Annotated in this window: 54 protein-coding genes (2 of these 54 only partly in view); 21 read left to right on the forward strand and 33 right to left on the reverse strand. The window is 66.1% G+C overall.

The genetic code is table 11. The annotated features are described in order from the left end of the window. From lpdA to lipA, 14 genes are all read right to left on the reverse strand, one after another. Nucleotides 1-1,091, reverse strand: the 5' portion of a protein-coding gene (lpdA, locus tag ACIQTU_RS09360; RefSeq protein WP_400545695.1) for a dihydrolipoyl dehydrogenase. It extends 316 nt beyond the left edge of the window; only the first 1,091 of its 1,407 coding nucleotides appear in the window; its start codon is at nucleotides 1,089-1,091; its stop codon lies beyond the left edge, outside the window. Nucleotides 1,092-1,093: 2 nt separating this feature from the next. Beyond that, nucleotides 1,094-1,573, reverse strand: coding sequence for a glutathione peroxidase (locus ACIQTU_RS09365; RefSeq protein ID WP_400545698.1), 480 nt, complete (start codon nucleotides 1,571-1,573; stop codon nucleotides 1,094-1,096). 15 nt (nucleotides 1,574-1,588) lie between these two features. Further along, the gene (locus ACIQTU_RS09370; RefSeq protein ID WP_400545701.1) at nucleotides 1,589-2,866 is read right to left on the reverse strand and encodes a pyruvate dehydrogenase complex dihydrolipoamide acetyltransferase; all 1,278 of its coding nucleotides are present in this window, start codon (nucleotides 2,864-2,866) and stop codon (nucleotides 1,589-1,591) included. Beyond that, nucleotides 2,863-3,171: a DUF5076 domain-containing protein gene (locus tag ACIQTU_RS09375; protein WP_400545704.1), complete on the reverse strand. Its 309-nt coding sequence runs from the start codon at nucleotides 3,169-3,171 to the stop codon at nucleotides 2,863-2,865. The genes ACIQTU_RS09370 and ACIQTU_RS09375 overlap by 4 nt, the downstream gene beginning before the upstream one ends. After that, nucleotides 3,171-3,488, reverse strand: coding sequence for a DUF5076 domain-containing protein (locus ACIQTU_RS09380; RefSeq protein WP_400545707.1), 318 nt, complete (start codon nucleotides 3,486-3,488; stop codon nucleotides 3,171-3,173). Before ACIQTU_RS09380 ends, ACIQTU_RS09375 begins: the two co-directional genes overlap by 1 nt. Beyond that, nucleotides 3,485-4,825 (reverse strand): pyruvate dehydrogenase complex E1 component subunit beta, encoded by a 1,341-nt coding sequence (locus ACIQTU_RS09385; protein ID WP_400545710.1) that lies wholly within the window; start codon nucleotides 4,823-4,825, stop codon nucleotides 3,485-3,487. The genes ACIQTU_RS09380 and ACIQTU_RS09385 overlap by 4 nt, the downstream gene beginning before the upstream one ends. Before the next feature lie 3 nt (nucleotides 4,826-4,828). Continuing rightward, nucleotides 4,829-5,860: a pyruvate dehydrogenase (acetyl-transferring) E1 component subunit alpha gene (gene pdhA, locus ACIQTU_RS09390; RefSeq protein WP_400545713.1), complete on the reverse strand. Its 1,032-nt coding sequence runs from the start codon at nucleotides 5,858-5,860 to the stop codon at nucleotides 4,829-4,831. 113 nt (nucleotides 5,861-5,973) lie between these two features. Further along, entirely contained in the window at nucleotides 5,974-6,294 is a 321-nt protein-coding gene (locus ACIQTU_RS09395; RefSeq protein ID WP_400547097.1) for a septum formation initiator family protein, read from the reverse strand. Between the two features lie 149 nt (nucleotides 6,295-6,443). Next, entirely contained in the window at nucleotides 6,444-7,721 is a 1,278-nt protein-coding gene (eno, locus tag ACIQTU_RS09400; protein WP_292082758.1) for a phosphopyruvate hydratase, read from the reverse strand. A 99-nt stretch (nucleotides 7,722-7,820) separates the two neighbouring features. Further along, on the reverse strand, nucleotides 7,821-8,435 hold the full coding sequence (locus ACIQTU_RS09405; protein ID WP_400545717.1) for a hypothetical protein: 615 nt from the start codon (nucleotides 8,433-8,435) through the stop codon (nucleotides 7,821-7,823). A 116-nt stretch (nucleotides 8,436-8,551) separates the two neighbouring features. Then, nucleotides 8,552-8,734, reverse strand: a complete 183-nt coding sequence (gene rpmF, locus ACIQTU_RS09410) for a 50S ribosomal protein L32 (protein WP_292082756.1) — start codon at nucleotides 8,732-8,734, stop codon at nucleotides 8,552-8,554. A gap of 270 nt (nucleotides 8,735-9,004) precedes the next feature. Beyond that, nucleotides 9,005-10,123 carry an NAD(P)/FAD-dependent oxidoreductase gene (locus ACIQTU_RS09415; RefSeq protein WP_400545721.1) on the reverse strand — a complete coding sequence of 373 codons (1,119 nt, stop codon included), beginning with the start codon at nucleotides 10,121-10,123 and terminating at the stop codon, nucleotides 9,005-9,007. Between the two features lie 5 nt (nucleotides 10,124-10,128). After that, complete coding sequence (locus tag ACIQTU_RS09420) at nucleotides 10,129-10,581, reverse strand: type II toxin-antitoxin system RatA family toxin (protein WP_400545724.1); 453 nt, start codon at nucleotides 10,579-10,581, stop codon at nucleotides 10,129-10,131. Nucleotides 10,582-10,588: 7 nt separating this feature from the next. Continuing rightward, nucleotides 10,589-11,560 (reverse strand): lipoyl synthase, encoded by a 972-nt coding sequence (lipA, locus tag ACIQTU_RS09425; RefSeq protein WP_400545727.1) that lies wholly within the window; start codon nucleotides 11,558-11,560, stop codon nucleotides 10,589-10,591. Between the two features lie 197 nt (nucleotides 11,561-11,757). On the opposite strand from lipA, the gene ACIQTU_RS09430 reads away from it, so the two are divergent. Further along, nucleotides 11,758-13,314, forward strand: coding sequence for an AMP-binding protein (locus tag ACIQTU_RS09430; protein ID WP_400545730.1), 1,557 nt, complete (start codon nucleotides 11,758-11,760; stop codon nucleotides 13,312-13,314). Nucleotides 13,315-13,422: 108 nt separating this feature from the next. Then, nucleotides 13,423-13,839: a DoxX family protein gene (locus ACIQTU_RS09435; RefSeq protein WP_400545733.1), complete on the forward strand. Its 417-nt coding sequence runs from the start codon at nucleotides 13,423-13,425 to the stop codon at nucleotides 13,837-13,839. A 21-nt stretch (nucleotides 13,840-13,860) separates the two neighbouring features. Here ACIQTU_RS09435 and ygiD read toward each other — a convergent pair whose 3' ends face one another. The 4 genes from ygiD to ACIQTU_RS09455 all read right to left on the reverse strand — a co-directional run bounded on the left by ygiD (nucleotide 13,861) and on the right by ACIQTU_RS09455 (nucleotide 16,578). Continuing rightward, on the reverse strand, nucleotides 13,861-14,616 hold the full coding sequence (gene ygiD / locus ACIQTU_RS09440; protein ID WP_400545736.1) for a 4,5-DOPA dioxygenase extradiol: 756 nt from the start codon (nucleotides 14,614-14,616) through the stop codon (nucleotides 13,861-13,863). 4 nt (nucleotides 14,617-14,620) lie between these two features. Then, nucleotides 14,621-15,223: an NAD(P)H:quinone oxidoreductase gene (gene wrbA / locus ACIQTU_RS09445; RefSeq protein WP_400545739.1), complete on the reverse strand. Its 603-nt coding sequence runs from the start codon at nucleotides 15,221-15,223 to the stop codon at nucleotides 14,621-14,623. An 88-nt stretch (nucleotides 15,224-15,311) separates the two neighbouring features. Next, nucleotides 15,312-15,779 (reverse strand): hypothetical protein, encoded by a 468-nt coding sequence (locus ACIQTU_RS09450; protein ID WP_400545742.1) that lies wholly within the window; start codon nucleotides 15,777-15,779, stop codon nucleotides 15,312-15,314. After that, the gene (locus ACIQTU_RS09455) at nucleotides 15,754-16,578 is read right to left on the reverse strand and encodes a D-alanyl-D-alanine carboxypeptidase family protein (protein ID WP_400545745.1); all 825 of its coding nucleotides are present in this window, start codon (nucleotides 16,576-16,578) and stop codon (nucleotides 15,754-15,756) included. Before ACIQTU_RS09455 ends, ACIQTU_RS09450 begins: the two co-directional genes overlap by 26 nt. A 151-nt stretch (nucleotides 16,579-16,729) precedes the next feature. Between ACIQTU_RS09455 and ACIQTU_RS09460 the strand changes: the two genes are divergently transcribed. From ACIQTU_RS09460 to ACIQTU_RS09470, 3 genes are read left to right on the forward strand one after another with little or no spacing between them, the layout of a single operon-like run. After that, a complete protein-coding gene (locus ACIQTU_RS09460) occupies nucleotides 16,730-18,094 on the forward strand; it encodes an MFS transporter (RefSeq protein WP_400545748.1) in 1,365 nt (454 codons plus the stop codon). Beyond that, a complete protein-coding gene (mazG, locus tag ACIQTU_RS09465; RefSeq protein ID WP_400545751.1) occupies nucleotides 18,095-18,883 on the forward strand; it encodes a nucleoside triphosphate pyrophosphohydrolase in 789 nt (262 codons plus the stop codon). Nucleotides 18,884-18,906: 23 nt separating this feature from the next. Then, complete coding sequence (locus ACIQTU_RS09470; protein WP_400547099.1) at nucleotides 18,907-19,545, forward strand: HAD family hydrolase; 639 nt, start codon at nucleotides 18,907-18,909, stop codon at nucleotides 19,543-19,545. Between the two features lie 9 nt (nucleotides 19,546-19,554). On the opposite strand, the gene ACIQTU_RS09475 is transcribed toward ACIQTU_RS09470, so the two are convergent. The 8 genes from ACIQTU_RS09475 to dusB all read right to left on the reverse strand — a co-directional run bounded on the left by ACIQTU_RS09475 (nucleotide 19,555) and on the right by dusB (nucleotide 29,309). Then, nucleotides 19,555-21,183: a Na+/H+ antiporter gene (locus ACIQTU_RS09475; protein WP_400545754.1), complete on the reverse strand. Its 1,629-nt coding sequence runs from the start codon at nucleotides 21,181-21,183 to the stop codon at nucleotides 19,555-19,557. A gap of 4 nt (nucleotides 21,184-21,187) precedes the next feature. After that, complete coding sequence (gene hflX, locus ACIQTU_RS09480; protein ID WP_400545757.1) at nucleotides 21,188-22,501, reverse strand: GTPase HflX; 1,314 nt, start codon at nucleotides 22,499-22,501, stop codon at nucleotides 21,188-21,190. Beyond that, nucleotides 22,502-22,747 (reverse strand): RNA chaperone Hfq, encoded by a 246-nt coding sequence (gene hfq, locus ACIQTU_RS09485; protein WP_105563529.1) that lies wholly within the window; start codon nucleotides 22,745-22,747, stop codon nucleotides 22,502-22,504. A gap of 208 nt (nucleotides 22,748-22,955) precedes the next feature. After that, entirely contained in the window at nucleotides 22,956-23,717 is a 762-nt protein-coding gene (locus ACIQTU_RS09490) for a class I SAM-dependent methyltransferase (protein WP_400545761.1), read from the reverse strand. An 8-nt stretch (nucleotides 23,718-23,725) separates the two neighbouring features. After that, complete coding sequence (locus ACIQTU_RS09495; RefSeq protein WP_400545764.1) at nucleotides 23,726-24,586, reverse strand: D-amino-acid transaminase; 861 nt, start codon at nucleotides 24,584-24,586, stop codon at nucleotides 23,726-23,728. After that, a complete protein-coding gene (locus ACIQTU_RS09500; protein WP_400545767.1) occupies nucleotides 24,586-25,995 on the reverse strand; it encodes a sigma-54-dependent transcriptional regulator in 1,410 nt (469 codons plus the stop codon). Before ACIQTU_RS09500 ends, ACIQTU_RS09495 begins: the two co-directional genes overlap by 1 nt. 9 nt (nucleotides 25,996-26,004) lie before the next feature. Continuing rightward, nucleotides 26,005-28,257 (reverse strand): ATP-binding protein, encoded by a 2,253-nt coding sequence (locus ACIQTU_RS09505; RefSeq protein WP_400545770.1) that lies wholly within the window; start codon nucleotides 28,255-28,257, stop codon nucleotides 26,005-26,007. After that, entirely contained in the window at nucleotides 28,257-29,309 is a 1,053-nt protein-coding gene (gene dusB, locus ACIQTU_RS09510) for a tRNA dihydrouridine synthase DusB (protein WP_400545773.1), read from the reverse strand. The genes ACIQTU_RS09505 and dusB overlap by 1 nt, the downstream gene beginning before the upstream one ends. A 64-nt stretch (nucleotides 29,310-29,373) precedes the next feature. On the opposite strand from dusB, the gene ACIQTU_RS09515 reads away from it, so the two are divergent. The 5 genes from ACIQTU_RS09515 (at nucleotide 29,374) to aat (ending at nucleotide 33,675) form a co-directional block, all read left to right on the forward strand. Beyond that, nucleotides 29,374-30,525, forward strand: a complete 1,152-nt coding sequence (locus ACIQTU_RS09515; protein WP_400545776.1) for a bifunctional 2-C-methyl-D-erythritol 4-phosphate cytidylyltransferase/2-C-methyl-D-erythritol 2,4-cyclodiphosphate synthase — start codon at nucleotides 29,374-29,376, stop codon at nucleotides 30,523-30,525. A 102-nt stretch (nucleotides 30,526-30,627) separates the two neighbouring features. Then, complete coding sequence (gene aroQ, locus ACIQTU_RS09520) at nucleotides 30,628-31,101, forward strand: type II 3-dehydroquinate dehydratase (RefSeq protein WP_400545779.1); 474 nt, start codon at nucleotides 30,628-30,630, stop codon at nucleotides 31,099-31,101. A 13-nt stretch (nucleotides 31,102-31,114) separates the two neighbouring features. Continuing rightward, the gene (gene accB, locus ACIQTU_RS09525; RefSeq protein ID WP_400545782.1) at nucleotides 31,115-31,612 is read left to right on the forward strand and encodes an acetyl-CoA carboxylase biotin carboxyl carrier protein; all 498 of its coding nucleotides are present in this window, start codon (nucleotides 31,115-31,117) and stop codon (nucleotides 31,610-31,612) included. 8 nt (nucleotides 31,613-31,620) lie between these two features. Further along, nucleotides 31,621-32,973: an acetyl-CoA carboxylase biotin carboxylase subunit gene (gene accC, locus ACIQTU_RS09530; protein WP_400545785.1), complete on the forward strand. Its 1,353-nt coding sequence runs from the start codon at nucleotides 31,621-31,623 to the stop codon at nucleotides 32,971-32,973. A 6-nt stretch (nucleotides 32,974-32,979) separates the two neighbouring features. After that, nucleotides 32,980-33,675 carry a leucyl/phenylalanyl-tRNA--protein transferase gene (aat, locus tag ACIQTU_RS09535; protein WP_400545788.1) on the forward strand — a complete coding sequence of 232 codons (696 nt, stop codon included), beginning with the start codon at nucleotides 32,980-32,982 and terminating at the stop codon, nucleotides 33,673-33,675. On the opposite strand, the gene ACIQTU_RS09540 is transcribed toward aat, so the two are convergent. Continuing rightward, nucleotides 33,642-34,334 (reverse strand): DUF2155 domain-containing protein, encoded by a 693-nt coding sequence (locus tag ACIQTU_RS09540; RefSeq protein ID WP_400545791.1) that lies wholly within the window; start codon nucleotides 34,332-34,334, stop codon nucleotides 33,642-33,644. The two genes, aat and ACIQTU_RS09540, sit on opposite strands and share 34 nt — an antisense overlap. Then, nucleotides 34,331-34,723, reverse strand: coding sequence for an NADH:ubiquinone oxidoreductase subunit NDUFA12 (locus ACIQTU_RS09545; protein ID WP_400545794.1), 393 nt, complete (start codon nucleotides 34,721-34,723; stop codon nucleotides 34,331-34,333). The genes ACIQTU_RS09540 and ACIQTU_RS09545 overlap by 4 nt, the downstream gene beginning before the upstream one ends. Nucleotides 34,724-34,942: 219 nt before the next feature. Between ACIQTU_RS09545 and ACIQTU_RS09550 the strand changes: the two genes are divergently transcribed. The 3 genes from ACIQTU_RS09550 to ACIQTU_RS09560 all read left to right on the forward strand — a co-directional run bounded on the left by ACIQTU_RS09550 (nucleotide 34,943) and on the right by ACIQTU_RS09560 (nucleotide 39,110). Next, entirely contained in the window at nucleotides 34,943-37,591 is a 2,649-nt protein-coding gene (locus ACIQTU_RS09550) for a TSCPD domain-containing protein (protein WP_400545797.1), read from the forward strand. Between the two features lie 59 nt (nucleotides 37,592-37,650). Continuing rightward, nucleotides 37,651-38,142: a pentapeptide repeat-containing protein gene (locus tag ACIQTU_RS09555; RefSeq protein ID WP_400545800.1), complete on the forward strand. Its 492-nt coding sequence runs from the start codon at nucleotides 37,651-37,653 to the stop codon at nucleotides 38,140-38,142. 65 nt (nucleotides 38,143-38,207) lie between these two features. Further along, the gene (locus ACIQTU_RS09560; protein ID WP_400545803.1) at nucleotides 38,208-39,110 is read left to right on the forward strand and encodes a pentapeptide repeat-containing protein; all 903 of its coding nucleotides are present in this window, start codon (nucleotides 38,208-38,210) and stop codon (nucleotides 39,108-39,110) included. Between the two features lie 69 nt (nucleotides 39,111-39,179). Here ACIQTU_RS09560 and aspS read toward each other — a convergent pair whose 3' ends face one another. Then, nucleotides 39,180-41,009, reverse strand: coding sequence for an aspartate--tRNA ligase (gene aspS / locus ACIQTU_RS09565; protein ID WP_400545806.1), 1,830 nt, complete (start codon nucleotides 41,007-41,009; stop codon nucleotides 39,180-39,182). Nucleotides 41,010-41,184: 175 nt separating this feature from the next. On the opposite strand from aspS, the gene ACIQTU_RS09570 reads away from it, so the two are divergent. From ACIQTU_RS09570 to ACIQTU_RS09585, 4 genes are read left to right on the forward strand one after another with little or no spacing between them, the layout of a single operon-like run. After that, nucleotides 41,185-41,862 (forward strand): chromosomal replication initiator DnaA, encoded by a 678-nt coding sequence (locus tag ACIQTU_RS09570; protein WP_400545809.1) that lies wholly within the window; start codon nucleotides 41,185-41,187, stop codon nucleotides 41,860-41,862. A 48-nt stretch (nucleotides 41,863-41,910) separates the two neighbouring features. Next, nucleotides 41,911-44,142, forward strand: a complete 2,232-nt coding sequence (locus tag ACIQTU_RS09575; RefSeq protein ID WP_400545812.1) for an RNA degradosome polyphosphate kinase — start codon at nucleotides 41,911-41,913, stop codon at nucleotides 44,140-44,142. Further along, nucleotides 44,142-45,644: a Ppx/GppA family phosphatase gene (locus ACIQTU_RS09580; protein WP_400545814.1), complete on the forward strand. Its 1,503-nt coding sequence runs from the start codon at nucleotides 44,142-44,144 to the stop codon at nucleotides 45,642-45,644. Before ACIQTU_RS09575 ends, ACIQTU_RS09580 begins: the two co-directional genes overlap by 1 nt. Nucleotides 45,645-45,653: 9 nt before the next feature. Further along, a complete protein-coding gene (locus ACIQTU_RS09585; RefSeq protein WP_400545817.1) occupies nucleotides 45,654-46,031 on the forward strand; it encodes a VOC family protein in 378 nt (125 codons plus the stop codon). Here ACIQTU_RS09585 and rnd read toward each other — a convergent pair. Next, nucleotides 46,028-47,179: a ribonuclease D gene (gene rnd, locus ACIQTU_RS09590; RefSeq protein ID WP_400545820.1), complete on the reverse strand. Its 1,152-nt coding sequence runs from the start codon at nucleotides 47,177-47,179 to the stop codon at nucleotides 46,028-46,030. The two genes, ACIQTU_RS09585 and rnd, sit on opposite strands and share 4 nt — an antisense overlap. An 81-nt stretch (nucleotides 47,180-47,260) precedes the next feature. On the opposite strand from rnd, the gene purM reads away from it, so the two are divergent. Further along, complete coding sequence (purM, locus tag ACIQTU_RS09595; RefSeq protein ID WP_400545823.1) at nucleotides 47,261-48,298, forward strand: phosphoribosylformylglycinamidine cyclo-ligase; 1,038 nt, start codon at nucleotides 47,261-47,263, stop codon at nucleotides 48,296-48,298. Nucleotides 48,299-48,376: 78 nt separating this feature from the next. Here purM and ACIQTU_RS09600 read toward each other — a convergent pair whose 3' ends face one another. Continuing rightward, nucleotides 48,377-49,969 carry a S10 family peptidase gene (locus ACIQTU_RS09600; RefSeq protein WP_400545826.1) on the reverse strand — a complete coding sequence of 531 codons (1,593 nt, stop codon included), beginning with the start codon at nucleotides 49,967-49,969 and terminating at the stop codon, nucleotides 48,377-48,379. A 169-nt stretch (nucleotides 49,970-50,138) separates the two neighbouring features. Here ACIQTU_RS09600 and purN point away from each other — a divergent pair, with 169 nt between their 5' ends. Together purN and ACIQTU_RS09610 are read left to right on the forward strand one after the other, a co-directional pair. Further along, nucleotides 50,139-50,732, forward strand: coding sequence for a phosphoribosylglycinamide formyltransferase (gene purN, locus ACIQTU_RS09605; protein ID WP_400545829.1), 594 nt, complete (start codon nucleotides 50,139-50,141; stop codon nucleotides 50,730-50,732). Between the two features lie 126 nt (nucleotides 50,733-50,858). Further along, the gene (locus tag ACIQTU_RS09610; RefSeq protein ID WP_400545832.1) at nucleotides 50,859-52,931 is read left to right on the forward strand and encodes a M13 family metallopeptidase; all 2,073 of its coding nucleotides are present in this window, start codon (nucleotides 50,859-50,861) and stop codon (nucleotides 52,929-52,931) included. A gap of 83 nt (nucleotides 52,932-53,014) precedes the next feature. On the opposite strand, the gene ACIQTU_RS09615 is transcribed toward ACIQTU_RS09610, so the two are convergent. Beyond that, the gene (locus ACIQTU_RS09615; protein ID WP_312783948.1) at nucleotides 53,015-53,224 is read right to left on the reverse strand and encodes a glycine zipper 2TM domain-containing protein; all 210 of its coding nucleotides are present in this window, start codon (nucleotides 53,222-53,224) and stop codon (nucleotides 53,015-53,017) included. A gap of 123 nt (nucleotides 53,225-53,347) precedes the next feature. Continuing rightward, a complete protein-coding gene (gene ndk / locus ACIQTU_RS09620) occupies nucleotides 53,348-53,767 on the reverse strand; it encodes a nucleoside-diphosphate kinase (protein ID WP_400545835.1) in 420 nt (139 codons plus the stop codon). A gap of 96 nt (nucleotides 53,768-53,863) precedes the next feature. On the opposite strand from ndk, the gene ACIQTU_RS09625 reads away from it, so the two are divergent. Beyond that, on the forward strand, nucleotides 53,864-55,716 hold the 5' portion of the coding sequence (locus tag ACIQTU_RS09625; protein ID WP_400545838.1) for an ABC-F family ATP-binding cassette domain-containing protein. 34 nt of this gene lie beyond the right edge of the window; the window shows 1,853 of its 1,887 coding nt (coding positions 1-1,853); it begins with the start codon at nucleotides 53,864-53,866; its stop codon lies off the right edge, out of view.

Raw genomic sequence — 55,716 nt, forward strand, 5'->3', positions numbered from 1 at the left:
ACGCCGACCGAGGCGACCTGCGGCTGGGCGTAGGTGCAGCCGGCGATGGGCGAATGGACGTTCGGCGTCTTGTAGGCGGCGATGTGCTCGGCGGCGTGGATGCCTTCGTGCGACGCCTTGTGCGCCAGCCAGGGGGCGCCGGCGCAGTCGCCGATGGCGTACAGACCCTTCACGTTGGTCTGGCAGTGGCTGTCGGTCTTGATGTGGCCACGGTCCAGTTCGACGCCCAGCGCCTCCAGCCCGATGCCGTCGGTATTGGCGGTGATGCCGACGGCCGAGATGCAGACCTCGGCCTCCAGCGTCTCGGCCTTGCCGTTCACTTCAACAGCGACCTTCACGCCGTTGGCATCCTTGGACACCTTCGTGACCTTGGCGCCGACCTTGAACTTGATGCCGCGCTTCTCGAACGACTTCTGCGCGGCCTTGGACACCTCTTCGTCCTCGACCGGCATGATCCGCTCGACGGCTTCCACCACGGTCACTTCAGCGCCCAGGGCGCGATAGAAGCTGGCGAACTCGATGCCGATGGCGCCCGAGCCGATGACGACGAAGGTTTTGGGCAGTTTCTTCGGCGCCAGGGCGTCGCGATAGGCCCAAATCTTGTCGCCGTCGGCTTCCAGACCGATCTGCGGCAGGGCGCGGGCGCGGGCGCCGACGGCCAGCATGACGGTCTTGGCTTCGATGGCGCGCGTGCCGCCGGCCTTCAGGGCGACGACGACCTTGGGTGCCGCCGCGCCCTTTTCGAGCGTGGCCGAACCTTCGATCACCTCGATCTTGTTCTTCTTCATCAGGAAGCCGATGCCCTTGTTCATCGTCGCCGCGACCCCGCGCGAGCGCTGGATGATGGCGTCGAAGTCAAAGGAGGCGCCCGTCGCCGACAGGCCGTATTCCTTGAGGTGGCTCAGGCTCTCGAACTTCTCGCCCGACTTCAACAGGGCCTTGGTCGGGATACAGCCCCAGTTCAGGCAAATGCCGCCCAGATTCTCGCGCTCTACGATGGCGACCTTCAGGCCCAGTTGGCTGGCGCGGATCGCCGCGACGTAGCCGCCGGGGCCCGAACCGATGACGACGAGATCGAATTCAGCAGCCATGGTCAGATCAACTTCTCGATGTCGGCCTTGATGGCCGCGGGTTCAGTCTGGGGCGAATAGCGCGCGACGACGCGGCCTTCGCGGTCGGTCAGGAACTTGGTGAAGTTCCACTTGATGTTCTGGGAGCCAAAGAATCCGCGCTTCTGCCGGGTCAGCCAGGCGTAGAGCGGGTGCCGGTTCGGTCCGTTGACCTCCACCTTGTCGAACAGGGGGAAGCTGACGTCGAAGCTTGTGGCGCAGAAGGCGGCGATTTCCGCCGCCCTGCCCGGCTCCTGAGCGCCGAACTGGTTGCAGGGAAAGCCCAGCACCTGGAACGGCGCATCGGCGAAGTCGCGGTGCAGCTTCTCCAGCCCGTCATACTGACCGGTGAAGCCGCACTTGGACGCCGTATTGACGATCAGCAGCGCCTGACCGCGATAGCGATCCAGCGCCACGTCCGTGCCGTTGATGGCGCGGGCGGAGAAGTCATAAACCGAGGTCATGACTTCACCCTCCCCTTAGGCCAGCATCGCCACGGGATCTTCGATCAGCGGCTTGAACGCTTGCAGGAAGCGAGCGCCCGTTGCGCCGTCGACCACCCGGTGATCGCAGGTCAAGGTCACAGTCATGACCGTGGCCACGGCCAGTTGCCCGTCCTTGACGACCGGACGTTGCTCGCCAGCGCCCACGCTCATGATGCAGCCCTGCGGCTCATTGATGATCGAGGTGAACTGCTTGATGCCGAACATGCCCAGGTTGGACACCGAGAAGGTGCCGCCCTGGAACTCTTCGGGCTTCAGCTTGCGTTCGCGGGCGCGCTTGGCCAGGTCCTTGGACTCGGTCGCGATCTGCGCCAGCCCCTTGGTCTCGGCCTTCTTGATGATCGGCGTGATCAGGCCGCCGTCGATCGCCACCGCCATCGAGACGTCGGCGTTGTGGTGCATGGCGATGCCTTCGGGCGTGTAGGAGGCGTTCGCCTCCGGCACCATCTTCAGGGCCAGGGCCGCGGCCTTGATGACGAAGTCGTTGACCGAGACCTTGATGCCCTGCGGCTCCAGCATCTTGTTCACCTTCGCGCGGACGGCCATCAGCTGGTCGATCTCGACGTCGATGAAGAGCGGGAAGTGCGGGACGTTCTGGATGCTGTCGACCATGCGACGCGCCACAGCCTTCTTCATCCCGTCCAGCGGGATCAGGTCATAGCTGCCGTCCGGGATACCCATCTGGGCCAGCGACGGAGCCTGACGCGGGGCGATGCCCGAGGTCGCGGCGGCGGCCGCCGTCGCAGCCGGTTGAGCGGCGCTCTTCGGCGCTCCCTCGACGTCGCGCTTGACGATACGACCGTGCGGGCCAGTGCCCTTGATCGACTTCAGATCGACGCCGTTCTGGGCGGCGATGCGACGGGCCAAGGGCGAGGCGAAAATGCGCTCGCCGCTGACCGACTTCGGCGCGGCCGGCGCCGGAGCGACCGGCGCACCAGCCTTGGGCACTTCAGCAGGAGCGGCCTCGGCCTTCGGAGCTTCAACCTTGGTGGCGGGCGCAGGTGCAGCCGCGCCGCCCTCGTCCTTCAGGCGGGCGATCGGGGTGTTGACCTTTACGCCTTCGGTGCCTTCAGCCACCAGGATGTCGGTGACTTCGCCTTCATCGACAGCCTCGACTTCCATCGTGGCCTTGTCGGTCTCGATCTCGGCGATCACGTCGCCGGCGGAGACGACGTCCCCGACCTTGACGTGCCACTTGGCCAGAACGCCCTCTTCCATGGTCGGCGACAGGGCCGGCATCAGGATGTCAGTCATTGTGCGGGCTCCGTCTTGGCGGTCGCTGAGGCTTGGGCGTGCGCCTTGTCCCAGCTATCGCAGATGGATTTAAACGCCGCAGCCTGATCGAAGCCGTGGTGTTCAGCATATGCATGGGAATAGTGCCAGGCCAGCTCAGCCAGCACGACGCCGATATTGCCCGGCTCCGCGAGAGCAGGCCGGATGTTCATGATCGGGCCCGTGCCGTTCCACCAGACGCGAGCCAGTTCGATAACCTGATCCTCGGGAGCGTTCAGGCCCTCGGGGATCGGCAGGGAGCGTTGTTCCAGAGCGGCGGCGTCCATCAGGCGTTCCCCTTCGCTTGAACCGAGGGCTCAGCCACGGTCTGCACATTGTCTGCTTTCACGACGTCAGACAGGCCCTGAAGAATGCGGTTGTAGGCTTCGCGTTCGTTGTGGCCATGGCGCACAGCATAGCCATGCGCCATATGGCGCGCAGCATAGGCCAGCATCTGACCAAACTGCATCGGGTCATTGAAGGCCGGCTTCACCGACATGACCGGCTCGTTCTTCGACCACCACATCCGCAGCACTTCGATGGCCTGCGGGTCGCCAGCAACGCTGTCCGGCGTCGTCAGTTGAAACTCGGACGAACCACTCACGCCATCACCTGCTTCACAGCCGCGACGATCTTGTCCACGCCCGGCAGCGACAGCACTTCCAGGTTGGCGGCGTAGGGCAGCGGCACGTCTTCCTGGTGCACGCGCAGCGGCGGAGCATCCAGGTAGTCGAAGGCGTGTTCGATCACGCGGGCCACCACCTCGGCGCCGACGCCCATCGGACCCCAGCCTTCTTCGGCCGAGACCAGGCGGCTGGTCTTCTTAACGCTTTCGACGATGGTTTCATGGTCCAGCGGACGCAGGGTGCGCAGGTCGATGACCTCGGCCTCGATGCCTTCCTCCGCCAGCTTCTCGGCGGCCTGGAGGGCGAAACCGACCATGCGGGCGTGGGCCGTGATGGTGACGTCCTTGCCTTCGCGACGGACCTTGGCCTTGCCTATCGGCAGGACATAGTCGTCGCCTTCCGGCACGTCGAACTCGGTGCCGTACAGCATTTCGTGTTCGAGGAAGACGACCGGGTTCGGGTCGCGGATCGCTGCTTTCAGCAGGCCCTTGGCGTCAGCCGCGTCATAAGGCGCGATGACCTTCAGCCCCGGAATTTGGGCGTACCAGGCCGAGTAGTCCTGGCTGTGCTGGGCGCCGACGCGGCTGGCCGCGCCGTTGGGACCACGGAAGACGATGTCCGCGCGGATCTGACCGCCCGACATGTAGAGGGTCTTGGCGGCCGAGTTGATGATGTGGTCGATCGCCTGCATGGCGAAGTTGAACGTCATGAACTCGACGATCGGCTTCAGGCCCGCCATGGCGGCGCCGACGCCGAGGCCGGCGAAGCCGTGCTCGGTGATCGGGGTGTCGATGACGCGCTGGTCGCCGAATTCCTGCAGCAGGTCGCGGCTGACCTTGTAGGCGCCCTGATACTGGGCGACTTCCTCGCCCATCAGGAAGACACGGTCGTCACGACGCATTTCCTCGGCCATGGCGTCGCGCAGGGCGTCGCGCACGGTCGTCTTGACCAGCTTGGCGTCGGCCGGGATTTCCGGGTCGCGCAGTTCGACCTTGGGCGCAGCCGGAGCCGCAGCGACCGGAGCCGCAGCGGCGGCAGGCGCGGCCTCGGCCTTGGGTGCGGGCGCAGGGGCGCTGTCTTCGCCGGCCAGACGCGCGATAGGCGTATTGACCTTCACGTTCTCGGAACCCTCGGCGACGAGAATCTCCAGCACTTCGCCTTCATCGACGGCTTCGACTTCCATCGTCGCCTTGTCGGTTTCGATCTCGGCGATCACCTGGCCGGCCGACACGGTGTCGCCTGCCTTGATGTGCCACTTGGTCAGCGTGCCCTCTTCCATCGTGGGGGACAGCGCCGGCATCAGAATGTCGGTCACGGATCAGGCCTCCACGTAGACGTCAGTATAGAGCTCGGACGGATCCGGCTCAGGGCTTTCCTGTGCGAACTGCACGGCTTCGGCGACGATGGCTTTCACCTCGTTGTCGATGGCCTTCAGCTCTTCCTCGGTCGCCTTGGCGGCGGCGAGCAGCATCTTCAGGTGATCAATCGGGTCGCGGGTCTTCTTGACCTCATCGACCTCTTCCTTGGTGCGGTACTTGGCCGGGTCCGACATGGAGTGGCCGCGGTAGCGGTAGGTCTTCACCTCGAGGATGTACGGACCTTCACCGGCGCGAGCGCGGGCCACGGCACGGGCTGCAGCGTCGCGAACGGCCAGAACGTCCATGCCGTCGACCTGCTCACCCGGGATGCCAAAGCTGGCGCCCCGCATGTAGAGCTCGGTCGTGGACGACGAGCGTTCGATGCTCGTGCCCATGGCGTACTGATTGTTCTCGATGATGTAGATGGCCGGCAGCTTCCACAGCTGGGCCATGTTGAAGCTCTCGTAGACCTGCCCCTGGTTCGAGGCGCCGTCGCCGAAATAGACGAACGAGACGCTGTCATCGCCGCGGTACTTGCCCGCGAAGGCCAGGCCGGTGCCCAGCGCCACCTGGGCGCCGACGATGCCGTGACCGCCATAGAAGCCGGTCGGCACGTCGAACATGTGCATCGAACCGCCCTTGCCCTTGGACGAGCCGCCGATGCGACCGGTCAGCTCGGCCATGACGGCGTTCGGGTCCATGCCCGCGGCCAGCATGTGGCCGTGGTCGCGGTAGCCGGTGATGATCTTGTCGTAGCCTTGCTTGACGCTCTCCTGAACGCCCACCGCCACGGCTTCCTGGCCGATGTAGAGGTGGCAGAAGCCGCCGATCAGGCCCATGCCGTACAGCTGGCCCGCGCGCTCCTCGAAGCGGCGGATGAGGACCATCTCGCGGTAGAAGCGCAGCAGGTCTTCTTTCGAGGCCTGAGGCGTGTTCGGAATCTTGGTGTCGCCCGCGCTGGGCGAGGTTTTCTGAGCGGCGGCTTTCGCCATCCGGCATCTCCCGGCTGCGCCCCCATTTTCAGGGACTCTTATCGTTACGGAAAGGGGCTTTAGCAGCCTTCGTTCCCGAAACGCAAAGAAGCCAGCCAGGCTGTAACAATAGTTCAGGAGGTTTGGATCGCCTCAGAGTTGTGCGCAGCAGGGGCGCTTAGGCGAACTACGTAGTCGCGCGGATCGGCAAAGCCGAGCACCGCCCTCGCCCGCTCTTCCAGCAAGTCCTTTGACAGACTCTCGGTCCGCAAATAGCGCACGCGAACCTCCAGGTCCCGACGCTGCTCGGTCAGGTGCGCCAGTTGGGCTTCGCGCTTGGCGAGAAGCGCGTCGCGCTCGCCGCCGCTCAGCAGGCCGCGCTGCCCGGTCAGGGCCTGAACGCCCAGATAGACGATCAGGAACAGCAGGAACGCGGACGGAAGATAGGGCTTCATCTGCTCGGGCACGACTGACGCTCCTTCTGAGCGCAAACACGGTTTCCTGATCCTGACCGAAAATGCCTAACGAACCGTAGCTTGGCCGCAATTGCGAACGCCGCCCCCGAGCTTCGGAGGCGGCGTCGCGAGCGTCCTTGCGAGAAGACTTATTTCAGCAGCATGCCATCGCCGAAATAGGCCGCCTGATCGCCCAGCATCTCTTCGATGCGCAGCAGCTGGTTGTACTTGGCCGTACGGTCAGAGCGGGCCAGCGAACCGGTCTTGATCTGACCGCAGTTGGTGGCGACAGCCAGGTCGGCGATGGTCGAGTCCTCGGTCTCGCCCGAACGGTGGCTCATCACCGAGGTGTAGCCGGCGCGGTGAGCCATATCGACGGCGTCCAGGGTCTCGGACAGGGTGCCGATCTGGTTGACCTTGATCAGGATGGAGTTGGCCAGGCCTTCGCCGATGCCCGCAGCCAGACGGCGCGGGTTGGTCACGAACAAGTCATCGCCGACCAGCTGAACGCGGTCGCCCAGACGGTCCGTCAGCAGCTTCCAACCGTCGAAGTCATCCTCGGCGCAGCCGTCCTCGATCGAAACGATGGGGAAGCGCTCGACCAGATCAGCCAGGTAGCCGACCATGCCGTCTGCGTCGAAGGACTTGCCCTCGCCCGTCAGGTTGTACTTGCCGTTCTTGAAGAACTCGGTCGAGGCGACGTCGAGGCCCAGGTGGAAGTCCTCGCCCGCCAGATAGCCGGCGGCCTGACCCGCCTTGGTGATGAAGGCTAGGGCTTCTTCAGCCGAGGCCAGATTCGGGGCGAAGCCGCCCTCGTCGCCGACGTTGGTGTTGTGACCCGCGTCCTTCAACGCCTTCTTCAGGGCGTGGAAGATTTCAGCGCCCATGCGCAGGGCGTCCGAGAAGCTGTCGGCGCCGGTCGGCAGGATCATGAACTCCTGGATGTCGATCGGATTGTCGGCGTGGGCGCCGCCGTTGATGATGTTCATCATCGGGGTCGGCAGGATGCGGGCCGAGACGCCGCCGATGTAGCGGTGCAGCGGCAGGTTCGAGCTGATGGCGCTGGCCTTGGCCGCAGCCAGAGACACGCCGAGGATGGCGTTGGCGCCCAGGCGGCCTTTGTTCTCGGTGCCGTCCAGCTCGATCAGGGCTTCATCCAGACGGCGCTGATCTTCAGCATCCATGCCGCTGAGGGCGTCGAAGATCTCCCCGTTGACCGCGTCGACCGCCTTCTGGACGCCCTTGCCGCCCCACATGTCCATGTCGCCGTCACGCAGTTCGACAGCTTCGTGTGCGCCGGTCGAGGCGCCCGACGGGACAGCGGCGCGGCCAAAGCTGCCGTCCTCCAGGGTCACGTCGACTTCGACCGTCGGATTGCCCCGGCTGTCGATGATCTGGCGGGCGACGATGTCGGCGATGTCGGTCATGAGGTAGGCGCTCTGTCAGGAGAGGAAGGGTGCAACGGCCGGTTTAGACCAGCCGTCGCCGAATCGCCACCGGGCGACGCGCCTTCCCTGACTTCAGCCTTAGCTGCAGCCTTCAACGTTCTGGATGCTGGGGCCGCCCGCATGGATAAAGGCCACCTTGCCGTCCTGTCCGATCTCGTACACCAGCCCCCGCGCTGTCGGGTCCGTGACATAGGCGCCCTGCAACTGAGGCTTGCCTGGCCAGATGGTGACATAGGCCGAGGGCGCGCCCTCATACTTGTGCGGCGTCACGGTGGCGGCGGCGCCATAGCGGGCCTTCAACTGCTCCCCGTCATAGCCGACGACGACGCCGTCCTCGGTCTTGACGGTCGAGCCCTTTATGGCGGTCAGCCGCGTCAGAACCCCATCTTCCACCATGACCAGCAGGCCCTCGGGCACTCGCGGCGGATGATAATAGCGGCATTCCGACGGTGCGGCCTCGGCTGCATTGGCGGGAGGCGGTCCGACCGCCGCGTCCACCTCGGCCTGGGTCATGCCGATCTTCAGCGGACCATAGCCCAGCGGCGTCAGCACGGCAGCCGAGGCGGCGTCGGCTGCCGTCGCCGGAGCGGCGGCATCGGGGGCTTTCGCGTCCGGCGTTTTGGCGTTTTCTGGCGCGTTACAGGCGGCCAGGGCCAGCATGGCGACGGAACTGAAGACGGCGTTGCGGATCATGCAGAGTGCTCCATGGGTTCAGCTTCACCGCACACAACGCACAAAAACGGCGCGCGATGTCATCGCGCGCCGCTAAAATCTATCGTCCGGCCGAAGCCGAAGCCGAAATGAAGACCTTAGTCTTCCTTCGGCGTCATGACCTGACGGCCTTTGTACATGCCGGTCTTCAGGTCGATGTGGTGCGGACGGCGCAGTTCGCCGGTGTCCTTGTCTTCCACATAGGAGTTGGCGCCCAGGGCGTCGTGAGCACGACGCATGTTGCGACGCGAGGGGGATACTTTGCGCTTCGGAACGGCCATGTCCGTCTCAATCTCTAAGTCGGTGCGCCGTGAAGACGCGAAAACATACAGTAGCGGCCCCCCGATAAGAGCCGCCACGCGAGGGCGGGCTTATGCATGAAGACGCCGTCGATTTCAAGGGCGTCCGTCGGATGAGCCTCGCTTGACGATGCACACCCAATTTTCTCAGCCAATACGGCTGTTTCGGGGCCGAAAAGCGCACAGATGAACGAGGAAGCCTCGCCGCGACCGCGACGCCGACTACAGCGATCAGACCAAAGTGATTCGCACTCAGGCCTTCATCAGGACCTCAGCCACCGCCTCGCCGATGGCCAGTGAACTGGTCAGGCCGGGGCTCTCGATGCCGAACAGGGCCATCAGGCCGTCGATGCCGTGATGTTCGCACCCGTGCAGCTGGAAATCCGGCTGCTGCTCGTCCGGTCCGTGGATCTTGGGACGGATGCCAGCGTAGTCGGGCGTCAGCCGCTCGACCGTTACGCCCGGCCAGAAGCGGCGGATATAGAGGGCGAACCCCTCTGCCTTGGCCGGGTCCACCGAATAGTCCTCGGTTTCCACATAGGTCAGGTCCGGGCCGAACACCCCCTGCCCGCCCAGGTCCTTGCGGTAGTGGGTGCCCAGCGCCCCGGCGATGGGCGGCGGATAGATCAGACGATTGAACGGCGCAGGCCCCGTCAGACGGAAATAGATCCCTTTGCCCAGATGGCGCGCCGGGATGTCAGCGTCCGGATAGCCGTCGATGGCGGCGGCCACGCTCTGGGCCGACAGGCCCGGCGCCGTAACCAGCAGACGGGTGGTCAACACAGCCCCACCCTCTCCGCCCGCAGTGACGCGAAAGCCACCGCCAGGCAGAGGGTCGGCGCGTTCAAACGGCGTGGAGACGACGACCGAGCCGCCCGCGTCCTCGATCTCGCCCTGCAGGGCCAGCATGTAGTCGTGACTGGCGAAGACGCCGCTCTCAGGCGACAGGATGGCGGCATGGGCGTTCAATTCGGGCTCCAGCGCCCGCGCCTGGGCGCCGGTCAGATGCTCCAGACCCTCAACGCCGTTGGTCGTCGCCTGTTCAAAGATAGCCTCGATCCGCTCGACCTCGGCTTCCTCGGTCGCCACGACCAGCTTGCCGCATTTCCAGTGGTCGATCTTGTGGCTGCTCAAAAAGTCATAGAGGGCGCGCCGCCCCTCGACGCAGAACTTCGCCTTCAGCGAGCCGGTCGGATAGTAGAGCCCGCCGTGGATGACCTCGGAGTTGCGCGAGGAGACGCCCTGACCGATGTGGGGCTCACTCTCCAGCACCAAGACCGACAAGCCACGCTTCGCCAGCGCCCGCCCGCAGGCCAGCCCCACAGCCCCCGCCCCCACGACCGTCGCATCGAAGTCGAAAGGCGCAGTCATGAGTCCTACCTCTTGCCGTACAGAGCCTTGGCGCGGCCCTCGAAACACTGGATCAGCTTGTCGACCGCGCGGTCGAAATTCGCCTGAAGCATCATGTCCAGCATGCGCGACTTAAAGGCGAAGTCGATGAAGAACTCCAGCCGCGTCCCCTCGGGGTGCGGATGAAACTCCCAGCGGTTCTTCAGATGCTTGAACGGGCCGCGGATCAGGCCGACCTCGACCTTGGGCGCGTGGATGTCATGCCGGACCCATGTCGAGAACCGCTCGGTCAGAAAGGCGAACCCCACGCCCGCCTCGGCGTCCAGCAGGCGGACGCCGGGCGCTTCATCCCGTTTGTTCCACACGCGCATGGAGGTGATCCAGGGCACGAACTCTGGATAGGCCTCGACGCCCGCGACCAGGTTGGCCAGATCTTCGGGCGCATAGGGAAGAATGCGCGTAACGCGATGGACCGCCATTCAGGGCTTAACGCGCCGAGCGGCCTGCCTGCGCCTGACGCGCGGCCTTCAGACGGGCGAAATCGTCCCCGGCGTGGTGCGACGACCGCGTCAGCGGCGACGACGACACCATCAGGAAGCCCTTGGCGCGGGCGATCGCCTCATAGGCCTTGAACTCTTCCGGCGTGACGAAGCGGTCGATGGCGGCGTGCTTGCGCGTCGGCTGCAGGTACTGGCCGATGGTGATGAAATCGACCCCCGCGGAACGCATATCATCCATCACCTGCATGACCTCTTCCTTGGTCTCGCCCAGACCGACCATGATGCCGGACTTGGTGAACTGGTTCGGGTCGCGCTCCTTGACCATCTGCAGCAGGCGCAGGGAATGGAAGTAGCGGGCGCCGGGGCGGATCTTCAGATAGAGGCGCGGGACCGTCTCGAGGTTGTGATTGAAGACATCGGGCGTGGCGTCGATCATGACCTCGGCCGCACCGTCCTTGCGCAGGAAGTCGGGCGTCAGGATTTCGATGGTGGTGTCGGGCGCCTGCAGGCGGATCTGGCGCACCACTTCGGCGAAGTGGGCGGCTCCGCCGTCCGCCACGTCGTCGCGGTCCACCGAGGTGATGACCACGTGGTTCAGGCCCATCTGCTGGACGGCCAGGCCGACCTTGACGGGTTCTTCGGGGTCCAGGGCCTGCGGCAGGCCGGTCTTGACGTTGCAGAAGGCGCAAGCCCGCGTGCAGGTGTCACCCATGATCATCAGCGTGGCGTGCTTCTGGCTCCAGCACTCGCCGATGTTCGGGCAGGCCGCTTCCTCGCAGACCGTCACCAGGCCCTTGGAGCGAACGATGTCCTTGGTCGCATTATACTGGCCCGAACCGGGCGCCTTTACGCGCAGCCAGTCAGGCTTCTTCAGCACCGCCGATTCCGGACGGTTCTGTTTCTCCGGGTGACGCAGCTCGGAAGGCTTCTTCGTCAGGGTATCGATCAGCGTGACCATAGCCGGCGGTCTGGCTCCTGTGCAGAAGGGCGGTATGTCGGCTTTCCGACCGCCGATGGCAAGCCACAGACGGTTTCAGTCGGTATTCGGATAAGCTCACGCGACGTTACGCATCTTTTCAAGGCGACCTTACGTCACTAGGTTCCGGCCTCTTGTAACCGAGAGAGCCGCTGAGAGCTCTCCGAAGGAGGACGTGCTTGCGGGCTGCCCTGGACCCCAAGGTCTATGATGAATCCCTGTTCGACGCGCTGATCGATGCGCGCGCCCGCTATGGCGACAAGGAGATTCTGGAAGACCAGGATCGTCACCCCCTCACCTATACTGGCCTGATCCGCGCCGCCTTCGTGCTAGGCCGCAAGATCGCGGCCATGACCAAGCCGGGCGAGCGCGTCGGCGTCCTGCTGCCGTCCAGTGCGGGCGTGGTCGTGACCTTCTTCGGCCTGCACGCCTTTGGCCGCGTGCCGGTCATGCTGAACTTCACCTCGGGCGAGGCCAATCTGAAGGCGGCGCTGAAGACGGCGGGGGTCACCAAGATTCTGTCGGCCAAGCGCTTCGTCACCCAGGCCAAGCTCGACGATCTGATGACGGCCCTCAGCGAGGTCGCCGGGATCATCTGGCTGGACGACGTGCGCAAGACCATCGGTCTGGCTGACAAGCTGTACGGCCTCAGCGCCGGCATGGCCCCGCGCCGCTTCCGCGTGAAGACCGACCCGGATTCGCCGGGCGTGGTCCTGTTCACCTCGGGCAGCTTCGGCGCGCCCAAGGGCGTGGTGCTGAGCCAGCGCAATCTGGTCGCCAACGCCCGTCAGGTCGCCGCCCACATCGACCTGAAGCCCGAATGGGTCATGTTCAACCCCCTGCCGACCTTCCACTGCTTCGGCCTGACCGGCGGGGTCATCCTGCCGCTTCTGCAAGGGATGAAGGCGTTCGAATACCCCTCGCCGCTGCACGCCAAGCAAATCACTGACCTGTTGCCGCAGGTGAAGGCTTCGATCCTGTTCGCGACTGACACCTTCCTGAACCAGTACGCCCGCGTGGCCGAGCCGGGCGATTTCGCCACCCTGCAATTCGCCGTCGCCGGGGCCGAAAAGGTCCGCGACGAGACGCGCCAGATGTTCAACACCAAATTCGGCGGCGTCGAACTGCTGGAAGGCTATGGCGCCACCGAAGCCGCGCCCGTCGTTGCGGTGAACCATCCCGACCGCAACCGCCCCGGCACCGTCGGCCAGATCATGCCGGGCATGGAGTATCGCCTGGACAAGGTCGAAGGCATCGAAGGCGGCGGCCGCCTGTATCTGCGCGGCCCCAACGTCATGGCCGGCTATATCTCGCCCAACAATCCTGAGGGCATCGAGCCGCTCGAAGGCGGCTGGCATGACACCGGCGACATCGTCGACGTCGACGACGAGGGCTACATTACGATCCTCGGCCGGGTGAAGCGCTTCGCCAAGGTTGGCGGAGAGATGGTGTCTCTACTGGCGGTTGAGGACATGGCCGGCGCCGTCTGGCCCGAACATCGCCACGCGGCGGTTTCCGTGCCGGACAGCAAGAAGGGCGAACGCCTGATCCTGGTCACCGAACATGCCGACGCCGCCTCGGCGCAGTTGTCGGAATGGGCGCGCGAGAACGGCGCACCGGAACTGGCGGTCCCGAAGAAGATCATCAAAATCGACGCCATTCCCGTTCTGGGCACCGGCAAGACCGACTACGTCGCCATTCAGAAGCTGGTCGAGGACGCGCTGAAAGTCGTCTGATCGGGACGGCTTGCAGAGCCTGCGGCTTCGCTTAACCTCGACCTTTGCGCCTTGCGTCAATCCGGTTCCCGGACCTGGCGGTCGTGCGTCATCGGGAGGAAATAACGAATGGCGAGTTCAGCATCTCTTTCGAGTTGGGCCCCGCGCTTCCAGAGCGTTCTGCGGATCGTGGCCGGTCTGCTGATCCTGCAGCACGGCGCACAGAAAATTCTGGGTTTCCCGCCGGGTGGCCACGGCGGATTCAGCATGTCCAGCCTGTCCACCCTCGCGGGCTGGTCCGGCCCGATCGAACTGGTTGGCGGCGTTCTGATTGTGCTGGGTCTGTTCAGCCGTCCGGCGGCCTTCATCCTGTCCGGCTTCACCGCCGTGGCCTACTGGATGGTGCATGCGCCGCAGAGCCCCTATCCGATCAACAACGGGGGTGAGTTGGCGGCGCTCTACTGCTTCGTCTTCCTCTACCTGTTCTTCGCCGGTCCGGGCCCGATCGCCCTGGACAGCATGATGCGCGGCGGTCGCCGCCGCTAAGCGATCAGAACGGCGTCTGGATCAGCCGATCCGGGCGCCGGTCATCGAGATCGAGCCGCCCTCGATGGCATCGGTGAAGAAGCGCACCGCCTCGCCGGGCGCCTGTTGGGCCGCGACGTAGAGCAGCGGCAGATAGTGTTCATCCGTCGGCACGCTGAGCTGCGCCTGTTCGGCCAGATTCACCCAGTCGATCAGTGCGTCGTGGTCGCCGGCGACGAAGGCACGCTTCACCGCCTCGTTGAAGTCAACGGCCCAGTCATAGGGCTTGCCGCCCGCACGCTTCCATGTCCGCAGATTGTGCACGAAGTCGCCGGAACCGGCGATCAGGACGCCTTCATCCCGCAAGGGCCGCAGCGCCTTCGCCAGTTCATAGTGGGCGCGTGCGTCGATGGTGCGATCCAGCGACAGCTGGACGATCGGCACGTCAGCGTCCGGCCAGACATGGGCCAACACCGACCAGGTCCCATGATCCAGACCCCATTGCGTCGTCTGCTGCGCCCCGGTCAGTTCCGCCACCCGGGCCGCCAGCGAAGGCGAACCGGGCGCGGGATACTGCATGGCGTGAAGTTCGGGCGGGAAACCTCCGAAATCATGGATGGTTTCCGGCTGTTCCTGCGCTGTCACGCCTAGCCCGCGCGTCTCCCAGTGGGCCGAGATCATGACCACGCCCTTAGGCTTGCCGATCTCCTCTCCCAGCGCGCGCCAAGCGTCCGCAAAGGGACCACCCAGGGCGTTCATCGGAGAGCCGTGACCAAAGAAGATAGCGGGCTGGCGCATGATCTTAACCGTGCAGCTTCTTGGCGATTTCCGCGACATGCTGACCCTGGAAGCGAGCGCCGTCCAGTTCGTTGTCGCTGGGCATACGCGAACCGTCACCCTTGGTCAGGGTTGTGGCGCCATAGGGCGTGCCGCCGGTGATCTCGTCCATGTTCATCTGACCGGCGAAGGAATAGGGCAGACCGACGACGACCATGCCGTGGTGCATGAAATAGTTGTGCAGGCCGGCGAAAGTGGTTTCCTGGCCGCCGTGCTGGGTGGCCGAGGCGCTGAAGGCGCTGCCGACCTTGCCGATCAGCTTGCCTTGGCCCCACAGACCGCCCGTTTGATCGAGGAAGGCGCGCATCTGCGACGCGGCGGTGCCGAAGCGGGTGCCGGCGCCCAGGATGATGGCGTCATAGTCGGCCAGTTCGTTCACGTCAGCAATCGGCGCCGCCTGATCCATCTTGTAGCCCGACGCCCTGGCCAGTTCGGCGGGCACGGTTTCCGGCACGCGCTTGATGTCCACAACGGCGCCTTCGACGCGGCGGGCCCCTTCAGCGACGGCTTCGGCCATCTGTTCGATATGGCCATAGGTCGAGTGATAGAGGACGAGAATCTTGGGCATCAAACGCTCCGCTAAATCTGACTGACACAAACGCAACTGCATCAGTGCCTGATTTAGCGAGATGTTGCGACGCCGCAAGTCCCGATCGTCAAATTTCCATACGACGCGCCAGCGGGCAGATGCGGTCATAGAACTCCTGCGTGGCCGGCGCACGTCCGCCTCGCGACAGGATGAAGCGATGCTCGACCACCATGGCCTGCTGCTCGATGTTCAGGCCACTCCAGTCACACAGATCGTCCAGAGGATAGGCGTAGGCAGAGGGACCGTCGCCCGCGCGCAGCTTGCTCAGCAACAGGTTCAGACCGTTCTGCGCCTGCCAGACGTGGACCAGTTCATGGATGAAGACGGCCTGGATCCGCAGCGGCGCCCGCGACAGGTCGGGCTCCAACGTCTTGTTCGGCCAGACGATCCAGTCGCGCCCGAACCAGCGGCCCGGCACGAAGGCCCGGTCGAACGGCCGGGGCGAACCCAGAAAGCGAATGTCGTCCAGCCGCAGCGCCGCGCCGAAAACCTCGCGCGCCAGCGCCGCTTCACCGTCCGCCAGCGGCCGTATCATCGCCAGTCCATTCCCAATGCCAGGGCTCGAACACATAGGGCGTGAAACCGAAGCGGGCCGCATTGGCTACCAGCCAGCGATACGCGGGGCCCTGGGCCATGTGGCGACGGCTCATCGGGTCGGTGGAATCCACGCCCATCCCGGCGACATGCCCGACGTGGATATCGATCGCGGTGCCGGTTCGGTGCGGCGAGCAGGCCGCGCGGCGCAACCCGTCGCAGTTGCCCTGTGTCGCGCAGCGCGCGGCGTCGGCCTCTGGGTCGCGGAAGCCCGAGAATATCTGCATCAATTCGGGATCTGCGGCGATGGCCGGCACCTCGGCGCGGGCAGCGGCGGCCATACGGCGATAGGCGTCCAGCACATCACGGCGCAGCAGGCGCGTCATCCGCTCGGCGTGCTCCTCCTGCGGCGACAGATAGCCCAGCATGTTGATTGGCGGCGGCTCGGGGCACTCTCCCCTCACCCGCGCCATGACGAAGGGGCGCCGCTCCTGCCACAGGCCGCGGAAAACCTGAAAGGTCGGCTGATCGAACTGCCCCGTCGCCATCAGGCCATAGCGAGCCTGAAACCTGGCCAGGGCTTCGGCGAAGCCCGCAGAGGCCGGATCGCACGGCGAGCCGATCTCGCGCTGGATCAAGGGCGCATAGGTCTCCCATCCCCACTCCGCCGAACCGAACGGCGTCCATTCCAGGGTGTAGAGAGAGACACCGTTGGCCTGGGCCGCATTGTCCCAGGCGTTGGTGGGCCGGTCACAAATCTGGGCGTCGGCCTTCGCCGCTCCGGCGCCGCCGAGAGCCACGAAAAAAGCCGCAGCAAGGATCGCAAATCGCACCGACATGGGCACAGCAGGCCTCAGCTTGCCGTGAACCGCAAGGGCGTCTTCGCCTGTTCGCAGAAAACCGGCATGGTGAAGCTGCGGCCGACTCAGGCCGACCATGTTCGGACGCCTGATGTCATCTGTTGCCGCCGCTGACGCGCCTCGCCGTTCCAATGCTGTTCTGGCCGCCTTTTCCGGCCCCTGCCTGCCGCTGGCGGCCTTTGGCGTCGCCCTGCCCGTCACCCTGCCGGAGTTCTACGCTACCCATGTCGGTCTTGAACTGGGCGTGGTGGCGGCCGTCTTCATGGCCGTGCGGCTGATCGACATCGTCTTCGACCCCTTCATCGGCTGGGGCATGGACAAGACCAAGACGAAGCTTGGCCGCTATCGCCCATGGATGCTCGTCTCGACGCCGATCCTCATGCTGTCGGCCCTGATGATGTTCGTCCTGGTACAACCGGGCGCCGGACCCGCCTATTTGTTCGCCTGGCTGCTGGTCCTCTACCTCGGCTTCTCGATTGGCACCCTGGGCCAGCTCGGCTGGGCGGCGGTTCTGGCGCCCCAGTATGATCAGCGCAGCCGCGTCTATGGCTGGTGGCAGGTGTTCAACATCATCGGCGTCATCCTGATCCTGATCCTGCCGACCGTGGTGGTGAAGTCCGGCATCGGTGACTACGCCGACGGTGTTCGCATCATGGGCTGGGCCATCCTGATCGCCCTGCCCGTCACCATCGGCCTGGCCATGGTCGCCGTGCCCGAACCCGTCAACGTCGGCGCCCCGCCGCACGGCGGACCGAGCGCCTATCTGGCCCTGTTCAAGATGAAGACAGTGCGCAAACTGCTGATCACCGACCTGCTACTGGGCGTGGCGCCGGGCATCACCGGCTCGCTGCTGTTCTTCTTCTTCGGTCAGATCAAGGGCTACGACCACACCCAGGCCTCGCTGTTCATGCTCTTCTATTTCGTGGCGGGCTTGATCGGCGCCCCGATCTGGGCCTGGCTGGCCACCAGGATCGGCAAGGACAAGGCCCTGGCCGTCGCCAGCCTGATCTTCGCCGGTCTCTATATCGCCGCGACGCTTGTGCCCGGCGGCAACTTCGCCGTGACCGCCGTCGTCATGTTCATCGCCGGCCTGCCCTATGCGGCCGGTCTGTTCCTGTTGCGGGCCATGATGGCAGATGCGGGCGACGAGGTGCGGCTGGAGACGGGTGTGGACCGCACCGGCCTGATGTTCTCCATCCTGTCGGCCACGACCAAGATTGGCCACGTCGTGGCGTTGATCCCCTACCTGATCCTGCAATGGGTGGGCTTCAAGGCCCTGCCGGGACCGGCCGGCAACAGCGAGTTTTCGCTGCTGGCGCTGCAAATCCTGTTCATCGCCGTGCCGGGCCTGCTACTGGCGGCGGCCGCCTGGGTGCTGAAGGGTTATCCCCTGACGCCCAAACGGCATGATGAAATCCGCGAGGCGCTCATGGCCCGCGACGCCGGGACCGCCTGAATGACCCACTCCGTCGACCGCCTGAAAGAGATCATGGTTCGCCTGCGCGATCCGAACGGCGGTTGCCCCTGGGACGTCGAGCAGACCTTCGCGACCATCGCCCCCTATACGATCGAGGAGGCCTACGAGGTCGCCGACGCCATCGAGCGGGCCGATATGGAGGAACTGAAGGTCGAGCTGGGCGACCTGCTGTTCCAGGTCGTCTTCCACGCACGCATGGCCGAGGAAGCGGGGCATTTCGTCTTTGACGACGTGGCCGAGGCCATGGCCGACAAGCTGATCCGCCGCCACCCGCACGTCTTCGCCGAGGAAGCCGCCAAGCTGAGCGGCTCGGCCCAGAAGGCGCGCTGGGAGGACATCAAGGCCGCCGAGCGCAAGGCCAAGGCCCAACATGGCGTGCTGGACGACGTGCCGGTCGGCCTGCCCGCCCTGACCCGCGCCGCCAAGCTGACCAGGCGAGCCGGCCGCGTCGGATTCGACTGGCCCTCGACCGACGAGGTCTTCGACAAGCTGGCCGAAGAGGTCGAGGAATTGCGCGTCGAAATCGCCGCCGGCGACAAGGACAAGGCCCGCGAGGAACTGGGCGACCTGCTGTTCGTCGTCGCCAACCTGGCCCGCAAGCTGGAGGTCGAACCCGAGGACGCCCTGCGCGCCGCCAACGCCAAATTCATCCGCCGCTTCGGCTTCATCGAAGCCGAACTGGCCAAGGACGGCCGCACCCCGGAACAGTCCGACCTGGCCGAGATGGACGCCCTGTGGGACGCGGCCAAGGCGGCTGAGAAGGCCTGACCCTGGCCGCCTTCGACCTCATCATCTTCGACTATGACGGCGTCGTCGCCGACAGCGAACTGCTGAACAACGCCATCCTCGTGGACCTGCTGACGGAAATCGGCATGCCGATGACGCTGGACGAGGCCTTGTCGGCCTATGTGGGCAAGCGTTGGCTGGACTGTCTCGCCCTGATCGAGGCGCGCTTCGGCCCCTGCCCGGACGGTCTGCAAGAAGAGTGGACCCGGCGCTGCCACGCCCGCGCGCCGCTGGAGCTGGCCCCGGTTCCTGGCGCGCTCGACTTCATGAGGTCGCGAGATGAGCGCCGATGCATCGCCTCATCCAGCCCGCTGGACTGGATCCATATGGGGCTGAACCGTTTCGGATTGGCCTCGACGTTCGGCGGTCCAATCTACAGCGCGACCGCCCATGTCACACGCGGCAAGCCTCACCCGGACCTGTTCCTGCACGCCGCCGCCGAGATGCAAGCCGATCCGGCCAGAACCCTGGTGATCGAGGACAGCCTCAGCGGCGTCATGGCTGGAGCCACCGCCGGAATGACCGTCGTCGGCCTCTGCGCGGGCGGCCACATGCGCGACGGAGACGGCGATCGGCTGCGACACGCCGGCGCCCACCATGTCGTTGACGACTATGCGGCGATCAGCACCATCCTGGACGCTTGACCGGGCAGATCAGACGTAGCGCAGTTCTTGCAGGTCGATCTCCCGGATCAAGCGACGCGCGGTTTCTTCATCCACCAGTCGTTGTCGCCCCAGACGGATCAGTTCATCGCGTTCAGCGGCCAGCCCGACCAAACGCAGTTGACGCTCGATCTCATCCCCACGCTGGGTCCGAGCCAGGTCGTCGCCTTCGTTGTGGCTGCGGCTCTCGATGCGGCGGCGATAGACCTCCATCAGGCGAGTGGCGATCTCGGCGTAGAGGTCGGGATCGGACTTGCCCTCGGCCATGGCGTGCTGGCGGTCCTCGATGGCGCGCATGGCCGCCGAGGCCGCCGCGACGCGGGACCGGTCTTCTTCCTCAAGATGCGACGGCTCGGGCGGCAGTTCGACGTTCTTCAGCAGGCGCGGCAGGGCGACGGTCGCCAGCACCAGGGACACGACGATCACCCCTGCTGCCAAAAAGATGGCCAGGTTGCGCGCGGGCATGGGCGTGCCGTCGGCCAGCATGAAGGGTAGGGTCAGGATACCCGCCAGGGTGATGGCCCCACGCACACCGGCTAGCGACATGACGGCGACAAGCCGCAGACCCACCCGAGGCGGCGCATTCGGCCCGCGCTTGCGGTACAGGGTCAGCTTCAGCGAGGTCCACACCCAGACAAAGCGCAGCGCCGCCAGCGCCGCGACGATGGCGAAGACATAGACCGCCAGCCACCAGACCTCGCTGTGCTGCGTCGTCTGGATGACCTCGGCCGCGCGCGCCATGATTGACGGCATCTGCTCGCCCAGGATGACGAAGATCAGACCGTTAGCGACGAACTGGACCGTGTCCCAGACCACAGCGCGGCGGATGCGCGTGGCCGCCTGGGCCATGCCACTACGCTCGGTGAAGCTCATGGTCACGCCCGCCGCCACGGCGGCCAGAATACCCGAGCCATGCACCGCTTCGGCGGCCAGATAGGCGGCGAAGGGGATCAGGATGCTGATCAGGATCTGCCCGCCGACATCCTCGCCCCAACGGCGGCTGATCCAGCCCTTGAGCAGGCCGATCGCCAGGGTCACGACGACCCCGACCGCGATGCCCGAAACGGCCAACCAGGCAAAGGTGCCGATCGCGTTCGTCAACGAAAACGCTCCGGTCGTCGCCGCGATCACGGCGATGCGCATGCATGTAAGGCCGGTCGCGTCGTTGAGTAGCGACTCGCCCTCAAGGATGTGCATCAACCGCTTGGGGATGGGCGCGCGAGCGGCCACCGCCGACACCGCGATGGGATCGGTCGGCGACAGGATGGCCGCCAGGGCGAAGGCCACCGCCAGCGGCATGGCCGGGATCATCCAGTGAATCAGGAAGCCCAGCCCGACCACGGTGAAGACCACGAGGCCCAACGCCAGTTCCAGGATCACCACCCGGTCGCGGAACAGGGCTTCATTCGGAATCCGCCAGCCGTCCACGAACAGCAGCGGCGGCAGGAAGAGCAGGAAGAAGATGTCCGGCTTCAGATCGACCGATTCCCCGGTGATCAGGACCACACCCGCCCCCAGACCGATCTGCACCAGCGGCAGGGCGATCCGCGTCATCCGCGCCACCCAGCCCGAGACCACCACGGCCAGAAGCAGGAAGAGGATGGTCTCGATCAGGTGCATGGGACTAGTCGATGATGTCCGGGTAGAGGCGTTCCAGCCGCCCCAGAGCCGACGGGTGCAGGCGCACCACCATATGGGTCCGACCGTCGGCGTCCGTGTCGCGGAACGTCACCCGGCCGTTCTCATACAGCCAGGCCAGGGCTTCGCCCTGATGCGGCTCCAGCGTCAGACGGGTCTCGGGATCATCGTCGATCAAGCCGGCGATGGCTTCGCGCAGGACCTCGATGCCCTCGCCAGTCCAGGCCGAGACGGCGACCGCCTTGCCCTCGCGCGCCAGGCGTTCGGCCTGCCCCAGCACCGCTTCGCGCACGTCGTCGTCCAGCAGGTCGATCTTGTTCCAGACTTCCAGAATGCGGCGTGTCTTGCCTTCCGGCGTCGGGATCTGCTCCAGAACCGCCTCGACATCCTTGGCCTGTGCGTCGCTGTCGGGCGATGCGATGTCGCGGACGTGCAGGATCAGGTCGGCCTCTCCCACCTCTTCCAGCGTGGCGCGGAAGCTTTCGACCAGTTCGTGCGGCAGGTCAGAGATGAACCCCACGGTGTCGGCGATGATGGCCGGTCGCCCCTGCGGCAGGCGAATGGTGCGCTGGGTGGTGTCCAGGGTGGCGAACAGCAGATCCTTGGCGAAGACCTCGGAACCGGTCAGCCGGTTGAACAACGTCGACTTGCCCGCATTGGTGTAGCCGACCAGGGCCACTGACGGGAAAGGCACCTTCTTGCGGGCCTTGCGGTGCAGGCCGCGCGTCCGGCGCACCTCTTCCAGTTCGGCTTTCAGCCGCACGATCCGGTCGGCGATCAGGCGCCGGTCCAGTTCGATCTGGGTTTCGCCGGGGCCGCCGGTCGAGCCGGTGCCGCCGCGCTGGCGCTCCAGGTGGGTCCAGGTGCGGACCAGACGCGAGCGCTCATAGTCCAGCCGCGCCAGTTCGACCTGCAGCCGGCCTTCCCTGGTGCGCGCGCGGCGTCCGAAGATTTCAAGGATCAGGCCGGTGCGGTCGATGACCTTCACCTCCCACGCCTTCTCCAGATTGCGCTGCTGGACGGGCGACAGGTCGTCATCAATGACCACGGCCTCGGCGTCGGCAGCGCGCACCAGAGCGGCCAGTTCCTCGACCTTGCCCGATCCGAACAGGGTCGCGGGTGTGGTGGAACGAAGGCGCACGATCTCTTCGGCGCGCACGTCGAGATCCAGCGCGCGGGCCAGGCCCGCGGCTTCCTCAAGGCGCTCGGAGGCCAGCCTAGAGCTGTCCGAGCGACGGTCGGGGTGGATGACAACCGCCCGGATCAGCGGGACGGCATGGTCGATAAGCTTGGAGGTCAATCAGTCTTCTTCGGCGTCCGGCTCGTACATCTGTACGGGCGCGGACGGCATGATGGTCGAGATGGCGTGCTTGTAGACGAGCTGCGACTGGCCATCGCGACGCAGCAGCACACAGAAGTTGTCGAACCAGGTCACAATGCCCTGCAGCTTGACGCCATTGACCAGAAAGATGGTCAGCGGGGTCTTGGTCTTGCGGACGCTGTTGAGGAAGGTGTCCTGAAGGTTCTGGCGTTTGTCTTGCGACATGGCAGGTTTATCCTGTTCTTGGTTCTTTTTTCCCGGCTGAGGTTGCCGGTGCGGACTCGTCGGTCCGCACACAACCTTAGACGCGCCTTCGCAGTCGCGGCAACGCCCTAAATGGCCTCTAGGCGCGCCTGTTCAAGATAAAATCACCCAGGCCGCCGATGTTCTTTTCCTGAAATCCCAGGATGAGCTGTCGCCAAGCCAACGTCCATCACGTCGCCTTGCGACCGTGGATAAAGGCCCCGTGGAAACCGCCGTGATCAGTATGGCTCAGTTCAAGATCGGTTATGCCGGCGGCGAAAAGAATGGCGGTGATCACCGTCAGATCATAGTCGAACATCACCATTTCGCCCTTGGCCAAATCCCTGAGGGCCGCGACGTTCGACACCAGGGTGAAGTCCTGATCCATGACGATACGACCGCCAGGCACAGATGAATGGCGCGGATCGCGATAGAGCGCGAACTGCAAGGTTATAAACCCGCCCGGCGCCAACCGCTCCATCAAGGCCTTCAGCAGCGGATAGCCACGCTCTGGCGGAATATGCTGAAAGACGATGATCGATACGATCCAGTCAAAGGTTCGATCCGGCAAATTGCATCCGAAACTCGCTCCCGACGGCGCTGAACGCCGGGCCTCGGCCAGCATGGATTCAGAGACGTCCACGCCGAAGGCGTCACCCGTCGCGGCAGCCAATGCTCGCGTCAGACGCCCCACGCCGCATCCGAAATCCAGAGCCGAGGCGGGGGCGAAATCGGAGTACCGCCGCTTCAGCACTTTGGACGCCCTGCCGATATCCCCTTCGCCGCTCGCGAAGAATGCGGCGCGAGCCTCGTCATTCAGGTTTTCGGTCTTGAAGCGAGGGTCTGTCAGCACGCCAAAGTAGGGATTGGATCGGCCGATCTCTTCCCAATCCGCGTCAGTATCTCGGGGCGCCGCGCTGCGACTGCCCCGTCCAAACAGTCGCTTGAGCATGACCGCTCCTAGACCGCCTCTCGGCGCGCCTGTTCAAGATAGACTTCGCGCAACCGGGTCGCGATCGGGCCGGGCTTGCCGTCGGCGATCTTCGCGCCGTCCAGCGACACGAGGGGCATGACGAAGGAACTGGCTGCGGTGACGAAGACCTCCCTGGCGCGCTTGGCTTCGTCGACGCTGAACGGGCGCTCGTCCAGTTCGATGCCCTCGACTTCGGCCAGCTTCAGGATCGCCGTGCGGGTGATGCCACGCAGGATGTTGGCCTGGGTATCGCGGGTCCGAAGCTTGCCGCTCTCGTCCACGATCCAGGCGTTGGTCGACGAGCCTTCCGTCACCAGCCCCATCTCATCGACCATCAGGCACTCATAGGCGCCCTTCTCGCGCGCCGCCTGTTTGGCCAGGACGTTGGGCAGCAGGCCCACGGTCTTGATGTCGCAACGACCCCAGCGAATGTCAGGCATGGTCACGCCCGCGGCCCCCTTGGCGGCCAGGGCCTCGCCCTTGGCCAGGTCGATCGTCTTCGAGGTGACGATGACACTGGGCGGCGTGTCCCGCGGAAAGGCGTGATCGCGCGGCGAAGTGCCCCGCGTGACCTGCAGATAGACAATGCCGTTGCGGACCCGGTTGCGCCGGATGGTTTCCTTGAGCACGCGCTCCAGGGCCTGGGCCGTCATCGGAACCGGGATGCGAAGCTCGGTCAGGCTGCGGGCCAGACGCGTCATGTGGCCTTCGAAATCGGCCAACTTGCCGTCGAACACCGACCAGACCTCATAGACGCCGTCAGCGAACTGAAAGCCGCGATCCTCGATGTGAACCGTCGCGCCGTTGTGCGGCTGATAGGTCCCGTTGACGTAGGCGATCCTGGACATCAGGCGCCCTCTCCTTCTTCGTCTTCGCCGCCGCGGGCGGGCGAAACGCCCAGCGACTTCAGTTTGCGGTGCAGTGCGGATCTTTCCATGCCGATGAAGGCGGCCGTGCGCGAGATATTTCCGCCGAAACGCATGATTTGCGCCGCCAGATAGTCGCGTTCAAACACTTCACGCGCTTCACGCAGCGGCAGGGCGATGATGCGGTCAGCGCCGAGCGAAGACGCTCCGCCCGACGAGGCCACTTCCTGCGGCAGCATCTCGGCCGTGATCGGTTCATCCGGATCGCCCGTCGCCAGGATCAGCAGTCGTTCGACATTGTTGCGCAGCTGACGGACATTGCCCGGCCAAGGATGGACCTGCAGCACGGCCAGGGCGTCATCCGCCACGCGGCGATGCGGCAACCCCTGCGAGGCGGACAGGTTGTCGACGAAATATTCGATCAACTCCCCAATATCCTCGCGGCGCTCCGACAGCGGCGGCACGCGGATCGGCACCACGTTCAGGCGGTGGAACAGGTCCTCGCGGAACCGGCCTTCGGCGATCTCGACCTTCAGATCCCGCGCGGTCGAGGTGACCACGCGAACATCGACCTGAACATCCTGCTCCCCGCCGACCCGGCGGAAGCGCTGCTCGACCAGGACACGCAGGATACGACTCTGGCTCTCGCGCGGCATGTCGCCCACGTCGTCCAGATAGAGGGTACCGTTGTGGGCGCGCTCGAAGACGCCGATCTTGCGCGGGCGACCGTCGCCGCCTTCTTCGCCGAACAGTTCGACATCCAGCCGTTCGGGCGTCATGCCGGCGGCCGAGATGGCGACGAACTCAGCCTTGGCGCGCGGGCTCGCGTCGTGGATTTGTCGGGCGACCAGTTCCTTGCCCGAGCCGGGCGGACCCGAGATAAGGACGCGGCTGTTGGCTGGCGCAACCTTGGCGATGGTGCCACGCAACAACTGGGCGGCCGCCGATTTTCCGATCAACCCGGTCGGAGCCATCGTCTGCGCCCGCAGACGGCGATTCTCGCGTTTCAGAGATGCAGCTTCCAGCGCGCGATCGACCACCACGACCAGCCGGTCGGACTTGAACGGCTTTTCGATGAAGTCATAGGCGCCGCGCTTCAGAGCGCTGACGGCGGTTTCGATATTGCCGTGCCCCGAGATCATGACGACCGGCAGGTCTTCATCCAGCCCCTTGACCACGTCCAGCAGTTCCAGCCCGTCCAGACCGCCGCCCTGCATCCAGATGTCGAGCACGGCCAGCGAGGGCTTGCGCGCCCGGATCGCGGCCAGGGCCTCGTCCGAGTTGGCGGCTGTCCGCACGGAATGGCCTTCGTCCTCAAGCAGGCCCGAGACCAGCTCGCGGATGTCCGCCTCGTCGTCCACGACCAGAATGTCGGCACCGGTATTGCGCATGACGCCTCTCTACTCCGCCGCTCGCGCCGCGCCGGGGGCACGGTGAGCAGCCTTGCTGTCTTGGGTCAGGGGGAAGATCAGGCACACACGTGCGCCTGATAATGTCTCGGCGTCGGCCAGCTTCAGCTCGCCGCCATGGTCTTCACAGATACGCTTGACGATGGCCAGGCCGAGGCCCGTGCCCTTCTCGCGCGTCGTGACATAGGGTTCTGTCAGCCGGTCGCGGTCCTTGGCCGGCAGGCCAATCCCGTCGTCCTCAATGACAAAGGTGGCGATCCCGCCTTCGATGATCAGACGGGCGATGATGCCGGTCGTTCCGGCCGCCACCGGCTCGCGCATCCGCTTGGCGCTCACGGCCTCGCCGGCGTTCTTCAGGATGTTGGCCAGGGCCTGTCCGACCATGCGGCCGTCGCATTGCAGGACGGCGTCCGGCAGCGGCTCGACCAGTTCGACTCCGATATCGGCCGCCGCAACACGCTGAGCGAAGACCGCCTCGCGCAGCATCTCGGCGGGATTCTCGCGGGCGAAGCGCGGCGCCGGCATCCGGGCGAAGGAGGAGAACTCGTCCACCATCCGGCCAATGTCGCCGACCTGACGGATGATGGTCTCGGTGCAGCGGTCAAACACCTCGACGTCGTCGCCGACCTGAGAGCGGTACTTGCGCCGCAGGCGTTCGGCCGACAGTTGGATCGGCGTCAGGGGGTTCTTGATCTCATGGGCGATACGGCGGGCCACGTCGCGCCAGGCCGCATTGCGCTGGGCCGTCACCAGTCGGGTGATGTCGTCGAAGGTCAGAACCATCTCGCCGCCCTGCCCGCCCTCGATCCGAACCCGCAGGCGGCGCGTCTCACCGTCGCGGCTGACGTCGATGTCTTCCTCAATGTGAGCCTCGGCGCGCTCGGACAGTTCAGCCAGCTCCGGCGCGACCTCGGCCAGCAACCGCCCCTGCACGTCCGCCTCTTCGATCGCCAGAAGCTGGCTGGCGCTGTCGTTGATCGCCGAAATGCGCCCCATCCGGTCCAGGCCGATAACCCCGGCGCTGACCCCCGACAGGACTGTCTCGATGAAGCGGCTGCGCCCAAGGGCGTCGTCGCTGGCGGTCTTCAACGCCGCCTGCTGGGTCATGATATCCCCGGTCATCCGATTGAAGGCCTCGGACAGGACGATCAGCTCAGACGGAGCGCCCGTGTTGTCGACCCGCGCGCTGAGGTCGCCGCCCGCCACCTGATCCGCCGCCTTCACCAGTCGCCCGATCGGCGCAGAGATCGAACTGGCCGCCGACATGGCCAGCCAAACCGCGCCGACCAGCACCAGCAGCGCCGTCTCAAGATAGCTGAGGGCGAAGGCCGCCTGAATGCGCGCGCGGCTCTCCTCGGCGGCACGATATGCGGCGATGGATTCCTCGCCGTTACGCATCCGCTGGATCAGGCCCGGCGCCAGCGGGCGCACGACATAGAGGTAGGCATGGCCGTAGTCCGGCAGCGGATAGAGGGCCCGCACCATGTCCGGGTTCTCGGTCACGGTCGTCGGCGCCACCTCGCCGGCGGCCACAGTCTCGAACGCCTCTCGCGGCGGCGCGACGTAGGGCGGCGCGCCCGGCTGTTCCCCGCTGGCCAGCACCTCGCCGTCGCCGTTCAGGATGTAGAGTGCGGGATAACCGAAAAAGTCGCCGATCTGGGCGAGGGCGCGTGAGAACTGGATGCGGTTGTCGAACAGGCTCCGAACGCCGCCGAGCTCGGTCGACATGGTTTCCAGATCGATTTCCAGCCCTGCGCCCACGTCGGCGACATAGGCCCGACCGATCTCGGCGCCGTTCTCGACCGCCGAGCGGACATTGGTGCTGAACCACTGATCCACGCCCCGGTTGACCAGAAGCCCGAACACCAGGGCGATCAGAACCGCCGGAACGACCGCCACCAGCGAGAACAGGGTCACGAAACGAAGATGCAGCCGCGCGCCTGGATCATTGCGGTTGCGCATCAGGCGGAGCACCCGCCCACCGATGACCGCCGCAAGGCCGCCGATCAGCACCAGGTTGGCCAACAGAATGAAAAGCACGACCTGACTGGCCGCCGTGCGTGCATCACCGCCCGCCGTCGCGCCCGGCGCGATGGCCACCAACCAGATGGCGGCCGCTGTAATCAGGAAGGCGACGGCGTAGGCCGTCACGAACAAGGCCCGGGCGCGACCGCTAGCCAAACGCCCCCAGAGCGAGCGCTCGGGGCCGTGGCCTTCAGTCTGCGCGGCAGGGAGGTCCGTCATTACCCCGCAGCTTTGACCAGCTGTGGCAGGTTTTCAACACCAGAGTTGCTGAATTGATCCACCGCAGGCGACCAGAGCGCAGAAAGCGCCTGTTCGACCTCGCCAGGCGTCTCCAGCCGACACAGGCGGGCCTTGGCCGACCGCCGTTCCAGCGGATCGTCCGGCCACGGCGCCTGCTCGATGTACCAGCCCAGATGCTTGCGGAACATCTTCAGTCCCAGCGGCAAGCCATAAAAGGCGACCGATCCCCGCAGGTGCTCGATGACGATAGCCAGGCGCTCTTCGCGATCCGGTTCCCGCAACTGCGTCCCGTCCGCTAAAGCCCGCTCCAGATGAGCCGCGAGCCAGGGACGACCATAAACACCCCGCCCCAGCATCAGACCATCGGCGCCGGACTGCGTCAGCGCCTCGCGCCCCTGTTCTGCCGTGATGATGTCCCCGTTGACGATGACGGGAATAGTCACCGCCTGCTTGACCTCGGCCACCGCTTCCCAGTCCGCGACGCCGGTATAGAACTGCTTGCGCGTGCGCCCATGTACCGTCACCGCCGCCACGCCCAGATCCTGAGCGCGTCGTGCCAGGTCGGCGGCATTGTGGCTATTCTCGTCCCAGCCGAGGCGCATCTTGACCGTGACCGGGCGGCTGACCGCCGACACGACCGCCTCCATGATGGCCGCCGCCCGCTCCGGCGTCCGCATCAGGGCCGAACCGCAAGCCGCCCCGGTCACTTCCTTGGCTGGGCAGCCGAAATTCAGATCGATGATGTCGGCGCCCGCCTTCTCGGCCATGCGCGCACCCTCAGCCATGACCTCGGGATCGCCGCCCACTAGCTGGATCACCGTCAGCGGCAGCCCTCCGCCTACAGCCGCGCGTCGCACCACATCGGGTCGTCCCCGCGCCAGTTCAGCCGACGCCACCATCTCGGTCGCGACATAGGCTGCGCCCAACCTGGAGGCGAGCACACGAAACGGCAGGTCGGTGATCCCGGTCATCGGGGCCATCAGCACCCGTCCGGCGATTCGCACGTCCCCGATTTGCAATCCTGCGTTCATGCCGCCCTTACCGCCGACTGTTGAGCCTCTCGTCAAGCGGAACTGGGGCGCTTAGAAGGCCGACATGGCATTCTCAGCAATCGTAGTGGCCGCCGGCTCAGGCTCCAGGGCCGGTGGAGACAAACAATGGCGCGCCGTCGGCGGCCGGCCAATGGTGCGTTGGTCGGTAGAGGCCCTGCTGTCGGCCGGAGCGGATTCGGTCATCGTCGTTGTCGCGCCCGGCGCCGAGCCACGCGCCGCAGAGGCCCTCGCCGGCCTGTCGGGATGGCGCACCGTCGCGGGCGGCGCCACGCGGGCCGCTTCGGTTCAGGCCGGCCTGGCCGCCTTTGAACTCGCTGGCGACACTCCGGTGTTAATCCACGACGCCGCTCGTCCCTTCCTGAGCGCTGCCGTGATCGGCCGTCTGCTGGAAGCCTTGGCCGACGCTGACGGCGCCCTGCCCGCCCTGCCCGTGGCCGACAGCCTGCGCCGCGGGGTCGATGGTCTGGTCGTCGGCGGGGTCGAGCGTGATGGGCTGTGGCGCGCCCAGACGCCGCAAGCCTTCCGCCTGAAAACCATCCGTGACGCCTACGCCGCCTGGGCTGGACCTGACGCCCCCACCGACGAAGCCGCCGTGGTCGAGCGCGCCGGCGGACGTGTTCGTATCGTCGAGGGCGACGCCCGCTTGATGAAACTGACCTACCCCGAGGATTTCGCCATGGCCGAGGCTTTTGCGCCCAAGACGACCCGCATCGGCCAAGGCTATGACGTGCATCGCTGGGGCCCTGGAACTTCGGTCTGGCTGTGCGGCGTCGAGATTCCCCACGATCAGACCCTGGTTGGCCACTCGGACGCGGATGCGGGCCTGCACGCCCTGACCGACGCCATCCTCGGCGCAATCGCCGACGGCGACATCGGCGATCACTTCCCGCCCAGCGATCCGCAATGGAAGGGCGCTTCGTCCGACCGCTTTCTGGTTTACGCCGCCGAGCGCGTCGCCGCTCGCGGCGGGCGGATAGTGAATGTGGACGTCACCCTGATCTGCGAGCAGCCCAAGGTGAAGCCGCATCGCCAAGCCATGCGCGAACGCCTCGCCGACCTGCTGAAGCTTCCGCTCGACGCCGTCAGCGTCAAGGCCACGACGACAGAGGGCCTGGGCTTCACCGGTCGCAGCGAGGGCCTGGCGGCCCAGGCCGTGGCTACCGTCGAACTACCCTGCCTGGCGTCGACCGCGTGACCTTAGGTCAACATCATCATCAGCCCGCTTTGCGTCCGGCTCGACCTGAGCTACAACGCCCGACCGAATCCGCGCGGTCGTGAGCGCCAGTTTTCCGAGCGAATGCCCGAAGCCCCTGTCCTTTACGTCCTGAACGGCCCCAACCTGAACCTCCTCGGGGTTCGGGAGCCCGACATCTATGGCCACGAAACCCTGGCCGATGTTCAGGCCCTGTGCGAGGCCGCCGCAGGCGATGCGCGCGTCGTGTTCTGTCAATCCAACCACGAAGGACAGTTGGTCGACTGGATTCATGAGGCGCGCAACGAAGCTTGTGCCCTGGTGATCAATCCCGCCGCCTTCACCCATACTTCCGTGGCCCTGCTGGATGCGTTGAAAACCCTCAGCGTCCCCGTCGTTGAATGCCACCTGTCGAACCCCGCCGCGCGCGAGGATTTCCGGCGTCATTCCTATGTTTCGCTGGTTGCAACCGGCGTCATTTCGGGCTTCGGCCCCCACAGCTACGAACTGGCCGTCAAGGCCGCCCTTCGGCTGGCGCGGGAACGCGCTGCGGCCGGGGCTCGTTCGCCCAAGACCTGAAGAGAGACACACCATGTCCGACGACAAGCACAAGAACGACGCCATCGACGCCGGCCTGATCCGCAGCCTGGCCGACATCCTGAATGACACTGACCTGACCGAGATCGAAGTCGAGCGCGGCGATCTGAAGATCAAGGTGAAGCGCGAAGTCACCGTCGCCGCCGCGCCTATCCAGTACGCCGCCGCCCCGGCTCCGATCGCCCACGCTGCGCCGGTCGCCGCCGCCGTCCCGGCCTCGATGCCGTCGGACCCGGCCACCATCGTCTCGCGGAAGGGTGAAGAGGTGAAGTCGCCGATGGTCGGCACCGCATACCTGCAACCCTCGCCGGAAGCCCCGCAGTTCGTGAAGCCGGGCGACAAGGTCAAAAAGGGCCAGACCCTGCTGATCGTCGAAGCCATGAAGACGATGAACCCGATCCAGGCCCCGCGTGACGGCGTCGTGTCGGAAATCCTGGTCGGCGACGCCCAGCCGGTCGAGTTCGGCGAAGCCCTGGTCCTGCTGGAAGCCTGAGCCCAGTCATGTTCACCAAGGTCCTGATCGCCAACCGCGGCGAAATCGCCCTGCGCATCCACCGGGCGTGCAAGGAGATGGGCATCTCCACCGTCGCCGTGCACTCCGAAGCCGACCGCGGCGCCATGTGGGTGCGGCTGGCGGACGAAAGCGTCTGCATCGGCCCCGCGCCGGCGGCCAAGTCCTATCTGAACATCCCGCAGATCATCGCGGCGGCGGAAATCACCGGCGCCCAGGCGATCCACCCGGGCTATGGCTTCCTGTCGGAAAACGCCCGCTTCGCCGAGATCATCGAGGCCCACGGCCTGACCTTCATCGGCCCCAAGCCCGAGCACATCCGGGTCATGGGCGACAAGATCACCGCCAAGAAGACGGTCATGGACGCGGGCATCCCCGTCGTCCCAGGTTCTGACGGCGAAGTGGAAACCGTGGAGGCCGCCATCGAGGCGTCCAAGACCATCGGCTTCCCGCTGATCGTCAAGGCCGCCGCTGGCGGCGGCGGTCGCGGCATGAAGGTCGCGCTCACGCCTGACGATCTGGTCGAGGCCGTGCAGACGGCCCAGACCGAGGCCAAGGCCGCCTTCGGCAACGGCGCCGTCTATATGGAGCGTTACCTCCAGAAGCCGCGTCACATCGAGATCCAGGTCATCGCCGACAGCCACGGCAACGTCGTTCACCTGGGCGAACGCGACTGCTCGCTGCAGCGCCGCCACCAGAAGGTGCTGGAAGAGGCCCCCTCGCCCGCCCTGTCGGCCGAAGGTCGCAAGAAGATCGGCGAGACGGTCAACAAGGCCATCGCAGCCATCGGCTACCTGGGCGTCGGCACCATCGAGTTCCTGTGGGAAGACGGCGAGTTCTTCTTCATCGAGATGAACACCCGCCTGCAGGTCGAACACCCGGTCACGGAAATGATCACGGGCGTCGACCTGGTCCGCGAACAGGTTCGCATCGCCGCCGGCCTGCCGCTGTCCTTCACCCAGGACGACATTCACTTCGAAGGTCACTCCATCGAGGTGCGAATCAACGCTGAAAACGCCGAGACCTTCACCCCGTCGCCGGGCACGATCACGGACTTCCACGCCCCAGGCGGCCTGGGCGTGCGTCTGGATAGCGCCATCTACGCCGGCTATTCGATCCCGCCTTATTACGACAGCCTCATCGGCAAGCTGATCGTGCACGGCCGCGACCGGGAGGAAGCCTTGGCCCGCCTCAAGCGCAGCCTCGGTGAAATGGTCATTGGCGGCGTCGACACGACCATCCCCCTGTTCCAGAAGCTGTTGGCCGAGCCCGACATCCTGTCGGGCGACTACGACATCCACTGGCTGGAGAAGTGGGCCGCCGCCCAGAAGGCCAAGGCCTAACCCCTCTTGGACGACCCCGAGTTCAGCGCCAGCAACCCCTCCAGCGTCTTCGGACCCGAGGAGTTGCTGGCCTGCTACGCTCGCGGCGTCTTTCCGATGGCCGAGGCACGCGACGATCCTCGCGTGTTTCTGGTCGAGCCTGACCAGCGGGGCGTTGTGCCGCTGGATCGCTTTCACATTCCCACACGCCTGCGCCGCACCGTTCGGGGCGAGCCCTATCAGGTGCGCGTCGATACGGCCTTCGCCGCCGTGCTGGACGCCTGCGCCGCCTCAATGCCGGGGCGTGAGGACACCTGGATCAATGATCCGATCCGCCGTCTCTATCTGGAACTGCACGCGCGCGGCCACGCACACAGCCTCGAGTGCTGGCAGGACGAGGTCCTGGTCGGCGGCCTCTATGGCGTGACGCTGGGCGGCGCCTTCTTCGGCGAGAGTATGTTCAGCCGAGCGCGGGACGCGTCAAAGGTCGCCCTGGTGCATCTGGCAGCGCGACTGCGCAAAGGCGGATGGAGTCTTCTGGACGCCCAGTTCCTGACCGAGCATCTCAGCCAGTTCGGCGCCGTGGAGACGCCGCAGGCGACCTATCTGCGGCTACTTAAGCCCGCCCTGCGTCTGACGCCGGATAAATCGGCCCTGACCGCGCCCCTGACGGGCGCGGAAGCCGTGGCCTACGCCTTACAGCCGACCACCCAGGCGTCATAGATCGGGTGTTGCAAACCGCTAATGGCGGGCGACGAGGCGAACATCCAGCCCTTGAAGATCTGGCGCGCCTCGGTCGGCACGGCGATACCGCGTGGTTGAACCCCGACTTCCAGATAGGCGATGGCGTCTTCGGTTTGTTCGTCCGAAGCCGAGACCTCGCAGGCGCGAGCGCTGAAGATCAGGGTCTTGTTGAAGCGCACGGGGCGACCGCCGATCTCGACCTCGAACAGCATCGATTCGGCCGTGACCTTGTCGATGGCGTGCACAATGGCAATGGGGCGGCGCTGACGTCGGCCCGGGGTGGCGACCGTCGCGGCGACAGGCTTGGCGGCTTCGGGCTTCGCCTCAGCCTCGGCTTCGGTCGGGGCCTCTTCCTGAACGGCGGCGACTTCGGCGCCGAGCGGCGCGGCAGGCGCGCCCGGAACCGGCGTCGGAACGACAGCAGGGGCCGTCGGGGCCGATGCGGGTTGGGCGGCAGGCGACGTCGACGTCGTCGGAGCCGCCGGCGCGCGATTGGTGTTGCGCATCAGGTCGCCGACTGGATCCTGAACCGGAACGGCGTCCTGCGGCAGGTCCATCAGGGCGCTGGTCATGCCAGCGCCCGCGACCGCCAGTCCCGCTGCGGCCACGCCGACAAGCAGGAGGCGGCGTGCAGTCATTCCGGGCTCCAGGCCTGGTAGTCGCCGGTCGCGGCAGGGCGCTTGCCTTCGTTGGCCAGCGAGCCCTGCGGACGCCACGCCATCGGCGTGCCCGTCAGGTTCGGCAGGTGATCCTTTTCCCAGGCCCGACGCGGGAGCGGCTTCTCGACCGGGGTTTCGTCATAGGTGTAGCGCAGCCAGCCCTGCCATTCCGGCGGAACCTTCGACGCCTCGGCATAGCCGTCATAGATGACCCAGCGACGCTTGCGCCCGTCATAGCTGACGTTGTCGCGCGACTGGTAATAGCGGTTGCCGAACTCGTCCGTGCCGACCAGTTGGCCGCGTTTGCCGATGGTGAACAGGGTGCCGATCGTGGCGCCGTTCCACCAGGTGAAGATCTTGCTCAGCACGTCGTCGTACTCACTTGCATCCCGCCGCTCGGGGAGGTCCGACGACGCAGCGCGATCATAGAAACCGCAGCCGTCCGCGTCCAGCCCGAGACGGGCATGGAGCGTCGCCGCCCGCCATCAACATCTTGGGGGTAACCCGCCCCTCAGGCCCAAGATTTATTGAAAGGCCTCTCACGACGTCGTTAATGTCGCGATCAGGACACGCGCGGAGACGTTGTGATGCGCATCAAGCCCCGATTTTTCGACTTCGCCGCCTTCGTCGCGCTGGACCCGCGCGTCATTGAGCGCCCCGGTGTCGTGACGTCGACTGTCGCACCCGCCAGTTGGACGGACGTTCGCGTGGAAGCCTGGCTGGACTGGGCCGAAAACCTGCCGGACGATCTACCAGAGGGCGTGGCCGCGCTGGACGAAGACCATGACGCCTGGCTGGGCGGCGCCGCGCAGCGCTGGGCGCGTCGCCTGGCCGCCTGGGGCCGTGCACAAGGCCTATTCGCTACAACCGAGGACGCTGAGACCTTTGCCGTCGAACTGGCGGCCTGCCTGCTTCTGGGCCTCGCCGCGCCCGGCACGACCTACGCCCACACAGCAGTTGCCCCTTTCATCGCCCTGAGCGAACCCGGCGCCGCACCGCGTCTGGTCGACCTGACCGCCGCGCGACGTGGCGAACGTTTGTCCGTGCGCGCCGCTGAAGCCCTGTCCGAAGCCCTGCACACCGTCGCCGACTCCGTGGACCGCTGCGAGGGACCGCGCGACGCCTGCGCCGACCCTGCCCGCAATCCGGCCCTGGCGCGCGCAGCCCTGATCGCCCGCCGCTGCGGCGCCAGCGACGCCGACATCATCCGCGCCGCCGAGGGGGAAAGCCCCGCCATCGCCCTCCCCGGCCCGGCCGTCCGCCCCGTGCAGTCCGTCCTGGCTCAGCGTGACGCCATCGCCTCGGGCGGCCCTGAAGCCCTAGTCGTGGCTGAGGCCGCGCTGGAAGGGGATCTAGCCCTCGCCTTCACCCCGCGCGACGCCGAGGCCCTCGCCTGCGTCGACCTGGAGGCCCGCGCCGCTCTCTGCCTGCCGACGCTGGCCGCCCTGACCGGCGACGCCTTCGATGAGGCGATGGATGACCTGACGCGTCTCTGGGTCATCGCCCTGGAGATCGAGACCGCCTGCAAGCCCGCCGCCACGACCGATCGCCGCCGCGAGTCGGCCCGTCCCATCGCCCTGGGCCTGTCCGGCCTGGCTGACTGGGCTGTAACGATCGACGCCGAGAAGGCGACCGCCCTCGCCGCGACGGTCGGCGACCGCATCTCCGCCGTCGCCAGCGCCGCATCCAGCGAGATCGCCGCCCTTCTCGGCCCCTGCGCCGAATGGGACGCGGTCAAGGATGAGGCGGTGGACCTGGCCACCCAGCGTGGCCAAAACCTTCCCGCCCTGACGCGCCATGGCCGTCGCCACGCCGCCATCAACCTGTTCGTGCGTGATGCAGAGCTTGAACTGCGGCTCGGCGCCTCGCCCTTCAGCGCTGTCGACCTGTTCCAGACGGAGGACGGAGAGACCGAACGCCGTCTGCGCCCAGCCCTGGCTCGCGCCATCGCCCGCGCCGGCGGCGACATCGACGACGCCGAACGCCGCCTGTTCGGTCGCCGCACCCTGATGGGCGCGCCGGGCGTCAACCATTCGGCCTTGCGCGATCTCGGCTTCACCGACGTAGAGCTCGACGCCGTCGAACTGGCCCTGTCGCAGACCGACCAGTTGTCGGCAGTGTTCGCTCCGCCCGTGCTGGACGCGGGCTTTATTGGCGATGTCCTGGGCCTGTCGGTCGAGGATGCCGACGACCTGCTGCCCCGTCTGGGGTTCGACGCCGCCGCCATAGAGGCGGCCCGCGCCGCCGCCTTTGGCCATTCCGACCTGTCCAGCTGGGACGCCGCCCCCGAGACCCTGCAAGGCCTGCTGGCTGATCCTGCCGCCTTCGAAGACGAACTGCGTCGCGCGGTCGAGCCCTTCAGCGATGCGCCCGACATCACGCCCCACCTGATCGACTGGCGCGCGGGATCGCTTCAAGCCGCCCGCGCCCTGGGTCAGGCAGCTCGCGACGGCCGCCGCGCCGTGGTCCTGCGCCGCGCCGCGCCGCCCGCCGACTTCCGGCTGGACCTGCCCGAGCCCGACGCGCCGGTACAGCGCCGTATCGAGCCCGAACCCAAGCCCGTCGAGCGCGTGGTGGAGAAGGTCGTCGAGCGCGACCGCACCCGCCGCAAACTGCCCGACCGCCGCAAGGGCTATATCCAGAAGGCCGCTGTCGGCGGCCACAAAGTCTATATCCACACCGGCGAATACGAAGACGGCGAACTGGGCGAGATCTTCATCGACATGCACAAGGAAGGCGCCGCCTTCCGCAGCCTGATGAACAACTTCGCCATCGCCATCTCGATCGGTCTGCAATACGGCGTGCCGCTGGACGAGTTCGTCGACGCCTTCGTCTTCACCCGGTTCGAGCCCGCCGGGCGCGTCACCGGCAATGATTCGATCCGTTCCGCGACCTCGATCCTCGACTACATCTTCCGCGAGCTGGGCGTCTCCTATCTGGAGCGTCAGGAACTGGCCAACGCCGAGCCCGAGGGCAACCCGGACGGTCTGGGGTCGGTCGCAACCAACGACGCCGAACCGGTGCCGGCAGCGCGCTTCATCTCCAAGGGTTTCGCCCGCGGCGCGACGCCCGACAACCTCGTCGTCGTCCCATTTGGACGCAAGACCGAGACCCCGCGCGACGCCCAGCCGACCGAGGCCGTCGCCTGTCCCGGATGCGGCGACCTTTCCCTCCAGAACCGCGACGGCGGCTGGATTTGCGACACCTGCGGGGCTGCGCCTCAGATGCAGGGCTGAGCCAGCAACGGTTTCGGCCCGCTTCTTGCTGTGAAGGGCTCAAATCCCGGAGCCTTCGCATGAACCGTCTCGCAATCGCACTCGTCGCCTCGTTGGTCGCCGCTACGGCCCTGCCCGCCATCGCCCAGAACGCCTCGCAGATCAGTCGCGTGCGCGGCGGCGCCAGTTGCGCCGGCTGCAACCTGTTCCAGGGCGATTTCTCGGGCATGGAGGTGCGCGGTCTAAACTTGGCCGGCGCCCGCCTGCGTCAGGCCGACCTCAGCCTGACCGTGATGAACCGCACCCGCTTCTCGCGCGCCGACATGCGCGATGTGGAAGCCTATGGCGGCGTCTTTTCGGGATCGAACTTCTCAGGAGCCGACCTGACCAACGCCAGCTTCGTCGGCGCCTATCTGGATGGCTCCACCATGTCGGGAGCCAGGCTCAGCGGGACCAACCTGTCCGGCGCGCAACTAGGCCGCGCCGTAGGCCTGACCCAGAGCCAGCTCAATCAGGCTTGCGGCGACGACGCCACGGTCCTGCCGTTGGGGCTGCGTATTCCGGCCTGCTGAAGGTCGCCATCGTTACCACGATTTAAGTAGGGTTTTTCGAGCGACAGGCGCATCTAGACAGGGTGATGAAACGCTCGTTCGACCTCCTTCGTAGCCTGGCCCCCGCCGCCGCAGCCCTGTCCGGTCTGCTGGTCGCCGCCCCCGCCTTCGCCGGGGTGGTGAACCTGTCGCAGATGCAGGATCGCGACGTGGCGCGGATGGTGTCGTTGGGCGGCAGTTGCAACCGCTGCGAGTTGTCGGGGCGTGACCTGTCAGGCGCCACCTTCACCGGCGCCAGCTTCACAAACGCCACCCTGGTCGGCGCCACCCTGCGCGGAGCCGAGCTGATCGGCTCCAACTTCGCCGGCGCCGACTTCAGCCGCGCAGACATGCGCGGCGTCGAAATGGTCGGCGCCAGCTTTACCAACGCCGTCTTCACCAGCGCCAATCTGGCCGGGGCAGAAGCCACCGGGGCCAACCTGATCGGCACGAATTTCCAGGACGCCAACCTGTCATCCGCCGAATTGAACGGCGCCAACTTTAACCGCGCCGTTCTGATCCGCGCCAAGTTCAACAGCAGCGAGATGTTCGGTTCCACCCTCGCCAATGTCCGCGCGGTCGGCGCCGACTTCTCCAACGCCGAAATCAACGCCTCCAACCTGAGCAACGGCGTGTTCGACAACGCCAAGTTCAACAATGCTTCGCTGGACAGCGCTCGCCTGACCGGCGCCAGTTTCGACCGCGCCAACTTCTCGGGCGCATCGATGAACCGAACCGACATTCGCGGGGCCGACCTGTCCGGCGCGCGCGGCCTGACCCAGGATCAAGTGCACGATGCCTGCGGCGACGGCGCGACCCGCCTGCCGGGCGGCCTGACCGTGCGCTCGTGCGGCGGCGCCAGCATTCGCGTCATCCGCACGCCCCCGGCCCCGCCCGCGCCGCCGATCCCGCCTCGCCAGCGTAATCTGGTCATCGCTTCCGGCAACTGACGCGGCAATCCAAACAAGAAAGGGCGGCCCGCGAAGGCCGCCCTTTTCAATTCAACGCCGCGACGCCGCTTACTTGAGCGGCAGGGCGGTGCGGATCGACAGTTCCTTCAGTTGCTTGTCGGCAGCCTCGGCGGGCGCGCTCATCAGCAGGTCCTGGCCCTGCTGGTTCAGCGGGAAGGCGATGACCTCGCGGATGGCCGTCTGATTGGCCAGCAGCATGACGATGCGGTCGATGCCGGGGGCCAGACCGCCGTGCGGCGGGGCGCCGAAGCGGAAGGCGTTCAGCATGCCGCCGAACTGCTCCTCGACCACCGAGGCGTCATAGCCGGCGATCTCGAAGGCCTTGAGCATGATCTCGGCCTTGTGGTTCCGGATCGCGCCCGAGCACAGCTCATAGCCGTTGCAGACGATGTCGTACTGGTAGGCGCGGATGGTCAGCGGGTCCTGGGTCTCCAGGGCCTCCATCCCGCCCTGCGGCATCGAGAACGGGTTGTGGCTGAAGTCGACCTTCTTCTCTTCCTCCGACCACTCGAACATCGGGAAATCGACGATCCAGCAGAACTTGAACTGCTCTTCATCGACCAGTTTCAGCTCCGTGCCCACGCGGGTGCGGGCCAGGCCGGCGAACTTAGCGAAGACGGCGGGGTCGCCGGCGGTGAAGAAGGCTGCGTCGCCCTTGCCGAGGCCCAGCGAGGCCATCAGGGCCTCGGTCGGCTCCTGACCGAGGTTCTTGGCGATCGGGCCGCCCCAGGCCTGCTGATCGTCCGACCAGAAGATGTAGCCCAGACCCGGCTGGCCTTCGCCCTGCGCCCACGAGTTCATGCGGTCGCAGAAAGCGCGCGAACCGCCGGTCGGGGCCGGGATGGCCCAGACGGCGTTCTTGGCGTCAGCGCCCAGGATCTTGGCGAACAGGCCGAAGCCGCCGTCGCGGAAGTGGTCCGACACGTCCTGCATCTTGATCGGGTTGCGCAGGTCCGGCTTGTCCGAACCGTACCACTTCATCGACTGGGCATAGGTCAGACGCTCGAAGCCCTTGTGCTCAAAGGTCTGGCCGAAGTCGTTGGTGAAGGTATGGGTCCCGTCAATGGGCGAAACCGGCTTGCCCTCGCCGAACTCGTTGAAGACGCCGTTCATCAGCGGTTCGATGGCGGCGAAGACGTCTTCTTGCGTCACGAAGCTCATCTCGACGTCGAGCTGGTAGAATTCCAGCGAACGGTCCGCGCGCAGGTCTTCGTCGCGGAAGCAGGGGGCGATCTGGAAGTAACGGTCGAAGCCCGAGACCATCAGCAGCTGCTTGAACTGCTGCGGGGCCTGCGGCAGGGCGTAGAATTTGCCCGGGTGCATGCGCGACGGCACCAGGAAGTCGCGTGCGCCTTCCGGCGACGAGGCCGTCAGGATCGGGGTCTGATACTCAAGGAAGCCCTGCTCGACCATGCGCTGGCGGATCGAGTGGATAACCTTGGAGCGCAGGACGATGTTCTTGTGCAGGGTCTCGCGACGCAGGTCCAGGAAGCGGTTCTTGAGGCGAATCTCTTCCGGGTACTCCGGCTCGCCGAAGACCGGCAGTGGCAGTTCGGCGGCTTCCGACAGAACCTCGACCGACAGGACGCGCACTTCGATCTCGCCCGTGGGCAGGTTGGCGTTGGTGGTTTCAGCCGAGCGGCTGACCACTTCGCCGTCGATCTTGATGACACTTTCGGCGCGCAGACGTTCGACGGCTTCAAAGCCCGGCGTCTCCGGGTGCAGCACCAGTTGCGTCAGGCCGTAATGGTCGCGCAGGTCGATGAACAGCAGACCACCGTGGTCGCGCTTGCGGTGAACCCATCCCGACAGGCGAACATTCGCGCCCGCATCCGTCGAACGGAGGGCGCCGCAGGTATGGGTGCGATAGGCGTGCATGATCGGATATCGTCTGAAAACGGCTGCAGAACAGCGTGAATTAGGAGGGGCGAAAGGCCCATCATCGCCCCGGAAAGTCAAGGCTGGCGGCTAAATCCACAGCGCCGCGAGGTTGTCCACCGCCCCAGAGAACCTGCCCACAGCGCTTCTGACGGCCTCTGCTATGGTTCACGTCATGACGACCCTCGGTTCGGACATTCAGCAACTTCGCCTGCCCCTGCGGCAGGAGGCGTCGCAACGCGCGACGGATTTCGTGGTGTCCGAATCCAATTCGAGGGCCACCTCGGTACTGGCCACCTGGCCCGAGATGGCCGGTTCCATCCTGTCGATCTTCGGCCCGCCCGGCAGCGGCAAGAGCCATCTGGCCGCCGCCTGGGTCGAGCGCACCGGCGCTGTCGCCCTGCACGGCGCCGAGGCCGCCCTGGTCGATCCGATCGAGCTGGAGGGCCAGTTCGTCCTGCTGGACCGCGCCCAGGATGCGGACGACGAGAGCCTGTTCCATCTGATCAACCTGACGCAGTCAGGCGGCGGCGCCCTTCTGCTGGTGTCCCGTGATCCGCCCGCCGCCTGGGCCTGCGACCTGCCCGACCTGCGCTCCCGCCTGAACGCCATCCGCACCGTGGGGATTGAAGCACCCGACGACGTCGTGCTGGGGGCCATGCTGAAACGCGCCTTTGCCACCCGCAACATCATGCCGGGCGAGGAGGTCATCGAGTATCTGGCCCGCCGCATCGACCGCTCGGCAGCCGCCGTCGAACGCATCGTCGATCAGTTGGACGCCTATCATCGTCCGGTCACCCGCGTTCTGGCCCGTCAGGTTCTAGGTGACAGCGACGAACTGTCTGACGAATAACGCCATATCGCGGTTGCAGCCGTCACAGGCCCGCGCGACAACAGCGACATGACCGAGATCGCGCCTATCGCCGTCGACACCACCGGTGAGGAAGTCCCCTCCTCGCGCGCCCCGCAGCTGGAACTGTCCGAAGCGCTGATGAACTCGCCCGAGCGCTTCATCAATCGCGAGCTGTCCTGGCTGGCCTTCAACGGGCGCGTGCTGGAAGAAGCCGCCAATGAGGGCCATCCGCTGCTCGAGCGGGTCCGCTTCCTGTCCATCTCGGCCAACAACCTTGATGAGTTCTTCATGACCCGCGTAGCGGGCCTGAAGGGTCAGGTGCGCGAGCGCGTCCGCGTCGTTTCGCCCGACGGCCTGACGCCCGCCGAGCAGCTGGAACAGGTCAACGCCGCCGCCGGGGGCCTGATGGCCGAACAGCAGCGTCGCTGGCGCGTCCTGCGCAAGGAAATGGCCGCCGCAGGCATCGAGGTCGTCGAAGGCTCCAAGATCACTCGCACCGAGCGCGAGCGGCTGGAACCCGAGTTCCTGAACCAACTGTTCGCTGTTCTGACGCCGATGGCGATCGACCCTGCCCACCCCTTCCCTTTCCTGCCCAACCTCGGCTTCTCCCTGGCGCTGAAACTGCGCCGCAACAGCGACAACCGCATCCTCTACGCTCTGGTGCCGGTGCCGACCCAGGTGCGGCGCTTCTGGGCTCTGGCGACCGATGGCCGCTCTGCGCCGGGCCGCAAGCGGTTCGTATCGCTGGAAAACCTGCTGCTGCTCTTCATCGACCATCTCTTCCCGGGCTGCGAAATCCTGGAGAAGGGGCTGTTCCGTCTGATCCGTGACTCGGACATCGAGATCGAGGAAGAGGCCGAGGACCTCGTCATGGAGTTCGAGGAGGCGCTGAAGCAGCGCCGCATGGGCTCGGTTGTCCGCATCAAGATCCAGGCCTCCATGCCCGAGGACCTGCGCAACTTCATCATCGCCGAACTGCACGCCCAGCCGCAGGACGTGGTTCTGGTTGAAGGGATGCTGGGCCTGGCGCAACTGGCCGAACTGATCCCCGGCGGCCACCCGGACCTGAAGTTCAAGGGCTATGAGCCCCGCTATCCCGAGCGTGTCCGCGACAACGGCGGCGACATCTTCGCGGCGGTTCGCGAAAAGGACATGCTGATCCACCACCCGTTCGAGAGCTTCGACGTGGTGGTTCAGTTCCTACGGCAGGCGGCGCGCGATCCCAACGTCATCGCCATCAAGCAGACCCTCTATCGTACCTCCAAGGACAGCCCCATCGTCGCCGCGCTCATCGAGGCGGCCGAGAACGGCAAGAACGTCACCGCCCTGATCGAGCTGAAGGCCCGCTTTGACGAAGAGGCCAACCTGCGCTGGGCGCGGCAGATGGAACGAGCCGGCGTCCACGTCGTCTTCGGCTTCGTGGAATGGAAGACCCACGCAAAGCTGAGCGTGGTGGTGCGGCGTGAAGGCGACGCCCTGCGCACCTACTGCCACTTCGGCACCGGCAATTATCACCCGACGACAGCCAAGATCTACACGGACCTCAGCCTGTTCACCTGCGACCCCGTGCTGGGCCGGGATGCGACCCGGGTGTTCAACTACATCACCGGCTACGCCGAACCGGATGAGCTTGAGGCCTTGGTCGTCTCACCGTTGAACATGAAGTCCAGCCTGATCGACATGATCGGCAAGGAGATGTCGGCCGCCGCCAAGGGCAAGCCTGCCGCCATCTGGGCCAAGATGAACGCCCTGGTCGATCCTGAAATCATCGACTCCCTGTATCGCGCCAGCCAGCAGGGCGTGCGCATCGAACTGGTCATCCGGGGCATATGCTGCCTGCGCCCCGGCGTACCGGGCCTGTCCGAGAATATCCGGGTCAAGTCCATCGTTGGCCGCTTCCTGGAGCATAGCCGGATCATCGCCTTCGCCAACGGTCACGACCTGCCCAGCAACAAGGCCAAGCTCTACATCTCATCCGCAGACTGGATGCCGCGCAATCTGGACCGCCGCGTCGAGCTGATGACGCCGATCCTGAACGCAACGGTGCACGATCAGGTGCTGGATCAGATCATGGTCGCCAACCTGAAGGACGACGCCCAAAGCTGGGTGCTGGAGGCCGACGGAACCTATCGTCGCGTCACGCCCTCCGGTCCTGAACGTCCCTTCTCGGCCCACAAGTATTTCATGACCAATCCCAGCCTGTCGGGCCGCGGCCGCAAGGTGAAGACCCTGCCCGGCGCCCTGTCCTATTCGGGTCTCAAGCCGCGGAAGCGCCGCTGATGGGCGTCGAGGCGGAATATCCCTCGCGTCAGATCGCGGTCATCGACATCGGCTCCAACTCGGTGCGTCTGGTCCTCTACCGACTGGAGGGCCGGGCCGTCTGGACCATGTTCAACGAAAAGGTCCTGGCCGGTCTGGGCCGTGACCTGGCGGCGACCAGGCGCCTTTCCGTTCCCGGCGTGGTCTCGGCCATGACGGCCCTGCGCCGCTTCGCCGCCGTGATCGAGGGCGTCCAGCCGGACCAGACCATCATCGCCGCCACCGCCGCCGTGCGCGAAGCCGAAGACGGCGCCGACTTTTGCGCCCGTGTGGCCGCCGAAACAGGCCTGCAGGTCCGCGTCCTCAGCGGGGAGGAAGAAGCCCGCTATTCGGCGCTCGGCGTCCTGGCCGGTGCCCCCGGCTCCAACGGCGTCGCCGCCGACATGGGCGGCGCCAGTCTGGAGCTGACCCGCATCGGCAACGGCGGCCGCAACCGCCCGCTGGACAAGGGCGTGACGCTGCCGCTCGGCCCCTTCGCCCTGACCGATCCCAAGGGCTTCGACGTCGATCGTCTGCGGAGCCGTATCGCCAAGCGGCTGGCGCCCGTCGCCGACGCCTACGCCACGACCGATCTGCACGCCGTCGGCGGGGCCTGGCGCAGTCTGGCCCAGATGCACATGGCCCAGACCGACCATCCGCTGCGGATCGTCCATGAGTACGCCATGAGCGCCGCCGATGCCCGTGATCTGACCCGTCTGGTCGCGCGCCAGTCCAAGGCTTCGCTCGAGAAACTGCCCGGCGTGTCCAAGCGCCGGGCCGAGACCCTGCCCTACGCCGCCCTCGTTCTGGATGGCCTGATCGAGGCCCTGGGCCTGAAGTCCATCACCTTCTCCGCCTGGGGCGTGCGCGAGGGCCTGCTCTACGCTGGTCTGTCACCCGAGATGGCGGCGGTCGATCCTCTGCTGGCCGGCTGCTCCGCCTGGGGCGGTCGTCAAGGCGTGGACCCGGCACTGCCGCGTGCGCTGGACGGCTGGCTGCAGCCTGTCGTCTCGGCCATGCCCGAGGCCTTCGGCGAGGAGCGCGACGCCCTGCTGACCGCCTCGGTCTGTCGCTTGGCCGACCTCGGCGCCCGCCTGCACCCCGACCACCGGGTTGATCTGGTCTTCGATCAGGTCCTGCGCTCACCCATCCCGGGCCAAACCCACGCCGAACGCGCCTTCCTGGCCGTGGCCATGAACGCCCGCTATGGCGGCGAGGCCAAGACGCCGTCGCCCGGCGCCGTGGATCGTCTGCTGTCGGAAACCGGCCAGAAGCGCGCCCGTGCGCTAGGTTTGGCCATGCGGCTGGCCTGCGATCTGTCGGGCCGCTCACCACAGCTTCTGGCCAACGCAGCCGCCACCGTCGAGAAGGGCGCGCTGCGGATAACCGCCGCCGAGGGTTACGCCGATATGCTACTAGGCGAACAGACCCGCCGCCGCGCCAAGGCCCTGGCCGAAGCCATGAACCTGACCCTCAAGATCTAGGGGACGACCATGCCAGTCACTGGAATCGGCGGATTTTTCTTCCGTTCAAAGGACACCAAGGCCCTAGCCGACTGGTATCTGACCCACCTCGGCGTCGGGGCGCCGGAAAACGTCTGGATCTGGAACCAGCAGGCGGGACCGACCGTCTTCGCCCCGTTCAAGGAAGACAGCGACTATTTCGCCGCCGACCACCGCTGGATGCTGAACCTGCGGGTCGAGGGGCTAGACGACCTGATCGCCTCACTCAAGTCGGCCGGGATCGAGGTCATCACCAAGGCCGAATGGGACGCCACCCCCGAGATCGGACGCTTCGCGCGCATCCATGACCCCGAGGGCAATCCGATCGAGCTGTGGGAGCCGGCGTCGCCGCCGCCCCCTAAGCCCTAGCCTTCGATTTCGACGACTTCGACCCGCGAGCCGTTCAGCACCAGGGCGATCTCACCCTTCTTGAGCTTCAGCGCGTCTTCGCCGAACAGCTGACGGCGCCAGCCCTTCATGGCTTCGACGTCGGCGTTGTCGTCGTTGGCGATCTTTTCCAGATCGGCGACGTTGGCGATCAGCTTGGTCGCCACGCCCGCATTGTCGCTCTTGGCCTTCAGCAGGACCTTCAGCAGTTCGACCACCGAGGGCGGGGCCGGCTGGCTGTGGGCCGGACGTTCCAGCTTGGGCGCATGGGCTTCGGGGTCGGCCAGGACGCGCTTCAACTCGGCGGCCAGTTCCAGACCCAGGCGCGAACCGCCAAAGCCCTTGGGCACCGAACGCAGGCGGTTGAAGGCCTCGGGATCGGTCGGGGCCTGGACCGCGATCTCGTCGATGCCCTCGTCCTTCAGGATGCGGCCGCGCGGCTGGTCACGCTCCTGGGCCGCACGCTCGCGCCAGACGGCGACGGCGACGAAGGCGGCCAGGTATTTGGCGCTGAACTTCTTGGGCTTCAGCCGCTTCCACGCGTTCTCGGGCGTGGTGTCATAGAGAGCCGGATCGGTCAGAGCGCCCATTTCGGACATGACCCAGTCCAGACGGCCTTCCTTCTGCAGCCGGTCGCGCAGCTTGGGATAGAGGGCGGCCAGGTGGGTCACGTCGCCCAGGGCATAGACCAGTTGCGCGTCCGACAGCGGGCGACGCGCCCAGTCGGTGAAGCGGCTGCCCTTGTCCAGTTCCTGGCGCAGCATCTGGCGGACCAACTGCTCATAGCTGACCTGATCGCCAAAGCCGGCGGCCATGGCCGCGACCTGGGTGTCGAACATCGGCTTGGGCATGGCGCCCAGGCGGTTGAAGATTTCGACGTCCTGACGGGCGGCGTGGAAGACCTTGATGATCGATTCGTCGCGCAGCAGAGCGAGGAAGGGTTCGAGGTCCAGATCCTCGGCCATCGGGTCGATAATCGCGGCGTCCGTAGGCGAAGCAGCCTGGATCAGGCACAGCTTGGGCCAGTAGGTCGTCTCGCGCATGAATTCGGTATCGACCGTGATGAACGGGGCCTTGGCCAAGCGTTCGCAGAACTCGATTAGCGCGTCATTGGTGGTGATTGGCGTCATTCCGATGCTATAGCCCCGCGCGACGCCGTTGTGGCAAGAGCGCCGCGACAGATTTTCGCCCCCGATATCGAGCCGTGACCGATGAGCGACACCCCCGAAGCCCTGAAAAACGGCCTCACCTACGCCGATGCAGGCGTGGACATCGACGCCGGAGAAATGTTGGTCGATGCGATCAAACCCCTGGCCAAGTCGACTCGCCGCCCCGGCGCCGAGGCTTCGCTGGGCGGATTCGGCGCCCTGTTCGACCTGAAGGCTGCCGGTTTTGAAGACCCGCTGATCGTCACCACGACCGACGGCGTCGGCACCAAGCTGAAGATCGCCATCGAGACCGGCCGTCATGACGGCGTGGGCGTTGATCTGGTCGCCATGTGCGTCAACGACCTGCTGGCGCAAGGCGCCGAGCCGCTGATGTTCCTGGACTACTACGCCACCGGCAAGTTGGACGTGGACGCCGCGCGTCGCGTCGTCGCCGGCATCGCCGAGGGCTGCCGCCAGTCAGGCAGCGCCCTGGTGGGCGGCGAGACGGCCGAAATGCCGGGCATGTATTCGGGCGGCGACTATGATCTGGCCGGCTTCTCGGTCGGCGCGGTCGAGCGCGGTCAGGTCCTGCCCTATCTGGACCAGCAGCAGGCCGGCGACGTCATCATCGGCCTGGCTTCGTCGGGTCCGCACTCGAACGGCTATTCGCTGATCCGCAAGGTGGTCGAGAAGTCCGGTCTGGCCTGGGGCGACGACGCCCCCTTCGCCAAGGACTGCTCGCTGGCCCAGGCCCTGATGGAGCCCACCCGAATCTATGTGAAGCCGGTCCTGCCGCTGATGAAGGCCGGTATGGTCAAGGGCGCTGCCCACATCACGGGCGGGGGCCTGATCGAGAACCCGCCGCGCTGCATCGCCGAGGGCCTGCAAGCCGCCTTCGACTGGAACGCCTGGGCCCTGCCCCCCGTCTTCGAATGGCTGGGCGTCGTCGGCGGCATCTCCGACCATGAACTGCGCCGCACCTTCAACTGCGGCGTCGGCTTCATCCTGATCGTCTCGCCGGAAAACGCCGAGCCGGTCCTGGCCGCCCTGCTGAACGCGGGCGAGGAAGCCTTCATCTGCGGGCAACTGGAAGCCGCCTGAGCTTCCAGCGCCTGAAACGACAAAGGCCCCGGTCGCGAGACCGGGGCCTTTTTCTTCGGCGCTAAGCCTGAGTTCAGATCAGCGAACCCCGCCGTTCTGGGTCTCGTCGTAGAACCTGGCCAGATCGACGTGTAGTTCCTCCAGCGCCTTGCGGCTCGTGTACATCATGTGCCCGCCCTCATAGTAGGTGAACTCCAGATTATCCCGCAGCTTCGGCTCCAGCATCATCTGGGCCAGGTCGAACTCGGTCGAGAAGAAGGGCGTAGCGGCGTCGTAGTAGCCGTTCAGCGCCAGCACCTTCAGATGCGGGTTGCGCCGCATGGTCGTGGCCAGGTCCACCGCCGTGTTCGGCGTGGTCTGCATCCCGCCCACCGGCGGACGGTGGCTCCAGTTCCAGTTGAACCCCGGCAGGCCGCGCGCCGACTGGCGATAGTCCATGTCGGTGCGGAAGTTCAGCGTATTGGCGATGTAGTCGTTGAAGACGCCGAAATAGGCCCCGGTGATGGCGCTGCTCGACGGGTCCTCTTCCGGCTCGCCGCCCACGGCGTCGGCGTCCATGCCCAGATAGCGGGTGTCGAGACGGCCGATGGTCTCGCGACGATCCCGCAGCAGCTCCTTGCGGAACGGCGACAGCTCGACCCGCAGGTTGGCGTTGTCGATGAAGGTGGGCGAGACGCCGATCAGTTCGCTCATCTGCTGGGCGATCTCGGCACGCTCGGCGTCCGAGATCATGTGTCCCTTGGCCAGGGCCGCTGCATAGGGGCCCATGGCGAAGTCGCGAGCCCGCTGGACGTGGGCTTCGATCGTGGCCGGGCGGTTCGGCACCTTGTTGTGATACCAGGCTGTCGCCGCATAGGTCGGCAGCAGGGTGATGAAGTTCTGCGCATAGCCAGGCTGGCGCACGCCATAGTTCATGATGGACGACAGCAGGATGACGCCATTCAGCGACATGCCGCGGCTTTCCAACTGATGCGCCACAGCCCCGGTGCGCAGGGTGCCGTAGCTTTCGCCCAGGACGTACTTGGGGCTCGACCAGCGGTTGAACTTGCTCGTGTAGCGCATGATGGCGCGGGTGAAGGCGTCCGCGTCCTGATCCACGCCCCAGAAGGTCGAACCGGGCGTCTCGGCCAGAGGACGCGAATAGCCGGCGCCGACCATGTCGATGAAGACCAGATCGGTCTTGTCCAGCAGGGTCATGTCGTTGGGACCGACATTGAACGGCGCGGGGCGCTCGACCACCGGATCGTCCGTCAGCACCCGCACAGGGCCAAAGGCGCCCATGTGCAGCCAGACCGTCGGCGAGCCCGGCCCGCCATTGTAGAGATAGGTCACCGGACGCCGCCCGACCGGCTGACCGTCCAGGGTGTAGGCGACGTAAAACAGGCTGGCCGTCGGCATCCCGGCGTCGTCGCGAATGGTCAGGGTGCCGGCCGTCGCCTTGTAACGCATGGCGCGGCCGTGGGCGGTGATCGAATGGCTGGTCGTCACCTCCTTCTCTTCGGGTGTGGCGCGCGCCCAGTTGCGCTCAACCTGCTCGGCGTTGGCGTTGCGCAGACGGTCGGCAGCCGAGCGAACCGGGCCGGAACCGCCGCCGGATGCTTCCTGAGCCATGGAAACCATCGGCACAGCCAGGATCGCTGCCGCACAGGCAGCGGTAAGCAGATGACGCATTGTGAAACTCCCCCCTCACGCGCCGGACAGCCCGGCGCCAGGACGCTAACGCCAAGCTGGTCCATCCGGCAACGGACTTTGTAACGGCCCGACACGACATGGACTTGCCAAGAGACGCCGACGGCCGCATCCCTCGCCTCCTCCCCGTTCTGACGCCCGAGCCGCTGCCATGACGACCCAAACCGCCCAGCCCAAGACGCGCGTGGCCGCGCTGATCTCCGGCTCTGGCACCAACATGGCCTCGCTGATCGCGGCGGGTCAGGCGGCGGACGCCCCCTATGAGATCGTGGTCGTCATCTCCAACATCGCCGACGTGGCCGGTCTGGACAAAGCCCGCGCCGCCGGGGTCGAGACCCTGACGGTCGAACACAAGCCCTTCGGCAAGGACCGCGAGGCGCACGAACGCGCCATCGACGGCCTGCTGATCGAACGCAAGGTCGAGGTCATCGCCCTCGCCGGCTACATGCGCCTGCTGACGCCTTGGTTGGTACAGAAATGGGCGGGCAAGATGCTGAACATCCACCCGTCGCTTTTGCCCCTCTATCCCGGCCTGAACACCCATGCCCGCGCCATCGAGGCCGGCGATGCCGAGGCGGGCTGCACCGTCCACGTCGTTACCGAGGGTGTCGACGAAGGCCCGGTCCTGGGTCAGGCGCGCGTGCCGATCCTGTCCGGCGATACGCCCGACACCCTGGCCGAACGGGTCAAAACGGCGGAGCACACCCTCTATCCGCAGACGCTGGCCGCCTTCGTCACGCGCTGACGGCAACGCCAAACCTTAACGATTTTTAATGCGACAGGGCGTCGCAGGCGGGAGCAGGTTCACGCCAACGCTTCGATCATCGGATCGGAACGGCCCTTTCGCTTGTCTCCACAACAGGAAGACCCGATGTCCAAGACCCGCCTGATGGGCGCCGCCGGCCTCGCGCTCGCCCTCGCGCTCTCCGCTCAAGCCGCCTCGGCGCAAAACGCCCACGCCGGTCACGCTGGCCATGCCGCAGCCGCCGCCAATGCCCCCCAGATTCATCCCTGGGGCTTCGACCTGAGCGGACGCGATCTGGCGGTGAAGCCGGGCGACGACTTCAATGAGTACGCCAACGGGACCTATCTGAAGAACACCGAGATCCCTGCAGACAAGGCTCGCTTCGGCCCGTTCGACGTCCTGTATGAAAACGCCCAGAGCCAGCTGAAGGCGATCATCGAAGCCAGCGCCGCCAACCCGACCAACGCCAATGCGCAAAAGGTCGGCGCCCTCTACGCCAGCTTCATGGACGAGGCCCGCGTCAACCAGCTGGGCGCCCAGCCCCTTGCCGCTGACCTGGCCGCCGTGCGCGCCGTCGCCGACCACAGCGGCATGGCCCGCCTGATGGGCGAAAGCCACGCCGGATTCGGCGGCTCCCTGTTCGGCGTCGACGTATTCGAGGACCTGCAGAACCCCAACCTCAACTCGGCCTATATGGGCCAGGGCGGCCTCGGCCTGCCCGACCGCGACTACTATCTGAAGGCCGACTTCGCCCCGCAGCGCGAGGCCTATGTCGCCTATGTCACCCGCGCGCTGACCGCCGCAGGCTGGTCGAACCCGGCCCAGGCCGCCGCCGACATCCTGGCCTTCGAGACCAAGGTGGCCGAGAAGCACTGGACCACGGTCGAGCGTCGCCAGATCGACAAGATCTACAACCCGGCCCCGACCGCCGACCTGGCCAAGCTGGCCCCCGGCTTTGACTGGAGCGCCTTCCTGCAAGGCGCCCAGATCAGCAACGTGCCGACCATCGTCCTGATGGAAAATACCGCCATCCCGGGCATCGCCCAGGTCTTCGCCGAAACCTCGTTGGACACGCTGAAGGCGTGGGAAGCCTTCCAGATCGTCGATCAGGCCGGCCCCTACCTGTCCGACGCCTTCGTCGACTCGCGCTTCGAGTTCCGAGGCAAGACCCTGCGTGGCCAGCCGGAAAACCGTCCGCGCTGGAACCGGGGCGTCGCCCTGGTTGACGGCCAGCTGGGCGAGGTGCTGGGTCAGGAATACGTCCGCGTGCACTTCCCCGCCTCCTCCAAGACCCAGATGGAGGTCCTGGTCGCCAACCTCAGCGCCGCCATGACCGAGCGCCTGAAGGCCCTGGACTGGATGAGCGAGCCGACGCGCGAGCAGGCTCTGCTCAAGATGTCCAAGTTCGGCGTGAAGATCGGCTATGCGGACAAGTGGCGCAGCTATGACGGCCTGGAGCTGTCTGCGGGCGACCTCTACGGCAATGTCGAGCGCGCCTCGGCCTTCGATTGGGCCTGGAAGCGCAGCAAGATCGGCCAGCCGGTCGATCCCCTGGAATGGGGCATGACTCCCCAGACAGTGAACGCCTACTACAACCCGCCGCGCAACGAGATCGTCTTCCCGGCCGCTATCCTGCAGCCGCCCTTCTTCGATCCGAACGCGGATGCAGCCGTCAACTATGGCGGCATCGGCGCCGTGATCGGCCACGAGATCACCCACGGCTTCGACGATCAGGGCCGCAAGTCGGACGCGAACGGCGTCCTGCGCGACTGGTGGACGCCCGAGGACGCCGCCCGCTTCGAAGCCCGTGCCAAGGTGCTGGGCGCCATCTACGACGCCCAGGAGCCCATTCCCGGCACCCATATCAACGGCGACCTGACCATGGGCGAGAACATCGCGGATCTGGGCGGTCTGCTGATGGCGCTGGACGCCTATCACCGCAGCCTGAACGGCCAGCCGGCCCCGGTCATCGACGGCCTGACCGGCGACCAGCGTGTCTTCCTCGGCTGGGCGCAGGTCTGGCGCGAGAAGTCGCGTGAGGCGGCGCTGAAGGAGCAACTGACCACCGACCCGCATTCGCCGGGCGCCGCCCGCGCCGCGACCCCGCCGCGTAACATCGACGCCTGGTACGCGGCGTTCGGCGTGACGCCGGGCCAGGCGGAATACATCGCCCCGGAAAGCCGCGCCCGCATCTGGTAAGCGGCCGGCCCGATAGCGGTCACCAAAACGGCGTCAGCTCCGCAGCTGACGCCGTTCTTGTATCCGGGTTAGCCCCTGCGAAGTCAGTTAGGTTTCTTCGGTGTCGTCACAGCGCCGGCCACAGCGCCGATGGCGGCGCCGGCGACAGTCGCGCCCGTATTACCTCCGATGGCCTGACCGGCGACAGCGCCGCCCAGTGCGCCCGAAGCCGCGCGTTGTTCCGTGGTGGTGCCGCAAGCGGCCAGCAAGCCCACGACGCCGATAACCGGAGCCAGTTTGAGGATCGTCTTCATGGCGGTCTTCCTTGATGGCTGAACAGGTAACAGGACCGTGAAAACGAAACGGCCCGCCTCCGGTTCCGGAGACGGGCCGTCTTTATGCTTGCGCTGGGCCGCTCAAGGCGGCCCGCTCAAACCTTAGCCGACGATGTCAGCATCGGTGAAGAACTGGGCAATTTCGATGCCGGCGTTTTCCAGCGAGTCCGAACCGTGAACCGAGTTCTCGCCGATCGACAGGGCGAACAGCTTGCGGATGGTGCCTTCAGCGGCGTCGTTCGGGTTGGTGGCGCCCATGACTTCGCGATACTTGGCGACGGCGCCTTCGGCTTCCAGCACCTGCACGACGACCGGCTCGGCGATCATCTGCGAGACCAGTTCACCGTAGAAGGGACGCTCGGCGTGCACTTCGTAGAACTTCTTGGCTTGGGCTTCGGTGAGCTTGACGCGACGCTGGGCGACGATGCGCAGGCCGGCGCCTTCGATCACGGCGTTGATGGCGCCGGTGATGTTGCGGCGCGTGGCGTCGGGCTTGATGATCGAGAAGGTGCGTTCGGTCATGGGAAGACTCTTTGCGGTTTGGTAGTTTGAGGGTCGCGGGCTTATAGCGGCGCCCTCCCCGCTTTCCAACCGCCACCTCAACGTCAGTCGTTTTCCATGCTCCAGATCACCAACCTGACGTTCAACGCCTGGGGCCGCCAGTTCCTCGACGACGCCTCCGTCAGCCTGCCGCCCGGCTCGAAAGTCGGTCTGGTCGGCCGCAACGGCATCGGCAAATCGACCCTGTTCAAGCTCATCCTGGGCGAATTGGCCGCCAACGGCGACGAGGTCAGTCTGCCCAAGACCGCCCGCGTCGGCTCGGTGGATCAGGAACACCCGGCCACGCCTGACAGCGTGCTGGACACCATTCTGGAAGCGGACGTTGAGCGCCACGAGCTGATGAGCCGGCTGGAAACCGCCGAGCCGGAAGAGATGGGCGAGATCTGGGCGCGTCTGATCGACATCGACGCCGACTCGGCCCCGGCCCGCGCTGGTGAAATCCTTGCTGGTCTTGGCTTCAGTCAGGAAGACCAGCAGCGACCCATGTCCGAGTTCTCAGGCGGCTGGCGCATGCGCGTGGCCCTGGCGGCGGCCCTGTTCGCCGAGCCGGACATGCTGCTGCTTGACGAACCGACCAACTATCTCGACCTGGAAGGCGCGCTCTGGCTGGAAAGCCGGCTGCAAAAGTACCCGCACACGGCCCTGATCATCAGCCACGACCGCGAACTGCTGAACAACAGTTGCACCCACATCCTGCATCTGGCGAACCGCAAGCTGGAGCTCTACACGGGCGGCTACGACATGTTCGAGAAGGCGCGCGCCGAGAAAGCCCGCCTGCAACTGTCAGCCAAGGCCAAGCAGGACGCCGAGCGCGCCCACCTGCAAGCCTTTGTGGACCGCTTCAAGGCCAAGGCCTCCAAGGCCGCCCAGGCCCAGTCGCGAATGAAGCGTCTGGCCAAGATGGAGCCGGTCTCGACCACCATCGAGGAACGCGTCGCCCCCTTCACCCTGCCCTCGCCGCCGCGTCCGCTGGCGCCGCCGCTGATCCGTCTGGAACGCGCCAATGTCGGCTATGAGACCGGCAAGCCCATCCTGCGCAACCTGAACCTGCGCATGGACCTGGATGACCGCATCGGACTGCTCGGCGTCAACGGCGCCGGCAAATCGACCTTCGCCAAGATGATCGCAGGCGCCCTCACCGTGTCCGAAGGAGAGTTGCACCGCGACAGGAAGATGCGCGTGGGCTGGTTCCACCAGCATCAGATCGAGGCCATGGACCCGACCGACACCCCGCTGGAGATCATCCGCCGGGCCATGCCCGACGCCAGCGAAAGCAGCCGCCGATCCAAGCTGGCCCAGTTCGGCCTCGGCTTCGAAAAGCAGGAAACCACGGTCGACAGCCTGTCGGGGGGCGAACGCGCCCGCCTGCTGCTGAACATGGTGGCCATGGACGCCCCCCACGTCCTGATCCTCGACGAACCGACCAACCACCTGGACATCGACAGCCGTCGCGCCCTGCTGGACGCGCTGAACGACTACAGCGGCGCCGTCATCCTGATCACCCACGACCGCTCGCTGATGGAACTGGTCGCCGACCGTCTGTGGCTGGCCGCCGACGGCACGGTGAAGCCCTATGAGGGCGACATGGACGACTATCAGAAGTTCGTTCTCGACCGCGCCAAGGCCGCCGCCGTCAAGCCCAGCCAGATCAAGCAGGAAGCGGCCGCCACGGCGGCTCCCGCTCAGGGCGGCAAGAAGAAGAACGACAAGAAATCAGGCCCTTCGCCTTCGACCCTGCGTCACGCGGTCAAGAAGGCCGAGGAACGCATGGGCACCCTGGCCGCCGAGGTCGCCCGCATCGACGACGACCTGGCCAACGCCGCCGTCTCCAACCCCAAGGCGTTGGAAGGCCTGACGCGCGCCCGCGCCAAGACCCAAGCCGATCTGGAGGCTGCCGAAGCCGCCTGGAT

The organism is Brevundimonas sp. NPDC090276 (assembly GCF_044772165.1).
Taxonomy (GTDB): Bacteria; Pseudomonadota; Alphaproteobacteria; order Caulobacterales; family Caulobacteraceae; genus Brevundimonas.

Coding starts and splice junctions, on each gene's coding strand:
- ACIQTU_RS09615 (WP_312783948.1), bottom strand. CDS start 53,224: ATGAAGACGATCCTCAAACTGGCTCCGGTTATCGGCGTCGTGGGCTTG.
- wrbA (WP_400545739.1), bottom strand. CDS start 15,223: ATGCCCAAGATTCTCGTCCTCTATCACTCGACCTATGGCCATATCGAA.
- ACIQTU_RS09370 (WP_400545701.1), bottom strand. CDS start 2,866: ATGACTGACATCCTGATGCCGGCCCTGTCGCCGACCATGGAAGAGGGC.
- ACIQTU_RS09405 (WP_400545717.1), bottom strand. CDS start 8,435: ATGATCCGCAACGCCGTCTTCAGTTCCGTCGCCATGCTGGCCCTGGCC.
- accB (WP_400545782.1), top strand. CDS start 31,115: ATGTCCGACGACAAGCACAAGAACGACGCCATCGACGCCGGCCTGATC.
- ACIQTU_RS09490 (WP_400545761.1), bottom strand. CDS start 23,717: ATGCTCAAGCGACTGTTTGGACGGGGCAGTCGCAGCGCGGCGCCCCGA.
- ACIQTU_RS09435 (WP_400545733.1), top strand. CDS start 13,423: ATGGCGAGTTCAGCATCTCTTTCGAGTTGGGCCCCGCGCTTCCAGAGC.
- ACIQTU_RS09475 (WP_400545754.1), bottom strand. CDS start 21,183: ATGCACCTGATCGAGACCATCCTCTTCCTGCTTCTGGCCGTGGTGGTC.
- ACIQTU_RS09420 (WP_400545724.1), bottom strand. CDS start 10,581: ATGGCGGTCCATCGCGTTACGCGCATTCTTCCCTATGCGCCCGAAGAT.
- aroQ (WP_400545779.1), top strand. CDS start 30,628: ATGCCCGAAGCCCCTGTCCTTTACGTCCTGAACGGCCCCAACCTGAAC.
- ACIQTU_RS09495 (WP_400545764.1), bottom strand. CDS start 24,586: ATGTCCAGGATCGCCTACGTCAACGGGACCTATCAGCCGCACAACGGC.
- ACIQTU_RS09570 (WP_400545809.1), top strand. CDS start 41,185: ATGACGACCCTCGGTTCGGACATTCAGCAACTTCGCCTGCCCCTGCGG.
- purN (WP_400545829.1), top strand. CDS start 50,139: ATGACGACCCAAACCGCCCAGCCCAAGACGCGCGTGGCCGCGCTGATC.
- lipA (WP_400545727.1), bottom strand. CDS start 11,560: ATGGTCACGCTGATCGATACCCTGACGAAGAAGCCTTCCGAGCTGCGT.
- ACIQTU_RS09375 (WP_400545704.1), bottom strand. CDS start 3,171: ATGGACGCCGCCGCTCTGGAACAACGCTCCCTGCCGATCCCCGAGGGC.
- ACIQTU_RS09450 (WP_400545742.1), bottom strand. CDS start 15,779: ATGATACGGCCGCTGGCGGACGGTGAAGCGGCGCTGGCGCGCGAGGTT.
- ACIQTU_RS09555 (WP_400545800.1), top strand. CDS start 37,651: ATGAACCGTCTCGCAATCGCACTCGTCGCCTCGTTGGTCGCCGCTACG.
- ACIQTU_RS09395 (WP_400547097.1), bottom strand. CDS start 6,294: ATGAAGCCCTATCTTCCGTCCGCGTTCCTGCTGTTCCTGATCGTCTAT.
- aspS (WP_400545806.1), bottom strand. CDS start 41,009: ATGCACGCCTATCGCACCCATACCTGCGGCGCCCTCCGTTCGACGGAT.
- hfq (WP_105563529.1), bottom strand. CDS start 22,747: ATGTCGCAAGACAAACGCCAGAACCTTCAGGACACCTTCCTCAACAGC.
- ACIQTU_RS09580 (WP_400545814.1), top strand. CDS start 44,142: ATGGGCGTCGAGGCGGAATATCCCTCGCGTCAGATCGCGGTCATCGAC.
- ndk (WP_400545835.1), bottom strand. CDS start 53,767: ATGACCGAACGCACCTTCTCGATCATCAAGCCCGACGCCACGCGCCGC.
- ACIQTU_RS09515 (WP_400545776.1), top strand. CDS start 29,374: ATGGCATTCTCAGCAATCGTAGTGGCCGCCGGCTCAGGCTCCAGGGCC.
- ACIQTU_RS09505 (WP_400545770.1), bottom strand. CDS start 28,257: ATGACGGACCTCCCTGCCGCGCAGACTGAAGGCCACGGCCCCGAGCGC.
- dusB (WP_400545773.1), bottom strand. CDS start 29,309: ATGAACGCAGGATTGCAAATCGGGGACGTGCGAATCGCCGGACGGGTG.
- pdhA (WP_400545713.1), bottom strand. CDS start 5,860: ATGGCGAAAGCCGCCGCTCAGAAAACCTCGCCCAGCGCGGGCGACACC.
- purM (WP_400545823.1), top strand. CDS start 47,261: ATGAGCGACACCCCCGAAGCCCTGAAAAACGGCCTCACCTACGCCGAT.
- ACIQTU_RS09500 (WP_400545767.1), bottom strand. CDS start 25,995: ATGCGCAATACCGGTGCCGACATTCTGGTCGTGGACGACGAGGCGGAC.
- ACIQTU_RS09550 (WP_400545797.1), top strand. CDS start 34,943: ATGCGCATCAAGCCCCGATTTTTCGACTTCGCCGCCTTCGTCGCGCTG.
- ACIQTU_RS09600 (WP_400545826.1), bottom strand. CDS start 49,969: ATGCGTCATCTGCTTACCGCTGCCTGTGCGGCAGCGATCCTGGCTGTG.
- ACIQTU_RS09460 (WP_400545748.1), top strand. CDS start 16,730: ATGTCATCTGTTGCCGCCGCTGACGCGCCTCGCCGTTCCAATGCTGTT.
- ACIQTU_RS09415 (WP_400545721.1), bottom strand. CDS start 10,123: ATGACTGCGCCTTTCGACTTCGATGCGACGGTCGTGGGGGCGGGGGCT.
- accC (WP_400545785.1), top strand. CDS start 31,621: ATGTTCACCAAGGTCCTGATCGCCAACCGCGGCGAAATCGCCCTGCGC.
- ACIQTU_RS09575 (WP_400545812.1), top strand. CDS start 41,911: ATGACCGAGATCGCGCCTATCGCCGTCGACACCACCGGTGAGGAAGTC.
- ACIQTU_RS09540 (WP_400545791.1), bottom strand. CDS start 34,334: ATGACTGCACGCCGCCTCCTGCTTGTCGGCGTGGCCGCAGCGGGACTG.
- rpmF (WP_292082756.1), bottom strand. CDS start 8,734: ATGGCCGTTCCGAAGCGCAAAGTATCCCCCTCGCGTCGCAACATGCGT.
- ygiD (WP_400545736.1), bottom strand. CDS start 14,616: ATGCGCCAGCCCGCTATCTTCTTTGGTCACGGCTCTCCGATGAACGCC.
- ACIQTU_RS09585 (WP_400545817.1), top strand. CDS start 45,654: ATGCCAGTCACTGGAATCGGCGGATTTTTCTTCCGTTCAAAGGACACC.
- mazG (WP_400545751.1), top strand. CDS start 18,095: ATGACCCACTCCGTCGACCGCCTGAAAGAGATCATGGTTCGCCTGCGC.
- rnd (WP_400545820.1), bottom strand. CDS start 47,179: ATGACGCCAATCACCACCAATGACGCGCTAATCGAGTTCTGCGAACGC.
- ACIQTU_RS09365 (WP_400545698.1), bottom strand. CDS start 1,573: ATGACCTCGGTTTATGACTTCTCCGCCCGCGCCATCAACGGCACGGAC.
- ACIQTU_RS09560 (WP_400545803.1), top strand. CDS start 38,208: ATGAAACGCTCGTTCGACCTCCTTCGTAGCCTGGCCCCCGCCGCCGCA.
- ACIQTU_RS09610 (WP_400545832.1), top strand. CDS start 50,859: ATGTCCAAGACCCGCCTGATGGGCGCCGCCGGCCTCGCGCTCGCCCTC.
- eno (WP_292082758.1), bottom strand. CDS start 7,721: ATGACCGACATCGCCGACATCGTCGCCCGCCAGATCATCGACAGCCGG.